The sequence below is a fragment of the Sediminibacterium sp. genome (assembly GCF_019264485.1).
GTDB lineage: Bacteria > Bacteroidota > Bacteroidia > Chitinophagales > Chitinophagaceae > Sediminibacterium.
Map to the genome: position 1 here is coordinate 1 of NZ_JAHVAA010000011.1, position 57,671 is coordinate 57,671.

The 57,671-nt window shown below is 40.7% G+C and carries 50 protein-coding genes (1 of these 50 running past the window's edge); 34 read left to right on the top strand and 16 right to left on the bottom strand.

Annotated features, from left to right (window positions below; translation table 11 throughout):
• Positions 1 to 84: 84 nt before the first annotated feature.
• The gene (locus KXJ59_RS06255) at positions 85 to 1,905 is read right to left on the bottom strand and encodes an ABC transporter ATP-binding protein (protein WP_295202219.1); all 1,821 of its coding nucleotides are present in this window, start codon (positions 1,903 to 1,905) and stop codon (positions 85 to 87) included.
• Between the two features lie 65 nt (positions 1,906 to 1,970).
• On the opposite strand from KXJ59_RS06255, the gene rbfA reads away from it, so the two are divergent.
• On the top strand, positions 1,971 to 2,342 hold the full coding sequence (gene rbfA, locus KXJ59_RS06260; RefSeq protein WP_295202220.1) for a 30S ribosome-binding factor RbfA: 372 nt from the start codon (positions 1,971 to 1,973) through the stop codon (positions 2,340 to 2,342).
• Positions 2,343 to 2,457: 115 nt separating this feature from the next.
• Entirely contained in the window at positions 2,458 to 3,663 is a 1,206-nt protein-coding gene (locus KXJ59_RS06265; protein ID WP_295202222.1) for an ABC transporter permease, read from the top strand.
• A gap of 104 nt (positions 3,664 to 3,767) precedes the next feature.
• Here KXJ59_RS06265 and KXJ59_RS06270 read toward each other — a convergent pair whose 3' ends face one another.
• A complete protein-coding gene (locus KXJ59_RS06270) occupies positions 3,768 to 4,610 on the bottom strand; it encodes a transketolase (protein ID WP_295202224.1) in 843 nt (280 codons plus the stop codon).
• 203 nt (positions 4,611 to 4,813) lie between these two features.
• Between KXJ59_RS06270 and frr the strand changes: the two genes are divergently transcribed.
• Positions 4,814 to 5,377 (top strand): ribosome recycling factor, encoded by a 564-nt coding sequence (gene frr / locus KXJ59_RS06275; protein ID WP_295202225.1) that lies wholly within the window; start codon positions 4,814 to 4,816, stop codon positions 5,375 to 5,377.
• A gap of 123 nt (positions 5,378 to 5,500) precedes the next feature.
• Here the strand turns inward: frr and KXJ59_RS06280 are convergent, their stop codons facing one another.
• Positions 5,501 to 6,373, bottom strand: a complete 873-nt coding sequence (locus tag KXJ59_RS06280) for a DMT family transporter (RefSeq protein WP_295202227.1) — start codon at positions 6,371 to 6,373, stop codon at positions 5,501 to 5,503.
• Between the two features lie 125 nt (positions 6,374 to 6,498).
• Between KXJ59_RS06280 and KXJ59_RS06285 the strand changes: the two genes are divergently transcribed.
• The 3 genes from KXJ59_RS06285 to KXJ59_RS06295 all read left to right on the top strand — a co-directional run bounded on the left by KXJ59_RS06285 (position 6,499) and on the right by KXJ59_RS06295 (position 8,716).
• Positions 6,499 to 7,239 carry a PPK2 family polyphosphate kinase gene (locus tag KXJ59_RS06285; protein WP_295202229.1) on the top strand — a complete coding sequence of 247 codons (741 nt, stop codon included), beginning with the start codon at positions 6,499 to 6,501 and terminating at the stop codon, positions 7,237 to 7,239.
• Positions 7,240 to 7,297: 58 nt separating this feature from the next.
• The gene (gene mscL, locus KXJ59_RS06290; RefSeq protein ID WP_295202230.1) at positions 7,298 to 7,729 is read left to right on the top strand and encodes a large-conductance mechanosensitive channel protein MscL; all 432 of its coding nucleotides are present in this window, start codon (positions 7,298 to 7,300) and stop codon (positions 7,727 to 7,729) included.
• A 156-nt stretch (positions 7,730 to 7,885) separates the two neighbouring features.
• The gene (locus KXJ59_RS06295; protein ID WP_295202231.1) at positions 7,886 to 8,716 is read left to right on the top strand and encodes a segregation/condensation protein A; all 831 of its coding nucleotides are present in this window, start codon (positions 7,886 to 7,888) and stop codon (positions 8,714 to 8,716) included.
• Here KXJ59_RS06295 and KXJ59_RS06300 read toward each other — a convergent pair.
• A complete protein-coding gene (locus tag KXJ59_RS06300; RefSeq protein ID WP_295202233.1) occupies positions 8,685 to 9,248 on the bottom strand; it encodes a murein L,D-transpeptidase catalytic domain-containing protein in 564 nt (187 codons plus the stop codon). The two genes, KXJ59_RS06295 and KXJ59_RS06300, sit on opposite strands and share 32 nt — an antisense overlap.
• Positions 9,249 to 9,301: 53 nt before the next feature.
• On the opposite strand from KXJ59_RS06300, the gene KXJ59_RS06305 reads away from it, so the two are divergent.
• Positions 9,302 to 9,604, top strand: a complete 303-nt coding sequence (locus KXJ59_RS06305) for a hypothetical protein (protein WP_295202235.1) — start codon at positions 9,302 to 9,304, stop codon at positions 9,602 to 9,604.
• Positions 9,605 to 9,665: 61 nt separating this feature from the next.
• Here KXJ59_RS06305 and dxs read toward each other — a convergent pair whose 3' ends face one another.
• Positions 9,666 to 11,597, bottom strand: coding sequence for a 1-deoxy-D-xylulose-5-phosphate synthase (dxs, locus tag KXJ59_RS06310; protein ID WP_295202237.1), 1,932 nt, complete (start codon positions 11,595 to 11,597; stop codon positions 9,666 to 9,668).
• Between the two features lie 191 nt (positions 11,598 to 11,788).
• Here dxs and KXJ59_RS06315 point away from each other — a divergent pair, with 191 nt between their 5' ends.
• From KXJ59_RS06315 to KXJ59_RS06325, 3 genes are all read left to right on the top strand, one after another.
• Positions 11,789 to 12,844 carry a histidine kinase gene (locus tag KXJ59_RS06315; protein ID WP_295202238.1) on the top strand — a complete coding sequence of 352 codons (1,056 nt, stop codon included), beginning with the start codon at positions 11,789 to 11,791 and terminating at the stop codon, positions 12,842 to 12,844.
• A 21-nt stretch (positions 12,845 to 12,865) separates the two neighbouring features.
• A complete protein-coding gene (locus KXJ59_RS06320) occupies positions 12,866 to 13,597 on the top strand; it encodes a response regulator (RefSeq protein ID WP_133473358.1) in 732 nt (243 codons plus the stop codon).
• Positions 13,598 to 13,700: 103 nt separating this feature from the next.
• Entirely contained in the window at positions 13,701 to 14,996 is a 1,296-nt protein-coding gene (locus KXJ59_RS06325) for a M28 family peptidase (protein WP_295202241.1), read from the top strand.
• 83 nt (positions 14,997 to 15,079) lie between these two features.
• Here KXJ59_RS06325 and KXJ59_RS06330 read toward each other — a convergent pair whose 3' ends face one another.
• Positions 15,080 to 15,535 (bottom strand): nuclear transport factor 2 family protein, encoded by a 456-nt coding sequence (locus KXJ59_RS06330; RefSeq protein WP_295202243.1) that lies wholly within the window; start codon positions 15,533 to 15,535, stop codon positions 15,080 to 15,082.
• Between the two features lie 201 nt (positions 15,536 to 15,736).
• Between KXJ59_RS06330 and KXJ59_RS06335 the strand changes: the two genes are divergently transcribed.
• A complete protein-coding gene (locus KXJ59_RS06335; RefSeq protein ID WP_295202244.1) occupies positions 15,737 to 16,615 on the top strand; it encodes a DUF1684 domain-containing protein in 879 nt (292 codons plus the stop codon).
• Between the two features lie 5 nt (positions 16,616 to 16,620).
• Here the strand turns inward: KXJ59_RS06335 and KXJ59_RS06340 are convergent, their stop codons facing one another.
• The 3 genes from KXJ59_RS06340 to KXJ59_RS06350 form a co-directional block, all read right to left on the bottom strand.
• Positions 16,621 to 17,208: an AraC family transcriptional regulator gene (locus tag KXJ59_RS06340; RefSeq protein ID WP_295202246.1), complete on the bottom strand. Its 588-nt coding sequence runs from the start codon at positions 17,206 to 17,208 to the stop codon at positions 16,621 to 16,623.
• A gap of 84 nt (positions 17,209 to 17,292) precedes the next feature.
• Positions 17,293 to 18,504 carry a PAS domain-containing sensor histidine kinase gene (locus KXJ59_RS06345; protein WP_295202247.1) on the bottom strand — a complete coding sequence of 404 codons (1,212 nt, stop codon included), beginning with the start codon at positions 18,502 to 18,504 and terminating at the stop codon, positions 17,293 to 17,295.
• Between the two features lie 248 nt (positions 18,505 to 18,752).
• The gene (locus tag KXJ59_RS06350) at positions 18,753 to 19,439 is read right to left on the bottom strand and encodes a hypothetical protein (protein WP_295202249.1); all 687 of its coding nucleotides are present in this window, start codon (positions 19,437 to 19,439) and stop codon (positions 18,753 to 18,755) included.
• A gap of 174 nt (positions 19,440 to 19,613) precedes the next feature.
• Here KXJ59_RS06350 and KXJ59_RS06355 point away from each other — a divergent pair, with 174 nt between their 5' ends.
• From KXJ59_RS06355 to KXJ59_RS06370, 4 genes are all read left to right on the top strand, one after another.
• Positions 19,614 to 20,594: a tartrate-resistant acid phosphatase type 5 family protein gene (locus KXJ59_RS06355; protein WP_295202251.1), complete on the top strand. Its 981-nt coding sequence runs from the start codon at positions 19,614 to 19,616 to the stop codon at positions 20,592 to 20,594.
• Positions 20,595 to 20,649: 55 nt separating this feature from the next.
• Positions 20,650 to 22,392: an alkaline phosphatase gene (locus tag KXJ59_RS06360; RefSeq protein WP_295202252.1), complete on the top strand. Its 1,743-nt coding sequence runs from the start codon at positions 20,650 to 20,652 to the stop codon at positions 22,390 to 22,392.
• A 126-nt stretch (positions 22,393 to 22,518) separates the two neighbouring features.
• A complete protein-coding gene (locus KXJ59_RS06365) occupies positions 22,519 to 25,524 on the top strand; it encodes a TonB-dependent receptor (RefSeq protein ID WP_295202253.1) in 3,006 nt (1,001 codons plus the stop codon).
• A 12-nt stretch (positions 25,525 to 25,536) separates the two neighbouring features.
• The gene (locus KXJ59_RS06370) at positions 25,537 to 27,219 is read left to right on the top strand and encodes a RagB/SusD family nutrient uptake outer membrane protein (RefSeq protein ID WP_295202255.1); all 1,683 of its coding nucleotides are present in this window, start codon (positions 25,537 to 25,539) and stop codon (positions 27,217 to 27,219) included.
• Positions 27,220 to 27,270: 51 nt separating this feature from the next.
• On the opposite strand, the gene KXJ59_RS06375 is transcribed toward KXJ59_RS06370, so the two are convergent.
• Together KXJ59_RS06375 and KXJ59_RS06380 are read right to left on the bottom strand one after the other, a co-directional pair.
• On the bottom strand, positions 27,271 to 27,846 hold the full coding sequence (locus KXJ59_RS06375) for a pentapeptide repeat-containing protein (RefSeq protein ID WP_295202257.1): 576 nt from the start codon (positions 27,844 to 27,846) through the stop codon (positions 27,271 to 27,273).
• A 41-nt stretch (positions 27,847 to 27,887) separates the two neighbouring features.
• Positions 27,888 to 28,652, bottom strand: a complete 765-nt coding sequence (locus KXJ59_RS06380) for a geranylgeranylglyceryl/heptaprenylglyceryl phosphate synthase (protein WP_295202259.1) — start codon at positions 28,650 to 28,652, stop codon at positions 27,888 to 27,890.
• A gap of 391 nt (positions 28,653 to 29,043) precedes the next feature.
• Between KXJ59_RS06380 and KXJ59_RS06385 the strand changes: the two genes are divergently transcribed.
• From KXJ59_RS06385 to KXJ59_RS06405, 5 genes are all read left to right on the top strand, one after another.
• Positions 29,044 to 32,418 (top strand): vitamin B12-dependent ribonucleotide reductase, encoded by a 3,375-nt coding sequence (locus KXJ59_RS06385; RefSeq protein WP_295202261.1) that lies wholly within the window; start codon positions 29,044 to 29,046, stop codon positions 32,416 to 32,418.
• Between the two features lie 262 nt (positions 32,419 to 32,680).
• Complete coding sequence (locus tag KXJ59_RS06390) at positions 32,681 to 33,016, top strand: type II toxin-antitoxin system RelE/ParE family toxin (protein ID WP_295202263.1); 336 nt, start codon at positions 32,681 to 32,683, stop codon at positions 33,014 to 33,016.
• Between the two features lie 10 nt (positions 33,017 to 33,026).
• Positions 33,027 to 33,353 (top strand): helix-turn-helix transcriptional regulator, encoded by a 327-nt coding sequence (locus tag KXJ59_RS06395; protein WP_295202264.1) that lies wholly within the window; start codon positions 33,027 to 33,029, stop codon positions 33,351 to 33,353.
• An 85-nt stretch (positions 33,354 to 33,438) separates the two neighbouring features.
• Positions 33,439 to 33,876 carry a DM13 domain-containing protein gene (locus KXJ59_RS06400; protein ID WP_295202266.1) on the top strand — a complete coding sequence of 146 codons (438 nt, stop codon included), beginning with the start codon at positions 33,439 to 33,441 and terminating at the stop codon, positions 33,874 to 33,876.
• Positions 33,860 to 34,774, top strand: coding sequence for a hypothetical protein (locus tag KXJ59_RS06405; RefSeq protein ID WP_295202267.1), 915 nt, complete (start codon positions 33,860 to 33,862; stop codon positions 34,772 to 34,774). Before KXJ59_RS06400 ends, KXJ59_RS06405 begins: the two co-directional genes overlap by 17 nt.
• Positions 34,775 to 34,815: 41 nt before the next feature.
• Here KXJ59_RS06405 and KXJ59_RS06410 read toward each other — a convergent pair whose 3' ends face one another.
• Positions 34,816 to 36,939: a cation-translocating P-type ATPase gene (locus KXJ59_RS06410; RefSeq protein ID WP_295202269.1), complete on the bottom strand. Its 2,124-nt coding sequence runs from the start codon at positions 36,937 to 36,939 to the stop codon at positions 34,816 to 34,818.
• A 316-nt stretch (positions 36,940 to 37,255) separates the two neighbouring features.
• Between KXJ59_RS06410 and tsaE the strand changes: the two genes are divergently transcribed.
• Positions 37,256 to 37,678, top strand: a complete 423-nt coding sequence (gene tsaE / locus KXJ59_RS06415) for a tRNA (adenosine(37)-N6)-threonylcarbamoyltransferase complex ATPase subunit type 1 TsaE (protein ID WP_295202270.1) — start codon at positions 37,256 to 37,258, stop codon at positions 37,676 to 37,678.
• Between the two features lie 182 nt (positions 37,679 to 37,860).
• Entirely contained in the window at positions 37,861 to 39,075 is a 1,215-nt protein-coding gene (locus KXJ59_RS06420; RefSeq protein WP_295202272.1) for an alanine dehydrogenase, read from the top strand.
• A gap of 2 nt (positions 39,076 to 39,077) precedes the next feature.
• On the opposite strand, the gene KXJ59_RS06425 is transcribed toward KXJ59_RS06420, so the two are convergent.
• Complete coding sequence (locus tag KXJ59_RS06425) at positions 39,078 to 39,515, bottom strand: RidA family protein (RefSeq protein ID WP_295202274.1); 438 nt, start codon at positions 39,513 to 39,515, stop codon at positions 39,078 to 39,080.
• A 93-nt stretch (positions 39,516 to 39,608) separates the two neighbouring features.
• On the bottom strand, positions 39,609 to 40,811 hold the full coding sequence (locus tag KXJ59_RS06430; RefSeq protein ID WP_295202276.1) for an anhydro-N-acetylmuramic acid kinase: 1,203 nt from the start codon (positions 40,809 to 40,811) through the stop codon (positions 39,609 to 39,611).
• Between the two features lie 107 nt (positions 40,812 to 40,918).
• Here KXJ59_RS06430 and KXJ59_RS06435 point away from each other — a divergent pair, with 107 nt between their 5' ends.
• From KXJ59_RS06435 to KXJ59_RS06460, 6 genes are all read left to right on the top strand, one after another.
• Positions 40,919 to 41,662, top strand: a complete 744-nt coding sequence (locus tag KXJ59_RS06435) for a DeoR/GlpR family DNA-binding transcription regulator (RefSeq protein ID WP_295202278.1) — start codon at positions 40,919 to 40,921, stop codon at positions 41,660 to 41,662.
• A 20-nt stretch (positions 41,663 to 41,682) separates the two neighbouring features.
• Positions 41,683 to 44,796, top strand: a complete 3,114-nt coding sequence (locus tag KXJ59_RS06440) for a SusC/RagA family TonB-linked outer membrane protein (protein ID WP_295202280.1) — start codon at positions 41,683 to 41,685, stop codon at positions 44,794 to 44,796.
• Between the two features lie 18 nt (positions 44,797 to 44,814).
• Complete coding sequence (locus KXJ59_RS06445) at positions 44,815 to 46,110, top strand: RagB/SusD family nutrient uptake outer membrane protein (protein WP_295202281.1); 1,296 nt, start codon at positions 44,815 to 44,817, stop codon at positions 46,108 to 46,110.
• A 173-nt stretch (positions 46,111 to 46,283) separates the two neighbouring features.
• Positions 46,284 to 46,691 carry a hypothetical protein gene (locus KXJ59_RS06450; RefSeq protein ID WP_295202283.1) on the top strand — a complete coding sequence of 136 codons (408 nt, stop codon included), beginning with the start codon at positions 46,284 to 46,286 and terminating at the stop codon, positions 46,689 to 46,691.
• 245 nt (positions 46,692 to 46,936) lie between these two features.
• On the top strand, positions 46,937 to 47,821 hold the full coding sequence (locus KXJ59_RS06455) for a DUF488 domain-containing protein (RefSeq protein ID WP_295202285.1): 885 nt from the start codon (positions 46,937 to 46,939) through the stop codon (positions 47,819 to 47,821).
• A 3-nt stretch (positions 47,822 to 47,824) separates the two neighbouring features.
• Positions 47,825 to 48,646: a hypothetical protein gene (locus tag KXJ59_RS06460; RefSeq protein ID WP_295202287.1), complete on the top strand. Its 822-nt coding sequence runs from the start codon at positions 47,825 to 47,827 to the stop codon at positions 48,644 to 48,646.
• 15 nt (positions 48,647 to 48,661) lie between these two features.
• On the opposite strand, the gene KXJ59_RS06465 is transcribed toward KXJ59_RS06460, so the two are convergent.
• Entirely contained in the window at positions 48,662 to 49,321 is a 660-nt protein-coding gene (locus KXJ59_RS06465; RefSeq protein WP_295202288.1) for a hypothetical protein, read from the bottom strand.
• A gap of 99 nt (positions 49,322 to 49,420) precedes the next feature.
• Positions 49,421 to 49,990 (bottom strand): hypothetical protein, encoded by a 570-nt coding sequence (locus KXJ59_RS06470; RefSeq protein ID WP_295202289.1) that lies wholly within the window; start codon positions 49,988 to 49,990, stop codon positions 49,421 to 49,423.
• Positions 49,991 to 50,923: 933 nt separating this feature from the next.
• Between KXJ59_RS06470 and KXJ59_RS06475 the strand changes: the two genes are divergently transcribed.
• The 6 genes from KXJ59_RS06475 to KXJ59_RS06500 form a co-directional block, all read left to right on the top strand.
• Positions 50,924 to 51,286 carry a LytTR family DNA-binding domain-containing protein gene (locus tag KXJ59_RS06475; protein WP_295202291.1) on the top strand — a complete coding sequence of 121 codons (363 nt, stop codon included), beginning with the start codon at positions 50,924 to 50,926 and terminating at the stop codon, positions 51,284 to 51,286.
• Between the two features lie 468 nt (positions 51,287 to 51,754).
• On the top strand, positions 51,755 to 53,104 hold the full coding sequence (locus tag KXJ59_RS06480; RefSeq protein WP_295202292.1) for a hypothetical protein: 1,350 nt from the start codon (positions 51,755 to 51,757) through the stop codon (positions 53,102 to 53,104).
• A gap of 11 nt (positions 53,105 to 53,115) precedes the next feature.
• A complete protein-coding gene (locus tag KXJ59_RS06485; RefSeq protein WP_295202293.1) occupies positions 53,116 to 54,471 on the top strand; it encodes a hypothetical protein in 1,356 nt (451 codons plus the stop codon).
• A gap of 2 nt (positions 54,472 to 54,473) precedes the next feature.
• Entirely contained in the window at positions 54,474 to 55,640 is a 1,167-nt protein-coding gene (locus KXJ59_RS06490) for a hypothetical protein (protein ID WP_295202295.1), read from the top strand.
• A 1-nt stretch (position 55,641) separates the two neighbouring features.
• On the top strand, positions 55,642 to 57,153 hold the full coding sequence (locus KXJ59_RS06495) for a hypothetical protein (protein WP_295202297.1): 1,512 nt from the start codon (positions 55,642 to 55,644) through the stop codon (positions 57,151 to 57,153).
• A 4-nt stretch (positions 57,154 to 57,157) separates the two neighbouring features.
• A protein-coding gene (locus KXJ59_RS06500) for a hypothetical protein (protein ID WP_295202298.1) crosses the window boundary here: on the top strand, positions 57,158 to 57,671 show its 5' end (the start). 857 nt of this gene lie beyond the right edge of the window; the window shows 514 of its 1,371 coding nt (coding positions 1-514); its start codon is at positions 57,158 to 57,160; the stop codon falls past the right edge of the window.

Below are 57,671 nucleotides of genomic sequence, written 5' to 3' on the forward strand. Positions count from 1 at the left end.
ATAACAGAGCCGCTTAGTTTTTCTAAGCGGCTCTGTTATTATAAAGTCATCAAAAAACTCCCCCTTCAGGGGGCCGGGGGGAAACTACCTCACTTCCTGCATCTCTACCAGCTTCCTGTAAATTCCTCCCCTCATCAGCAATTCATCATGCGTGCCTCTTTCGGCGATTTCTCCTTTCTGGAGAACGATGATTTCATCTGCATTACGGATGGTTGAGAGACGGTGGGCTATGACAATGGATGTTCGCTGCTGCATCATATTATTAATGGCATCCTGAACCAGTCTTTCACTTTCTGTATCGAGAGATGAAGTGGCTTCATCAAGAATTAATATGGGCGGATTTTTGAGAACGGCTCTTGCAATGGTTACCCGCTGGCGCTCACCACCACTCAGTTTACTGCCACGGTCGCCGATATTGGTATCAAAACCATCTTCTTTCCGCAGAATAAAATCATAGGCATTGGCCACCCTTGCAGCCTGTTCAATAGCTGTCTGGTTTACATTATCAATACCCAATGCAATATTGTTGGCAATGCTGTCATTGAAGAGGATGGGCTCTTGTGTTACAATACCCATCAGGTTCCTGATAGAGTGTAATGTGTATTCTTTTACATTCACACCATCAATCAGTAATTCACCGGCACTCACGTCATGAAAACGCGGAACCAGATCGGCCAATGTGCTTTTCCCAGCTCCCGAAGAACCCACCAGTGCAATGGTTTTCCCTTTTTCAATTGTAAGGTTGATATTTTTCAGGATAACCACATCATCATAAGAAAAAGACACATTCTTAAATTCTATACATTGCTCAAAACGCTCCAGTGTTTTTGCACCCGGATTATCTGTAACAGTAACAGGTGCACTCAATACTTCCTCAATACGCTGAATAGCGGCACTGCCCCTTTGGGCACTGTAAAATGAACCCGAGAGCGATTTGGCGGGATTAATGATCTGCGTAAAGAAAACGATATAGGTAATAAAACTTTCTGCTTCCAGCCCTAGATCGCCATCCAGTACCAGTTTGCCGCCAAACCAGAGAATACAGGACAACACCAGAACACCCATGAACTCAGACATAGGAGAGGCGAGGTCTTTTCTGAAATTCATCCGGTTACGGATATGGTTCAGTGCATTGTTATTGCTGACAAATTTGCTTTGTAATATTTTCTCGGCATTAAAAGCTTTAATCACACGTAAACCACCCAGTGTTTCATCTAAAATAGACATGAGTGTTCCAAGTCTTTCCTGAGAAGCGGTTGACTGCTTTTTCAGTGAACGGCTTAAACGGCCAATGATAAAACCTGTAAGGGGTAATAATACCAGAAGAAACAGAGAAAGTGCCGGACTGATCAACACAAGAAATACAAGAATGATCAGGATATTTAAGGGGTCACGAATAAGCCCTTCCAAAGTGCTCATTACGCTCCATTCCACTTCATTGGCATCGTTACTCATTCGGCTGATGATATCTCCTTTGCGTTGTTCGGTAAAATAACCGATCGGCAGTTCCAGAATCTTACTGTAAAGATCGGAACGGAGTTTAGTCATTACATAGTTGCGCATGGGGGCCAGTACGCGAAAAGAGAGATAAGTAAAGAGGTTTTTAAAGAAAATAGAGAGGATGATAATACCACAGATGGCACCTAATGCATAAACATCTCCATGTTTGGCAATTAACTGGCTGATAAAGTACTTGAGGTAATTTAACATGCCATTAGCGGTAAACTCGAATGCCGGCTGAACGTTTACTAATTTTTCTTTTCCGAATAATAATTGCAGAAAAGGGGCCAGCATAGCCAGTGAAACCAGTGAGAAAAGGATGGAAAAAAGGTTGAAAAACAGGTATAATACAATGTTTCGCTTCTGGGTGCGCAGGTAAAAAAGTATTCTCGAAAAACGCTTCATAATCAGGATAAAATCGGTAAAACACAGCAAAGTAAGTAATTTTACCACCAATTAAAGCGATCAACATGGAAGAGGGAAAACGTCAGCGGCAAGTAGCAGGTGCTATTCAGGAAGAAATGAATGATATTTTCAGGAGACTAAACCTGGCCATGATTGATGGTGGTATGGTATCAATCTCATCGGTTAAAGTAACACCAGATCTGTTAGAAGCAAGGGTTTACCTGAGTCTTTTTCAGGTAAAGGACCAGAAAGCGGTGATGAAAATTATTGAGAACCGTGCCTGGGAAATAAAGAAAGAACTGGCCGATAAAATGAAACACCAGCTTCGCCGTATCCCTGTTCTCCATTATTTTCTTGATGATACATTGGATTATGTATTTAAAATGGAGGAGATCTTTAAAAAAATTAATGAAGAGAAGAAAGACGGAGGGAGTTGAATAGTGAGTAGTGAGTAGTCAGTAGTGAGTAAAATCAATTCTACAAAACTCACCACTCACTATTCACCACTCACTATTCACTACTCACTACTCACCATTCACGAAATCCACCACCTTGAATTTCCTATTCGCCTGGCGCTATTTCCGTTCCAAGAAATCTACAAATGCGATTAATATTATCGCATGGATCAGCGTAACGGCTATTACTGTGGGTTGCGCAGCACTGATCATCATCCTTAGCGTCTTTAATGGTTTTGAGGAACTGGTAAAAGGATTGTATACCGATTTTTATACCGATATACGCATAGCGCCTGCAACAGGAAAAGTATTGAAATTGGATGCGGCTCAATTGCAAAAAATCAAATCAGTAAACGGAATTGGTATTGTTAGTCTCGTAGCAGAAGAAAAAGCACTACTTGTAAACGGACCTTACCAGACAATTGTTTTGGTGAAGGGAGTAGATGATCAATATGTATTCACGAATAAAATAAATGAACACATAAAACGTGGTAAATTTTCACTCGGAAGTGCTGAAACTCCACAGATTGTATTGGGTTACGGTATTGAAAATGCCATTGGAGCCGAAGTGGAACGTTCTCTTTATCCGCTTACCTTATACACACCTAACCGGAAAGCAAAATTCAATTCACTGGATGGATTAAGTGTAAATAATATTACGGCATCAGGCACATTCCAGGTACAACAGGAATTTGATAATAAATATGCATTTACCAATCTGGCTTTCTTCAGGTATATGCTGAATATGGATGCCGATGAATACAGTGCAGTAGAAATAAAAGTAAAAGAGGATGAAAACAAAATAAGGCAACAGCTTCAGGAAATGCTCGGAAACAACTATCTCGTTCAAACCCGCTATGAACAAAATAAAAGTCTGTATGCAGTGATGCAGTTGGAGAAATGGGTTATCTATGCCATCCTTTCACTCATTCTCGTGGTAGCTGCTTTTAATATGATTGGGGCATTAACAATGCTGGTCCTTGAAAAACAAAAAGATATTGCCGTATTACAAGCCATGGGTGCTTCACAGAAAAGAATACAAGCTATTTTTCTGACGGAAGGGTTACTGCTGGCGGGTGTTGGTGCTGTACTGGGAATGTTACTTGCCACCCTCATTTGCTGGATACAGATACTGTTTAAACCTATAAAACTTGCCGGTGATACTTTCATTGTAAAAGCCTATCCGGTAAAACTGCTGCCTGCAGATTATTTACTGGTACTGGTAACCGTAACAGCCATCGGTTTTATTGCAGCCTGGATTCCTTCCAGAAAAGCCAGCAGGCAGGAGCTAGGGTTGAAGTAGGAAATTCAAAAATAAAAAGTAAAAAGATGTTGCATACAAAAGAAGCCGCTTAGTTTTCCTAAGCGGCTTCCGATTTTTACGATATTTTTTGAATTTTACTTCTCTCAATAGTCCCCCAAAGTCTCAGGCAACTGCGCCAGTGCCTTGGCTAACTGCTCATCGCTTGGAGCAATACCATGCCATTCGTGACTACCTTCCATGAAATCAACACCCTTGCCCATGGCTGTTTTCATCATGATACAAATGGGTTTACCCTGACCGGTCATTGATTTGGCCTTATCCAATACTGCCACTACATCATCCATATCATTTCCATTCATGTCAAGTACAGTCCAGTTAAATGCTCTGAATTTATCATGGAGGCTGTCAAGTGCCATTACCTTGCTGGTAGGGCCATCAATCTGCTGACCGTTCCAGTCAACAGTAGCAATCAGGTTATCAACCTTATGGTGTGCAGCAAACATTACGGCTTCCCATATCTGGCCTTCCTGTAATTCACCATCGCCATGTAACGAGAAAACCAGGTGAGGGTCTTTATTAAATTTTTTGGTTAAAGCGGCACCAATAGCAACACTCATACCCTGACCCAATGAACCACTGGCAATACGAATGCCGGGTAAATCTTCATGTGTGGTAGGGTGCCCCTGTAAACGGGTATTCAGTTTACGAAAACTGGCCAGTTCCTTGGCATCAAAATAACCGGAACGCGACAATACCGAATAATACACGGGTGAAATATGGCCATTAGAGAGAAAGAACAGGTCTTCACCTACACCATCCATTTTAAACTGGCGGTCATGTTTCATGGTATGAAAAAACAGGGCTGTCAGAAAATCGGTACAACCCAACGAGCCGCCGGGGTGTCCACTCTGTACACCATGTACCATTCTTACGATGTCGCGCCTTACCTGTGAGGCCGCTGATTGCAATTCCTGAATGCTTGCCATATTTCGGTTTTAAAAGTGCTGCGAAGATAAAGGGGAATAGTGAATAGTCAATGGTCAATAGTCCATAGGTAATTGCAATAGCCCCTTTGGTTGCCCAATTTTATTTTTCAGCACATTTCTCTTGTACAGACTATCGACCATGGACCATTAGCCATTGGCTATTCCCCCCAATTCATTAGTTTTGCCCCACTTAAATTTGCAATATGTCAGAAGACCTGGATTTAATATTAGCCGATACAGAAGACAGTATGGGCAAAGCCATCAATCACTTGGAGACTGAGCTCACCAAGATCAGGGCCGGTAAAGCCAACCCGTCTATGCTGGATGGTATTGCGGTGGATTATTATGGTTCTCCCACACCTGTTAACCAGGTGGCCAATATCAGCGTACTCGATGTTCGTACCATCAGTATACAACCCTGGGAGAAAAATATGCTCGCAGCCATTGAACGGGCCATTATGGCGGCCAATATTGGTATTACGCCACAGAACGATGGGGTACAGCTACGCCTCTTCCTGCCACCACTTACAGAAGAAAGAAGAAAGGAACTGGTAAAAAAAGCGGCAGGTGAAGGAGAACATTCCAAAGTAGCTATTCGTAATATCCGTCGTGATGCTATAGAACAGGTAAAAAAATTACAGAAAGATGGTCTGAGCGAAGACGCAGCCAAAGACGCAGAAAAAAATATACAGGATATCACCGATAAATTTATTTCACTGGTAGATAAACACCTGGCTGCGAAAGAAAAAGAGATGATGGCGGTGTAGGAAATGTCTGATGGCAGATGGCTGATGTCGGATATAGATTAACAGAGACAAGACTTTATACGTTTAAGGTTGCATGTTTAGCTGCAACCTTTTTTTATAATATCTTACTTCAGACATCCTACATCAGCTATTTTTTTTATTCACGAGGTACACCCCGCAAAGTATAACCCCCAGACAGCCAATTTGCAGTAGGGTGATTTTTTCTCCGTCCAGTAATCCCCAGAAAACAGCTATAAATGGAATGCCATACGTAACCATGGAAGCAAACAAGGTGCCTGCTCTTTTTACCAGCATATAAAAAATAATGGAAGCAAAGGCAGTGCCCAATACACCCAATATAAACGAAGCACTGGTAGCTTTTAATACCGAAGTATTTGTTAGTTCAAGTTCAAGGTAGCCGGTGAAATATAATATAATGGCGGAAGGAATAATAAGAAATACAAATGCCAGTGATGCGATGTTGAGCGAACCCACTTCTTTCATATATCGCCCCACCATATTTACATTGATCCCATAACAAAGAGTGGCCAATAGTACAAGTCCGGCATAAGAAAGATTATTAAAACTTACTTCTTTACCAGATAACATCAACAGACATAATCCGATAAAACCAATAATCACACCCAGTATTTTGGTGCTGTTGGCTTTTAGCTGGAAAAAAGAAATACCCACCAGAATGGTAAACATGGGTGTTAGCGCATTGAGAATACCTGCCAGTGAACTGTCGATCTCTGTTTCTGCAATACAGAATAAATAAGCAGGGAAAAAATTACCCAATAAACCGGAAAGAATCACCAGCAACCATTTGTTCTGTGGTATCTGTTTGAGTGCTTTGAGTGCAAAAGGCGTAAGGATAAGTCCGGCGCTCAGAATACGGATTGATGCAACCTGGTAGGGTGTCAGCACATGCATGCCTTCTTTCATGAGTATGAAAGAACTGCCCCAGATGATGGATAATAGAATAAATATGCCCCAGTTAATGATTTTATCTCTCACAGTTTGGTTTTTGTAAAGGTGAGGTTTTGGAATGAGTTATTAGTCACAGATTCACATATTTAAGCAGATTAATCTGTGAATCTGTGGCTAATAAAACTAACTTTAAGAGACCAACAGACTTTCAAATGATACAACTTAATAAAATCAGTACCCGCGCCCCCAGGAACTTCAATAAGGAAAAAACAAAAGTGAAGACAGCAAAACTGGTTGCAGAACTGGATGAACTGCAAAACCTTTTATTCGCAGAAGGGAAACATTCGGTGTTAATAGTAATACAGGGTATGGATGCCAGTGGTAAAGATGGAGCCATCAGGAATGTTTTTGGTAACATGAACCCACAAGGGGTTAGTGTAACCTCATTCAAGGCCCCTACGGCATTGGAACTGTCGCACGATTTTCTCTGGCGTATTCATCAGCATACACCTGCAAAAGGAATGATACAGGTATTCAACCGATCGCATTATGAAGATATACTGGTAACACGTGTACATAAATGGTGTACCGATCAGCAGGCAAAAGAAAGAATGCGGGCCATCAACGATTTTGAATGGTTGCTTACCAAACATAATCATACACATATACTCAAGTTTTACCTGCATATTTCACCCGAAGAACAAAAACAAAGACTCACAGAAAGAATTCATGATCCAAAGAAACAATGGAAATACAACGAGAAAGATTTTGCAGAAGCTAAACTCTGGAAAGAATATATGCGGATGTATGAAGACTGTTTTAATCATTGCAATAAAGTGCCCTGGATTATTACACCCTCAGACCAGAACTGGTATAAGGAATATGTAATGGCAGAAGCATTACACAGTCTGCTAAAAGGCTTGAATATGCAATATCCCGGGCTGAAGAAATAACAGTTTTCTTTTTCAACTTAAATTAATTATTTTCATTACTCACCAAACCAATACCATTATGGGAATGCTCAAAGAATTCAAAGAGTTCGCCATGCGTGGCAATCTGGTAGACATTGCTGTGGCTTTTGTGATGGGTGCCTCTTTCGGAAAAATTGTAACCTCTTTTGTCGATGGCGTAGTAATGCCTGTGGTAGGTATGCTGACAGGCGGAGTTGATTTTAATGATAAAGTGCTGGTGCTGAAAGATGCTGTAGCCGAGGTAAAAGATGCCAGTGGAGCAGTGATTACCAAGGCGGCAGAAGAGGTATCTATTAAATATGGAAGTTTTATTACCAACGTACTCGACTTTATTATTGTGGCTTTCGTGGTATTTCTGGTCATCAAGGGTATCAATAAAATGAAGGCCCCACCGGAAGCCGCTGCGCCGGCCGGACCCTCTGAAAGTGAGAAATTACTGGCGGAAATCAGGGATTCGTTGAAGAAAGTGTAGGAGGAAGTCCGAAAGTCGGAAAGTCAGAAAGTCCGGAAGAAGATGCTGCGGACTTTCTGACTTTCCGACTTTCGGTCTCCAAAGTGGATAAATAATGGCCCCTTCGGGTACAAATAAGCCCCGAAGGGGTTTTCTTTGCAGCTAAAGTATGAACCAGTGAATACAGCGAGTTACCAGATTAAATTAGACCAGTTTGAGGGCCCTTTCGACCTGTTGTTGTTCTTTATTGAAAGGGATGAACTGGATATTTATAATATACCCATTACCAAAATCATTAAAGACTTCCTCGATTTTATTCATCAGGGAGAGAAGCTGAATATTGAATTGAGTAGTGAGTTTATCCTTTTCGTTTCTACACTGATGCGTATCAAGGCAAGATTATTATTGCCACGCAAGGAAATAGATGCACAGGGTAATGAAATTGATCCGCGCCAGGAACTGATCGATAAAATCCTCGAATACAAACGTTTCAAGGAAGCTGCAGTGCAGATGGCCGAAATGGAAGCCATGCGTATGCTCATGGTGAAGCGCGGTAACCTGCAGAAAGAACTCATTGAAATTGGGGAAGACGCATCAGAAGGTACAGAGATACAGAACATCACCATGTTCAAGCTGATGAAAGCTTTTGAAAAAGTAATGCAGCGTGTTCACGATCGCCAGAATAAACCCGTTCATACCGTAGTTCGCTATAACTACACCATGGAAGGCAGTCGTGATTATATGCTTGATTTTGTTGGGAAAGAAAAGACTGTAGCTTTTGAAAAAGTATTTGAAGTATGTAATGATCGGATCCATGCTATTTTCTTATTCTTATCCATCCTTGAACTTACCCAGCAGAAATTCATGAAGCTGATGGTGGCCGAAGGAAAGAATAATTTTATTGTGGAATGGAACGATAAGCGCGAAGAAGAACTCAAAGAAGAAGGCCTCACCGATGAAGACTTCACCAATACGTTTACCGACGATCCAGTACCCACAGAAGAATAGGCTTTTCACTTTGATCGATATAACTGCTGATGGTTCTTAAAAAAGCAGGCGCTACTGTAGGGCATCCCTGGCTGTTACAAATCTGATCAGGATAAATTTCTTTCTCCGGAATACATTCATGAGCATGCATTACCACTGCACGTTTTAATGCATTGTTGTTGCTGCTGTCTAACCCATGCAGCCGATACGACTTCCCGAAAATTCCTTTGTACTCAACACCCACTTTATACCGACCTGCAGAACTACATTGAGAGCCGGGCTGGTTGGAGTAACGTACATCAAACAAATACTGTTCCCTGCAATCGCCATGTGTAACGAGGCCGGCATGCAGGATGCTGTCTTTTTGAATATCGTAAACAAAAAATCTTTTCTTGCCGTTGTGGATGGCAAGGTCTAACAAAAAGCAAATTCGTGGATTCATTTTTTGCTTGCTTGTAAATGTTTGAATATGCTTTTGTATGCTGGTAAATGATTGTTGAGCTGATGAGACTCTGTGTATAAGCAGTAAAAGTATTACCGGCCAATATTTCATAAACGAATTTCATATGGGATGAAATTATTTGTATTTTCCATAATCAATATTTTATGCAACATAAGCAAGCTAACAGGCAGAAGCCTACGAATAAAAGCATCTTTATAATAATGGGTGTTTTGCTGTTTATGCTGAGCAGAAGCTGGGTCAGTGATCAGATTGCGAATAGGAACGACAAAGATCTGTTTAACCTGATTTTCACAACAGTCCTGTTTGTTTTCATGTTTATTGTTTGTTACTATAAAACCAAAGCAGGAGAGTATGTGAAATTCAGACCCTTAGTATATGTTGGAATATTGGTGTATTTAGCTTTTGTGATCTACTTTTTCTATTTGCATTTTACAATACAGGCATAAAAAAATCTGTGAATCTGTGGCAAAAAATTAAGCTACAGATTCACAGATTATCAAGAGAAGATTATCCTAAGAGTACAGTTGTACTCACCGTTTCTTTTAACAAAGCACGAATAGCATCGGCAATACCCTGTGCATCATAATTACATTCTCTGTGTAATTCTTTGGGTGTACCATGTTCTACCAATCTGTCAGGAATACCCAGTATAGTAATATCAGCCTTGTAACCGTATTTGTTCATGAACTCCAGTACCGCAGAACCAAATCCACCAACTACTGTTCCATCTTCCACGGTAACAATCTTATTGTATTTGCTGAAAGCCTCATGTAACAAATCTTCATCAATGGGTTTTACGAAACGCAGGTCGTAATGAGCAGGATCAATACCTTCTGTTCTTAATTCACGGATGGCAGCTGTGGCAAAATTGCCGGGGTGACCAAAACTCAATATCGCAACATCTCTTCCGTCTTTTATTTTTCTACCCTTTCCAATCTGTATTGCTTCAAATGCGGTTCTCCATTCGGGCATCACACCTTCGCCACGTGGATAACGGATCACGAAAGGATAAGCCGTTGTTTCCAGTTGAGCCGTGTACATGAGGTTACGCAATTCCTGTTCATTCATCGGCGCACTCACAATCAGGTTCGGAATACAGCGCATGTAGGGAATATCGTAACAGCCATGGTGCGTGGGTCCGTCTTCACCCACCAGTCCGGCCCTGTCTAAACAAAGCACCACCGGTAATTTCTGAATGGCCACATCATGCACTACCTGATCGTAAGCTCTTTGCATGAAAGAAGAATAAATATTGCAGAACACCCGCATACCCTGTGTAGCCAAACCGGCACTCAAGGTAACTGCATGCTGCTCACAAATACCCACATCAAATGCACGATGCGGCATTTTTTCCATCATGAATTTTAAAGAAGAACCGCTTGGCATAGCAGGAGTAACACCCATCACTTTCTCATTCAGCTCCGCCAGCTCTATCATGGTATGACCAAATACATCCTGATATTTGGGTGGTTGAGGCACATCAATCTTTTTCTTATAAATCTCACCGGTTACTTTATCAAAAAGCCCGGGTGCATGCCATTTGGTCTGGTCTTTTTCGGCCAGTGCATAACCTTTTCCTTTGGTCGTAATGATGTGGAGTAGTTTCGGACCAGGAATTTCTTTCAGGTCCTTTAATGTATCAACCAGTTTGGTAATGTTATGTCCGTCGATCGGACCAAAATACCGGATCTTCAATGCTTCGAATAAATTACTGCTCTTGCTCACCACACCTTTTACCCCTGCTTCTATTTTAGAAGCAAGGTCGCGACTCAGGTTTTTGCCCACAGGCAATTTGCCCAATAGGTTCCATACCTCATCTCTCATTTTATTATAGGTAGGAGAAGTGCTGATATCAGTCAGGTATTCTTTGAGCGCACCCACATTTGGGTCGATGCTCATGCAATTATCATTCAGGATGATGAGCATATCGCTGTCGGCCACACCTGCATGGTTCATGGCTTCAAAAGCCATACCGGCTGTCATTGAACCATCGCCGATAACGGCCACCGATTTACGGTTTTCGCCCTTGTATTTGGCAGCCATGGCCATACCCAATGCCGCTGAAATGGAAGTAGAAGAGTGCCCAACCCCAAAAGTATCGTACTCACTTTCGGATCTTTTTGGAAAGCCGCTCAGTCCCTTGTATTTGCGATTGGTAATAAACTGGTCCCTTCTGCCCGTGAGGATTTTATGTCCGTAAGCCTGATGTCCCACATCCCATACTAATTGATCGTAAGGTGTATTATACACATAATGAAGGGCTACACTCAGTTCTACTACACCCAAACTGGCCCCAAAATGACCTCCGTGAACGCTCACAACGTCTATAATATATTGTCTCAATTCATCACAAACCTGGTGTAATTGCTCCCGTGAGAGCTGTTTCAGGTCGTCGGGATGATTGATCTGGCCTAATAATTTGCCCGGTTTAATCTCCATGAAGGCTGGGTTTGAAATGTAAAAATACGTGTTTCGTGTTTAGCAATATCCTATGATACGTTAAGAAACAGTCCGCAAAACAGAAGGTTCGTCGATAGGGAACATTAATTTGTACCAAACAACTGCGGTTTTTGCCATTAATCAAAATTCAGGACTTAGCGGGAAGCCTTTCCCTCTATATTTGTTGATACATGAGGACGAGCAAATCTACATTATACTGGTGGTGTCAGTTGGGCGGATGGTTGTTCTATGGTCTTACCATGGTCTTCTTTGCCTTTATTTTTGAGAACCGAACCAACTATATTTTCTACCCCCGTTTAGGTATAACCATCCTTTCAGGACTGGTGTTCACGCATTTATTACGTGAGTTGATTGTAAAGATGGAGCTGAGGCCACCCATCCAGGTACAGAAATGGTGGTTAATGACTATCACTGTTTTAAGTATTATCGTTTTATATAGTTTAACGAATAGTGCCATAGTCGAATGGTCAGGTTTATATGATCCTGCCCGCAAGGTTTCAGTAGAAAAAAGGTTCCTTTCGAATGTCATCTTCGATTCGCCCATGATATTGGTTTGGGTGTCGATTTATTACATTTGGCATTATGTGGAACTGGGTACCAAGAGCGAAATTCAGAAAGTTAGATTAGAGAGCCTGGTAAAAGAACTGGAGCTCAAGACCATTAAGTCGCATATCAATCCACACTTTATCTTTAATGCACTGAATAGTATCCGTGCATTGGTAGATGAGAACCCTAACAGGGCCCGAACTGCCATAACAGAGTTGAGTAATATTCTGCGTAGCAGTATGCAGGCCGAAAAACTGGAAACCGTACCTTTTGAAAAGGAACTGAATATTGTAAAAGATTACCTGGCACTGGAACATATACGTTTTGAAGACAGGTTACAGGTAGAATACGAGATTGATGAAGATACACTTGACCAACCCGTTCCACCAATGATGTTACAGACCCTGGTGGAGAATGCCATTAAACACGGTATTGGCAAGCAGAAAGATGGTGGTTTTATAAAAGTAATCTCCGATTACCGGAATGATCACCATGAACTGATTATTCAGAATACCGGTAAATTGGATAATAACAGCAGTACTGATGGATTTGGTATTAACAGTACCCGGAACAGGCTTAAATTATTGTTCGGCGGAAAAGCTAACTTTGAAATCAGAGACATTGGAAACAATATGGTGGAAGCCATCGTAAAAATGCCCGTACAACACGTTTATTCTTAATTCTATATAATAATCAGCGCTATGGCTATCAAAGCAATCATTATTGATGATGAAAGACTTGCACGAAATGAGTTAAAAAAATTATTGCAGGATCATTCAGATATTGAAGTGATTGAGGAAGCAGCAAATGTGGATGATGGTATCGAAAAAATTGAAACCCTCAATCCCGACCTGATCTTCCTCGATATTCAGATGCCCGGTAAAACCGGATTCGACCTCCTGGCCGAAGTAGAAAAAGCACCCAAGGTAATTTTCACTACGGCTTACGACGAATATGCCATCAAAGCATTTGAAGTAAATGCACTTGATTACCTGCTGAAACCGATTGAACCCAAACGCCTGGCTGATGCCATTCAGAAATTACAGGCAGAAATGTTCAAAGAGTCTGCCGGACTAAATGGTATCAACAGAGGACCTCTGACAGAACATGACCAGGTATTTGTAAAAGATGGTGAACGTTGCTGGTTTGTGAAACTGGGTGAGATCCGTTTGTTTGAAAGTGTGGGCAATTATGCAAAAGTATTCTTTGGTACCAATAAACCACTGATTCTGAAATCACTGAACGCTCTCGAAGAGCGATTAGACGACAGGATGTTTTTCCGTGCCAACCGCAAACATATCATCAACCTCCGCTGGATTGAAAAAATTGAACCTTATTTCAATGGCGGCCTGCTGGTTGACCTGAAAGGGGGAGAAAAAATTGAAGTAAGCCGCAGGCAAACGGTGAAGTTTAAGGAAATGATGAGCCTCTAAGAATAAACAATAATGAATAGTGAATGGTCAATGGTGAATAATCGCTGGTAGGAAATTTTATTCACCATTGACCATTCACGTCCTCCTTAATTCAAACGCTAATATGAAAAAATACCTATTATCCCTCACTGTCTTCATGGTGGGTGCAGCTTCTGCGCAGAATGTTGAAGAATTAATCAGTCAAAAAGAAGTAGAACGTATAGAACGCACTCTTTCATCGGATGAAATGGAGGGCAGACGTACGTTTACAAAAGGTATTGATAAGGCTGCGGCTTTTATTGCAGACGAGTTCAAGAAAACAGGATTACAAACCTGGAACAACAGCGGTAATTTTTTACAGCAGTTTGTCATGGTTCGCCCTAAGTTCATCAGTCTTACGGGAAGTATAGGTGGTGTTAGTCTCGACAGCCGGGATGTGGTTGTGGTAACCTGTCAGCCAGAACTGAATATCACTGAACAATCGGGGTATGAAAAAGTAAAGATTGCTGCAGGTGCCAACCTGGGAACGGAGGCAAGAAAATACCTCAATGCGAATAAAAATTATGTGGTAATTGTAGATACCAGTTTCTCTAAAACTTTTAATACACTTACACGTCTTAAATCGAACATATTCAAGACAGATAAGAATATAGTATTTATACTCACTGCTACTGATCCTGCAACTTATAGTGTAAGTGCAAAACATGAGATCACAGAAATGCCATTGGCCAATGTGGTGGGTGTTTTGCCCGGTAAAAGCAAAAAGAATGAGTATGTAATTTTCTCCGGGCATTATGATCACCTGGGTGTTATGGGTAAAGACAGAAATGGCAATGTGCAGGCTGATTCTATTTTTAATGGTGCCAATGATGATGCGGCGGGAACTACTGCCATGATGGTATTGGCACAATATTTCAAGAAGATCAATAATAACGAAAGAACCTTAATTTTTGCTGCTTTCACTGCAGAAGAAGTAGGGGGTTTTGGCGCCACTTATTTTTCACGCCAGTTCGATCCCAAACAGGTAATGGCCATGTTTAATATTGAAATGATTGGCTCGGAAAGCAAATGGGGAAAGAATTCAGCGTTTATTACTGGGTATGAAAAAACAGATATGGGTAAAATATTACAGGGCAATCTGGCCGGTACCGATTTTACTTTTCATCCCGATCCATATCCTGAGCAGCAGTTGTTTTATCGCTCAGATAATGCAACACTCGCCCGTTTAGGAGTGCCTGCGCATACGATCTCCACCACTAAAATTGATGTAGATCCTTACTACCATAAAGCGTCTGATGAGTTTAGTACTATTGATATTGAAAATATGACACGCATTATCCGTGCTATTGCATTAAGCTCGAGAGGTATTGTAAGCGGAAAAGAAACACCTACAAGGGTTAATACTTCTGACCTTCGATAATAAAAACCTATTTAGTTTTTAAAAAAGCTACCCGATCAGGTAGCTTTTTTATTGGGTTATCTTTTTCTTTCTGACTGCTTCATTTACTGGTGCCTGTTCTGATCATTGAACTGCCACAGTACATTAACGATTGTCCATTTTCCATTCAATTTTACAGCATGCATATAATCAATCCACTCATCAGCAATTAGTTTTATTGAAGCAGTCCTCTCTGACACATCCAATAATTGTACTTCCTTTTTCGGATTTGCAGGAAACTTGTCTCCTTTTATATTGTATCTTTCTGCTAATATGACCATATTCTCAGCAAAATATTCATAGAGAAAATCTTTACCGGTGCCTTTATCTTTCCAAAAAGTACGCTTGACCATTCTTGGATGTAAGGCATTTTCCATTTGTGTTGAATTGGGTTTGTGTTGCGATTCAATGTAGTCTAAGGCCAATTGCTTTATCGCAATACTATCTGCTTTGTTTTGACCAATAATTTTTGTACTCATCGCAAGGCTAAAGAGCATAGTGAAAAGGAAATATTTTTGCATATTGTTTATTTTATTGGATATGAAACTATGAGCTGGTGCTGACCTGAAAAGTAAAAGAATGATAAAAGGTCTCTTTTTCATATGAGCTATAACAACACTGTTTTTTCATCACATATTTATGTGAAAAGGGCTATTGACAGATTACCAGACATGATTCATTCAATTGTTCCGGAATGCTATAAAATGCCGAAATTGCCTTGTATGCGTAAATTAATTGTAACAGTCTTCCTCAGTGTATTGATTCTTCAAGTTCAATCACAGCAACAATACCTTGAAGAAATTGCATCCTGGAAAAACGAAAGATTAGCTGAATTGAAATCGGATAACGGCTGGTTGAACCTTGCAGGGTTGTTCTGGCTGAATGAAGGAAAACAATTTTTTGGCGGAACTGCATCAGATATCATTCGTTTTCCCATTCCCTCTTTCCCCTCGAGTGTGGGCTATTATGAAAGGAGAGGAGACAAAGTGATACAGGTACTGGAAAAAACGATTGATACAAAAGTAAATGGCACTTTTAAAAAAGAAGCAGTGGTATTTCATGCAGATTCCATGAAGCAGCCTGAACTATCCTTTGCTTCCTTTCGCTGGACGGTAATTAAAAGAGAAGATAAAATTGGCATACGCTTCAGGAATCTGGAGCATCCTGCAATAAAAGAGCTGAAAGAAATTCCATGTTTTCCAATCGACACCTCATTTCGGGTAAAAGCAAAACTGGTGCGCCCCCTGCTACAGGCAACTATTCCTGTTGAAAATGTATTGGGTCAAACCACCCTGCAGTTTTCACCCGGTAAATTATATTTCAACATCGGGGGGAAGAGTTATACACTCTATGCACTGACAGAAGGTGATAAGCTCTTTATTCTTTTTGGAGATGCCACCAGTGGTAAAAGCACCTATCCTGCCGGTCGTTTTCTATATGCAGCCATGCCGGGTGAAGATGGTATAACTATACTTGATTTTAATAAGTCTTTTAACCCGCCCTGTGCTTTTACGCCTTATGCTACCTGTCCGCTGCCGCCAAAAGAGAACATATTATCTATTGCTATTCAGGCAGGAGAAAAGAAAGCAGGGAAATATTAAATGAGTTAAAGTGTATTGTTCTTGTCTTCATCTCCTATTTCATCGAAACTTCCAACTTCTTCCAACTGAATTCTTTTTCTGAATTGACGCATTTGTTTGAAATAGGTGGGTGTTAATCCGGTAATTTTTTTGAATTGATTCGATAAATGTGCAACACTGCTGTATTGAAGCATATAGCTGATTTCAGTAAGTGTAAGCTCATTATATAGTAATAATTCTTTTACGCGTTCAATTTTATGAGCAATAATAAAATTAACAATAGTAGTACCTGTAACATCTGAAAAAAGATTGGCTATATAAGTGTAACTGCAGCCTACTTTTTCGCTTATAAAATCTGAATAATTGGTATTAGGTGGTTCATCGGAATAGTGTACCATTTCTATGATGATCGTTTTTGCTTTTTCTATTAACATGGCCTTTTTATCATCCATTAATTCCAGCCCTTTTTTTAAAAGCCCAATTCTTAGTTTCTCTCTTTGTTCATCAGTAATAGTTCCTTTAATAGATACTTCCCCCAGGAGTACTTCATTATAATCAATGTCTAATTTGTCAAGTTGCTCTATTACTACGAGTTTGCATCGAAAGGATACCATGTACTTGATATGAATTTTCACAGATTTTCTAGTTTATGGTATTAATGGATTAGAAACGTTTAAAAATTACAGGAGCGAAGTGATTTAGTCTTCTGTTGTTTTATAATCTTCGAAAAAGGCTTTTCGATTTTCCTTTAAACTATCCTCTTTGTTACCATCTCCTGATAGCGAAAATGAAAAAGTAGTACCTTCATTTTCTCTACTCTCTGCCCATATTTTACCTCCATGCTTTTCTACCAGTGTTTTAGAAAGTAATAATCCAATACCCGCATTTGAATTATCAGCTCTTCGTTCAGAAAGTATGTTTAATTGGGGTGTGAAAATATGGGTAAGCATTTCCTTACTCATTCCAATACCTGTGTCAGTGACGGATATAATGGAAGTATTTTCTTTTTGTATTGCAGTAATTATTATAACACCTCCGAAATTGGAAAATTTAATAGCATTGGTAATTAGGTTTTGTAAAATCGATTGAAGCATTTTGATGTCTGCAACTACGGTGAACGGATCTTCTACTTCGGAGATTAAATCAATATTTTTAGCAAGAATATTTTCAGACAGAATTCCAAATATTTTTTTGATAACATGTACTAAGTTGAATTTTGTTGGAGAAAATGTTTCGGAAGCATATTTAATTCTTCCCCATTCTACCAGATTGTCTAACTGGTCTAACTCTTTCAGCGCAGAGCTGTATAAGAGGTCAAGAATGCTTTCAAGTTCAGTTTTGGTAATATCATGCAGGTTGGTTCTGGTGTGTTCCAATAAACTGATAAAGCCTGCAAGCGGGCTTCTAAGGTCATGCGATAGAATTGAAATAACACTTTCTTTATGTGTATTTAAAATTTCAAGATCTTTAACATACACATCTATAGCATCTGCCGTCGTTTTCTTTTCAGTAATATCTCTTAGAATTTTTACAAAACCCAGCATTTCGCCATCAATTCCCAGCAGTGGAAATACCAGTCCGTAAGCGAAGAACTTTTTTCCGTCTTTACAAATATGCCATCTGTTGTCTATGGCTTTGCCTTCCTTGATTGCCAGTTCTATTTCTTTCTCAGGAATGCCTTCTGCAATATCAGTTTCTGTAAAAATGGTATGAAATGATTTGCCAAGTATTTCATCAGCTTCGTATTGAAAAATACCTGTAGCCCCGGTGTTCCAGCTATTAATCACTAATTCGGTATTCATGGTAAAAATGGAGTAATCCAGCAGGCTATCAACCACCTGACTATAAAATTCAGCAGTAGGTATATAGTTTTTTTGTAAAATTTTAGGGGTTAATGGTTCATTACCCATGTAAATATTGTTAGTTTTTTTTCAGGTTCATTTCTTGAAAAGTAGAATGGTTGCAATATGAGCCTGAATATGCTTAGGATATTTACATTTTTCCTTTTAAATGTTATAACATTTGCGGATTGTGGATTGTGTAAAAATTTAAAAACCTAAATCTAATAGCAGCATTTGTCAGGTATTAACATTATACACGATTAAATAATACTATCAAATTATCTATAATAAATTTATTATAAGGCACTTCAATCTTTCTACAATCGCTGTTCGTTTCTGAGTAATAGTTTTCGCATACAAACCAGATGTGCGAATAATACCAGTGGCACAATAAGACCCGGAAGAAAGTGGTAGGGGAAATAAGTTAATGCAATATTTGGTTGCTCGAATCCAAACTTTTGAAAAGAAGTGGGAACCGAAAGAATTCCGTGATAAGCAATATTCACAAGCAGACCGAGACAGATTAAATTCCAACTTAATAAAATAGGTTTTCCGAATTGTTTTTTTCGATAACCGAAATAGGCAATGAACGGCGCAGTCAAGCCGGACAAGATGTCGAAATTAATACCCTCAAAGGTCATTAGCTGAGGTACGAGTTGGTAGGTATAGAGTAAAAATAAACAGATTTCAACGGGTATACGAACTATGTGTAACCAGGTAAGCTGTTCCGTATCTAATGAATCAATAAAGCGACGGCCTTTATTAGTCAGGAATAACATGATCATTAGTATAAATGGTGGCAACAGTAAGGTCATGAATCTCGGAGGCATAGTATGTGTATCGGTATAAAAGCCCGTTGAAGCAATTATACCCTGGATAATCATCCATGCAATGATAATGCCTGCAACTATTTTATTCCCTTTAGTGGCTTTTAACAGAAAATAAAAGGAGAGCAAAACAGTAGCCATGAAACCGGCAGAAAGGTATAATGGGTTTAGTAACATTTGCTGTATTCAAATGTATATAAAAATCATCTGAAAGAAGGAACAGTAATGTATAACGACCTAATACAATCAAGAAAAGCGTAAAAGACCGGCAATTTTTTAATTAATTAACCGGTTAGATACAATTCCATAATACATGGCGAATAACTTTATTTTTTACCAAGTAGTATTACCATGCGTTTTATAATAGTTTTCAGTTTTTTTATTTTATTAGCTGCAAAAAATTTCTCTCAGGCTCCTTTAGTAGATAATCTTGGATATAAAGGAGGATCAATAAAAGGGATAAAGAAGATTAGTCCTGCCATTCATTTTATTGCCATGGGTGATTGGGGGAGAAACGGTGAAAACTACCAGAAAGAAGTAGCCGCAGGAATGGGCAAAGCAGCTCATGATTTAGACGCAAGTTTTGTCGTAGCAACAGGCGATAATTTTTATCCATATGGTGTGCAGAGCACAAGAGACTATCATTGGATTAGTTCCTTCGAACAGATTTATACGGCTCAATCCCTCCATGTAAAATGGTATCCGGTACTGGGTAATCATGATTATGCATCAAACCCGGATGCAGAAGTTGAATATTCTGCCATCAGTAGCAGATGGACTATGCCTTCGCGTTATTACAGTAAATCATTCAACATGAATGATACATCGGCAAGTTTGTTGATGTTATTTATTGACACCGACCCGATTGAAAAAGAGATGAGAGGACAAAAACATGACCCCGTTAAATACCCGGAAGGAGCTGTGGCAAAACAAAAACAATGGATAGAAGAAACATTGGCATCATCGAATGCTAAATGGAAAATAGTGGTAGGGCATCATCCGGCATATACGGGAGGATGGAGAAATCAATCGAAAGATGTAGCGAATATAAAAACATTCCTGGAGCCTTTGTTTGATAAATATGGGGTAGATGTTTACCTGGCCGGACATGAACATCACCTGGAGCATACAAAACCAGCAGGGCATAAAACACATCATATTATATCAGGTGCCGCATCTGAGGCAAGACCCACCAAACTACATCCCGACGGAGGAACATTTGCAGCCGCAACACAAGGTTTTGCCACTTTTTCTGTAAGTAAAGATCAGGTACTGGTTCAATTTATTGAATACACTGATAAAATTTTGCATGAAACGATTATTCGTAAGTAGCTTTTCTTTATTACTGTGTTCTCTCCTGTTCTTGTATACTGCTAAAGCACAAGTTTTGCAGTACACAAGTCAGTCACTCCATGCACACAACGATTATAAGCAAGCCTTCCCGTTCTGGGAAGCTTATCAACAGGGCTATGGGTCTATCGAAGTAGATATATTTCTGCATAACAACCAGTTACTGGTGGCGCATGAAGAAACAGAATTGGATACAGCCAAAACACTGGAAAAATTATACCTGCAACCATTGTTGCAATGTATCAGAAAGGAGCAGCATAAAAGAAACCTGATTTTGCTGATAGACCTTAAAACAGATGCAGCGCCTACTTTACAGGCTTTGATAGCTCTGCTGCAACACTATCCCGAAATAATAAAAAACAAAAATCTTCAGTTAACAATTACCGGAAACCAGCCGGCTCCATCGGATTTTCTGGAGTATCCGTCCTATATCTGGTTTGATGCAAACCCTGAAACAGATTACACAACCGAAGTGCAAAGCAGGCTGGCCATTATGAGTGCTAATTTTAAAAAGTACAGCAAATGGAATGGTAAAGGTGTGTTGACAAAAGAAGAGCTTTTTCGATTCGATAGTGTAATAGCAAAAGCTGGTATTACTTCAAGCAAAAAAATGCGTTTCTGGAATGCACCCGATATTCCCAATGCATGGTATCAGTTGATGAAACTGAAAGTGGGATTTATCAATACCGACCGCATTGTGGAAGCGGCAACATTCATGAACAATCTACCGAAGTATAGTTATCAATTACCTCAAAAACAGCAAACCTACACACCATCGTTTGTAAGCGATGGAAAACAGCAACAGCCGAAAAATATTATTCTCTTAATAGCAGATGGAATGGGGCTTGCACAACTGCACGCAGCATATACGGCAAACAGGGGAGACCTTACAATTTTCAAAATAAAAAACACGTCACTTTCTTTAACGGCTTCATACGATAGTTATATCACTGATTCGGCGCCGGGTGCTACAGCTTTTTCATCAGGTAAAAAAACCAATAACCGTTCGGTTGGGGTAGACTACAATGGGAAAAAATTAAAACTTTTACCCGAGTATCTTGCCCGCCAGCATAAAAAAACAGCTATCATAACTGCCGGTGATATTACAGATGCTACCCCGGCAGCATTTTATGCTCACAGGTCTGAAAGAACAGAAAGTCTGCCGATTCTTGAAGACTTTTTTTTATCGCCTGTAAACATACTGGCAGGATCAGGAAATAAAAGCATTGATTCTGTACTGGCTGTCAAACAATCAAAAGACATACAGGTATTTCATTCGATAGATAAATTTCAGTCGGAGGGCATTGAAAAATTGGTGATCACCGATTCGATAGCAACGAAGCCAGCTGCAAAAGGAAGGGGTAGCTGGCTGACTAAGGCTTTTCATAAAACGGTAAACATCTTATCGCAACAGAAAGATGGCTTTATGATGATGGTGGAAGCAGCGCAGGTTGATTATGGAGGGCATGCCAACGATTTACCCTACCTGGTTACGGAAGTGCTCGATTTTGACAGATTGGTAGCAGATGTATTAAAATTTGCTGATGCAGATAAGGAAACACTTGTTATAATAACAGCAGATCATGAAACAGGTGGCCTTACACTACTGGATGGTAATATGACGAAAGGCTATGTAAGCGCACAGTTCTCAACTACTGATCATACAGCTGTTCCTGTTCCTGTATTTGCTTATGGACCAATGTCGCATTTGTTTTCAGGTGTTCATGAAAACACCAGTGTGTTTTATAACATACTACGGGCACTTGGTATACAAGACTGATATTTTGTTAACGCATTATTATGTTTCTGTATTATTATCATTACTATAAGATTATGAATTTTATTTACGGTGTAATCGATTGCAGTCTAAGATAGTTTTGGCCCGCAAGCAAAACTAATTATATCAATGAAAAAAAGACTCTGTGCAATCAAATGGGCAGGAGGATTGTTTCTGTTGTTGTCGATAACAGGCAACCATGCAACTGCTAATTTTTCCTCTCCATTTTTTTATCAACAACAGGAAATTACTGTTACAGGTAAAGTAACTGACGCAGCTACCGGCTTACCGCTGAATGGTGCAACAATAAGTGTGAAAGGAGGTGCTGTAATAACAAGTACCAACGCTTCCGGAGAATATACGGCCCGGTTAAATAATCGTAACGCTACACTGGTGTGTAGCTTTGTTGGGTACAACTCAACGGAAATCGCTGTAAACAACAGAACCACTGTCAATATCAGCTTAACTGCTGTTAGCAGCGACTTGAATCAGGTAGTGGTAGTTGGTTATGCTACACAAAGTAAAAGAGATGTAACCGGCGCTGTAAAATCTGTAAGAAATGAATCATTCAACAGGGGAATTATGAATTCCCCTGAACAATTGCTACAGGGTAAAGTAGCAGGTGTAAATGTTGTTGCTGCAAGTGGTGAACCCGGTGTCAACATCAATATTACTGTTCGCGGACCTGGTGGAGTAAGAACAGGCAGTACACCTTTATTTGTGGTAGACGGACTCGCACTGGATAATTCAGGAACCGGTGGTGGTAATCCGCTGAATTTTTTGAATCCGCAGGATATTGAGACTATTGATGTGTTGAAAGATGCATCAGCTACTGCTATCTACGGTGCAAGAGGTGCCAATGGTGTGGTATTAATTACCACTAAAAAAGGTAAAGCAGGCGTATCACAAATTTCATTTTCAACAAGCATAGGTGTTTCAAATCTGGTGAATCCGATAAAAGTATTCAGTGCAGCGGAATATAAAAAGCAAGTACCTGCAGTAGGTGGAGTGTTGGATGATGGAGGTGGAAATACAGACTGGCAAAAAGAAATCACCAGAACTGCCGTTACACAAAACCATAACCTCACATTAAGTGGTGGCGCAGATAAACTCACTTATTACGCCTCTTTCGGTATGCAAAAACAGGAAGGTATTATTAAGTTTAATACCCTTGATCGTTATACCGGACGTTTTAATGCAACACAGAAATTCTTAGATGATAAGCTAACGGTAGAAGTAAACCTGAATGCTACTGGTACAAGCAATGTAAGACCACCGATTTCAGGTGTAATCGGAGATGCCATTTCAAATAATCCTACTTACAAAGCGTATGCAGCAGATGGTAGTCCGGCACAATATACCAATATCAATAATCCATTGCAGTCTTTTGCGCTGGATAAGGATATTACCAAAATCAACCGGGTGATTGGTAATATCACACCATCATTGAAACTTGGTAAAGGCTTGATCTATAAATTGAATTTTGGTGTAGATCAGTCAACGGGTACACGCGATTTCCAGGCGCTTCCAAACGCTGTTCCTCAACGCGATGGCAGACTGGAAACTTTTTATACCACCAACCGAAATACGCTGATTGAAAACTATGTTACTTATAACACTAATTTTAAGGAGCATTCCATTACAGCGTTAGCAGGTCATTCATACCAGAAAATTTTCTTACAGGGCAGAAATTATAGTATCAATCGTTTCCCTATTTCACCTGTGGAACCTCAGTATAACCCCGGACTTGGACAGGAGTTAACCCTCGCAGCTAACAGACCAGGTGGATATGCCATCAATAATGAATTGCAATCTTTTTTTGGTCGCGTCAATTATCAATTCAAAAACAAATACCTCGCAACTGCAAACCTGCGTGCTGACGGATCATCGAAATTTGGTTCCAACAATAAGTACGGTATTTTCCCATCCTTCTCTTTAGGCTGGAAAATATCGGAAGAAGATTTTATGGAGAAGTCTGTGTTCAGCAGCCTGAAATTACGTGCTGGCTGGGGGCAAACAGGTAATCAGGAAATTCCTTCTAAAATCACACAGGCTTTATATACATCGTCTGTGTCTGCAACTGCCAGCTATCCATTGTCTGGAACCGGACCTTATCCTGCTGGTACCACATTCTCACGTTTAGCCAACCCGGATATACAGTGGGAAGTATCAACACAAACAAATATTGGTATCGATTTTGGTTTATTTGATGGTGCGCTTTCAGGTAGCCTGGATGTTTTCAGAAAAATGTCAGACAATATTCTGCTGGAAGTAATTCCTGCTGATCCTGTTCAGCCAGCGGGTAGTTTCTGGACCAATGTAAAAGATATGAATATTGAAAATATGGGTCTTGAACTGGAGCTTGAATACCGCAAAAAAACAAAACGTGGTCTTACCTATTCAGTGGGTGGTAATGTAAGCCTGATGAAGAATACAGTTACCAATTCTCCCTACACTGTTATTCCTTCCGGCTCCGCATCGGGTTCTGGTTTAACATCGGCTACCATTAATGGTTATGTAAACAATGAACCGATTGGTACATTTTACTTACGCGAGTTTATAGGGTTTGATAATAATGGTCTGAGCCGTTATCGTGATGTGGATGGTGATGGTGTAATAGGCGACAAAGACAGGGTGGCAGCCGGTTCTGCATTACCTACAATGATGTATAACGTTTCGGGTACCGTAGCTTTCAAAGGATTTGATGCCGCCATTAATTTCAATGGGGCTTCGGGCAATAAAATATATGACAATACAGCCAATGCCAATTTTTATAAACTGCGTTTGTCAAAAGGAATCAACACCACTGCAGAAGCTGTAGCCAATCCTCAGGAGTCAATAAATAACGCTGCACCTGTAAGCACCAGGTTTTTAAAAGACGCTTCTTTCCTGCGCCTGAACAACCTGTCTGTAGGGTATTCTTTCAATACAGAAAAGATGGGTATCCGCAAATGGGTATCGGCATTGCGTTTATCTGTAACCGGACAAAACCTGTTTGTGATTACCAAATATGATGGTTACGATCCCGAAGTAAATACCGACAGAACGATTAACGGTGTTTCATCTTACGGTATTGATTATTTAAGCTATCCCAGAGCACGTTCCATCGTGTTCGGATTAAATGTATCATTTTAAAATTCAGGTATTATGAAAAAATATTCATTTCAAATTATATTACCGGCACTGCTTGTACTGCTTTTTTCAGCATGCAGTAAATTAGAAGAGAAAGTACTGGATGAAACTTCAGTTACGGGGCAAACACAAAAACAAATTGCAGATGGTTTGATAGCACCGGTATATGCAAGACTACCGGATCTGTTCAGACACACTACCTATTTTGCCCTGCAGGAAATATCGACCGATGAAGCCATACTGCCCTATCGCGGAGGCACAGACTGGGGCGATAATGGTATTTATATTTCCTTACATCGTCATGAAACAGCATCCAGCGACCCTAACGTGCGTGAAACATGGAACCTGATTTCGCAGGGTTTGTCAAGAGCCATTACAGCCCTGAGTTCTTTAAAAGACAATACCGATCCGAACGTGAAATTGTATATGGCAGAAGCAAGAGCCATGCGTGCATTTTACAACTGGATGAGTCTTGACCTTTTCGGACTGGTATTTGTAAAAGATGATCCGGGTGCAGTATCTAAAATCATCAGAGGCGCTGAAGCTGTTGATTACCTGAAAAAGGAACTGGTTGAAACGGAACCATTACTCGATAATAGCACTGGCCCGGGAAGGATAACCAAAAATGGCGTACTTGGTTTATTGGCGAGACTGCATTTAAATGCAGCTGCCTATCGGGATATTTATGCGCCAACATTTACTTTTCCAACAGCAGATATGGATGAAGTGATTAAATATTGCGATCTCGTGATTAATTCAGGGACACACGCATTATCGGCCGATTATTTTTCCATTTTCAGTGATAATAACCATACGAATAAAGAACTGGTATTTGCAGTAGACCAACGTGCTGATTTAAACGGACACAATCGCCTCGCTTATTTTTCTTTGTCGGGTGACCAGTTCCCATTACCTCAGTTTCCCGCTGCAAATGGTACCGACGGACCCGGTATTACTCCTGAATTTTACCGTACATGGGTAAATGCTAATACCCTTGATCCTGCATTGGCAGACCCCAGGTTTTTTAAATCGAATGTGGGTATGAACACCAACCCTGCCGATTCCTGTGTTACAGATTTTCATATCGACAGAGGAATTCTTCGTGGTCAGCAATATGGATTGATTCGCAAAAGCGGTGCTTTTGTAAAATGTGCCAATGGTAATTTTAAAGTAGGTCCATTATTCAATGATACGAGAAACAGACCCACCGTTCCGGTTGTATTTACAGAGATGATTGATTTCACTACAACAGGTAGCGGTTATTCAACCGGTTATCGTGTAGAGAAATATGAATTCAGCAGAAAATCGGCAAGCGGAAGAAATTTTGGTGAAGCAGATATTTCTATCATCCGATTTGCAGATATCTACCTGATGAGGGCAGAAGCTAAATTAAGAAAAGGAGATGCCGCAGGGGCATTGGCAGATGTAAATACAGTTAGAATGTCTAGAACAGCCTATGCAGTGAAGCCAACACCATTAACTGCGGTAAGTCTTGATATCTTATTCAGAGAACGTGGATTTGAATTCTATTGGGAGATGAACAGAAGAACAGATATGATACGTTTTGGAAAATATGAAGGCATCTGGACAGAAAAGAATAATACAGACCGGAATAAAAGATTGTTTCCTATTCCTCAGACTGCTATTGATGGTGCCGCAAATTTGCCAGGTTACCTGAAACAGAATCAGGGGTATTAAAACAGTTTATAGTTAATTTTCAAAGGGGAAAGCAATTGCTTTCCCCTTATTTTATCCCTCAATGATTAATGCATATTTATTCAACAATCCCTGAATCGTAGCCAGCGAAAATTTTGCTTTTTTCAGGTCATTGTTTTCGGGGTCGATGGAAAAATTAAATGCACCACGAAAATCAGCCTTACTGAGTGTGGTATGATCAAAACGGGCATTGGTAAAGTCGCAACCTGAAAAAACAGCTTCGCTCAGAATGGCTTCTGTAAAGTCTACTTCAGTGAGGTTACAATCTTTAAAAACAGTACCCGGCATTTTACGTTCGAAGAAATTGGAAAAATGGAGTGAGCAGTTTTCAAAGTAAGGAATGAACATTACGCGGTGACAATGTTCAAAACTAATTCCCATCATCTTACAGTCCATAAATTTTACTTCGCTGAAAGAGGTGTTGATCAATTCAACACGATCGAGGTTGCAATGATGAAACTCGCATTCCAAAAAACGAAAATCAGATAAATCAGTGTTACTGAAATTGCCATGAAGAAAGCGGCATCCTTCATAAGTGCCGGGAGATAACTGCTCGGGTTCGGATGATTTGAACTCAAAGACACGGTCTTCAAAATAGGCAGCATCCATGCGGATAAAATGTATAAACTGAATAAAAGATCAGGATATGATTAGCCATTCTGCTGAACCGTGGCACTGCTGTGAATGGCCGCACTCATTTCTTTGATGAGTGAAGAATCTTTCTCAATAGCATTACCCACTACAATTACATCGGCACCGGCTTTACAGTTGCGATATGCTTTTTCAGGATCGGTAATACCACCGCCAATAATCAATGGGGCTTCAATATGACGGGCTACTTTTTCGATCATGGTTTCGTTGATAGGGCGTTTGGCACCACTGCCGGCATCCATATAAATCAGTTTCATCCCCAGCATTTCGCCTGCCATAGCAGTACACATGGCAATTTCATTTTTATCGGCCGGAATAGGGGTGGCGTTGGAGATATAGGAAACGGTTGTAGGAGCCCCGCCATCAATCACCATATAACCCGTAGGCATAATCTCCAGACCGCTCTTTTTTACAAAAGGGGCACTGATGACGTGCTGACCAATGAGTAATTCGGGATTACGACCCGAAATGAGGGATAGGTATAAAAGTGCATCCGCATACTTGCTTACCTGTGAAGGAGAACCCGGAAAAAGGATAACGGGAATATCGCAGGCGGCTTTAATCTGCTGTATACATTCATCCAGGTGGCTGGAAATAACCAGACTGCCACCTACAAAGAAATAGTCCACTTTAGCTTCAAGAGATAACGCCACCAGTTGTTCAATGCTGTTGCCATCAACCTTATCGGGGTCGATCAGCACCGTAAAGGATTTCCTGCCGGAACGCTTTCTTTCTGCCAATTGTTGATATAAAACCTGCTTCATTCAGTATCGGATGGATGCTCCTGCAAAAATGCAGAAAAGTTTTTGTTTAAGATGCTAAACGCCTGATTGTTTCGCATTTATTTGAAAGATAATGTGTTGAGCCGGTTTCGCAGCCTGAAAGACCCTGTTTTTTTGTCAGTTTAAGGCATATTGATTTACGGAAAATTCCCCATTCAACAAACGGTAGCCCCAAAAAATCTTTCCCACAACGGGGGATATTGCGGCAAAATCAACCCTGATTTGGCCTGTGAAATAATCCACATTCTTTATTCACAAGCTGTGCATATTTACGGTCTTGGTTTATCAGTTTGGAAAGATATTTTCGTCAACCGCTTAACATTTCGTTAATCCGCCGGACCCATTAAATAACCGCTAAAACCAGAACCGCATTATGGCTACTACCCGCTCTAAAAAAGGCTTGCAATTCGGGCGCCGCTTTACCAAAGAAGGCGTAAGCCCCTATGATCAGTTTGAATATGATTACAGAGATTCTGTGATCAAGAACCCCAATGGTGAGAAAGTATTTGAGATGAACAATGTGGAGGTTCCCAAACAGTGGAGCCAGATAGCCACCGATATCCTCGCACAGAAATATTTCCGTAAGGCCGGTGTTCCGCAGCCCGATGGTTCTGTAGGAAGAGAAACAAGTGTAAAGCAGGTAGCACACCGTATGGCCCAATGCTGGCGTGTATGGGGAGAGCGTTATGGTTATTTCGCTTCTGAAAAAGATGCACAGGTATTTTATGATGAGCTGGTATACAGCATCCTCAACCAGGCCTGCGTACCCAATTCACCACAATGGTTTAATACCGGTTTACATGAAGTATACGGTATCACCGGTAAACCACAGGGCCACTACTATGTAGATGCCAAAGACGGTAAACTGAAAAAATCAAGCAATGCTTATGAGCGTCCCCAGCCACATGCCTGCTTCATCCTGAGCGTAAGCGACGATCTGGTGAATGAAGGCGGTATCATGGATCTGTGGACCCGTGAGGCTAGAATCTTCAAATATGGTTCAGGTGTGGGTACCAATTTCTCCCAGATCCGTGGCGGCGGTGAAAAACTGAGTGGTGGCGGTACTTCAAGCGGGTTAATGAGTTTCCTGAAAATTGGTGACCGTGCGGCCGGTGCCATCAAGAGCGGCGGAACTACCCGTCGTGCGGCGAAAATGGTGTGTCTGGATCTCGATCACCCCGAGATCATGGAATTCATCAACTGGAAAGTAGAGGAAGAAAAGAAAGTGGCTGCACTGGTGGCCGCAGGTTATGATAACAGCTATGAAGGCGAAGCATACGCAACCGTATCAGGACAAAACTCCAATAACTCCGTTCGTATTCCTAACAGCTTTTTCAAAGTGTTGGAAGAAAATGGCGACTGGGAGCTGAAAGCCCGTACCGATGGTCGTACCATGAAAAAAATCCCGGCGCGTGAAGTATGGGAGAAAATCTCTTATGCTGCATGGCGCTGTGCCGATCCCGGTACCCAATACGATACCACCATCAACGAATGGCATACCTGTCCGAAAGGCGGTCGCATCAATGCGTCGAACCCCTGTTCGGAATACATGTTCCTCGATAATACAGCATGTAACCTCGCATCTATCAACCTGCGTAAGTTTCATGATGACGATACCAATATTTTTGATGTAGAAGGTTTTGAATACACTACCCGTCTGTGGACCACCGTACTGGAAGTGTCTGTATTGATGGCCCAGTTCCCTTCAAAAGAAGTGGCACAGCTGTCGTACGATTACCGTACCCTGGGTCTGGGTTTTGCTAACCTGGGTTCTATGCTGATGGTAAGCGGTATTGCTTACGATAGCGAAGAAGCACGTGGTATTGCAGGAGCTATCTCGGCTATCATGACCGGTGTAGCATACAAAACATCTGCTGAAATGGCTTCCTTCCTTGGTGCTTTTGATAAGTACGAAGAAAATAAGGAAGATATGTTACGGGTAATGCGTAACCACCGCGCAGCCGCGTATGATGCGGAAGATGCTTATGTAGGCATCGAAATCAAACCACAGGGTATTAAAGCGAAATATTGTCCTGATTACCTGTTGAAAGCAGCTACCAAAGCCTGGGATGATGCCGTTCAACTGGGTGAGCAGCATGGTTACCGCAATGCACAAACAACCGTAATTGCACCAACCGGAACCATTGGCCTGGTAATGGACTGCGATACGACCGGTGTGGAACCCGATTTTGCATTGGTGAAGTTCAAAAAATTATCTGGTGGTGGTTATTTCAAAATCATCAACCAATCTGTACCACAGGCATTGAAAAACCTGGGTTATAATGAACAGGAAGCAAAAGCCATTGAATTATATGCAGTAGGTGCCGCTTCATTTGAAAATGCGCCTTTCATCAATAACGAATCGCTGGCAGCAAAAGGATTTACTGCTGAAGAGATCGCCAAACTGAATGGTGCTGCAAAATCAGCATTTGAAATAGGCTTCATCTTCAACCGCTTTACTTTGGGTGATGAGTGTATGCAGCGTTTAGGTTTTAAAGAAGAACAATATGCAGACTGGAGCTTTAACCTGCTCGAAGCATTAGGCTTTACCGAAGAGCAGATTGATGCAGCCAATGATTATATCTGCGGTACCATGACGATTGAAGGTGCCCCTTACCTGAAAGAAGAACACCTCACTGTATTCGACTGTGCCAACAAATGTGGTAAGAAAGGAGAGCGTTATATACACGCATACGGACATATCCGCATGATGGGGGCCTGTCAGCCTTTCCTGAGTGGTGCCATCTCAAAAACCATCAACCTGCCTCATGAAGCATCTGTGGAAGAGATTGCAGATTGTTATTTACTGAGCTGGCAGTTAGGTTTGAAAGCCAATGCACTGTACCGCGATGGTTCTAAACTGAGCCAGCCACTGAGTAATAAGTCTGATAAGAAGAAGAAAGAGGAAGATTCAAGCGACAAGTCGCAAGCCGCAAGTGAGGAAACTCCTGTAGCCGAAACTGCATCAAATATTGTGGATCTGAGTCAGTTGACTGTGGATGAGTTACTCGAAGAAGTTCAGAAGCGGATGAATGCTTCTATAGACACAACTTTGAAACGTCAGTTATCGCATATTGTAGAGAAGAAATCATTACCGGCCAAACGTCGTGGTTTTACACAGAAAGCGAAGATCGGCGGACAGGTGATTTTCTTACGCACGGGTGAATATGCAGACGGAACATTAGGTGAAATCTTTATCGATCTGGCCAAAGAAGGTTCAACCCTCCGCAGTTTTATGAACTGTTTTGCTATTGCTATCTCAGTTGGTCTGCAATATGGCGTGCCATTGGAAGAGTTTGTAGAGAAATTTGTGTTCACCAAATTTGAACCATCGGGAATGGTGGATCATCCGAATATCAAAACCACTACTTCACTGGTAGACTTTGTATTCCGTGCATTAGCCTATGAATATTTAGGCAGAACAGACCTGGTACATGTACTGGATCGCCCCACCATCGGTAACACCGGTGAAGATGATGGCGATGCTACCTTACTCGGTAAACCGGAGTTAAGCAGTGTACGTATAACCGCACCATCTGCCAACGCCACACCCGCTGCCCAACCACAGAAATTACAAAGAGCTGCTGCTTCCATAAAAGCAGAATCTGGCGGACTGGATGCTGTAAACGCTGCTGCTAAAAATATGCAAAGCGATGCGCCGGCCTGTAATACCTGCGGACATATCACCATTCGTTCAGGTACCTGTTACAAGTGTTTGAACTGTGGTAACAGTATGGGCTGTAGTTAATTGTTGGTCAGGCGACCAACAATAGATGCCAATAATGAAAATTGTTAGTAAATACAATGAAAACCGCTTCCAGTTTGGGGGCGGTTTTTTGTTTGTTGCAGTTTTTCAATTTGTAAATAAAAAAAATGAGTTTCACTCCGTCATAGGTTGAGCCTACGCTTGGTGCGTAGCGAACATATTTATCTTGTACGGTAAAGGAGGGTTGCACTAAAAATAGTTTCTAAAAATAGAAACTATTATTTAATTTTACAACCTGAAATACATGAGATATTTCGAAACACGTTTCCTTGAGGAAGCAAACCAATATTTGTCTTCGCTTGATTTGAAGACAGCAAAAAAAGTGCTTTATAATATTGATTTATCTGAGCAAACGAATGACCCAAGGTTGTTTAAAAAGTTGCAAAATGATATTTGGGAGTTTAGGACATTGTATAGTGGGTTGCAGATACGATTATTGGCATTTTGGGACAAAACAGATAGCAGTTCAACGCTTGTGGTTGCAACACATGGTTTTAATAAGAAAACAGATAAAGTACCTGTAGGAGAAATCAATAGGGCATTGAGATTAAGGGAACAATATTTTGAAAACAAAATGTAAACTAAATTTTATGGCAACAAAAGCTGTTAAAACATATACTCTCGCCGAAATGAAAGATCAGTATATCGGTAAAAGAGGTACAAAAGAAAGGGAACAGTATGAATATGAACTCAACATGGAATTGGTGAGCCAGATGATCAAAAAAGTGAGGCAACAACGTAAGCTTACCCAAGAGCAGTTAGGAGAATTGGTAGGCGTGCAAAAAGCACAGATATCAAAACTTGAAAGTAATGCCAATAGTGCCACTATTGATACAATTATAAGAATATTTACAGCTATGAAAGCCAGTGTACGTTTTAGTGTGCAAATGGATGCGTGTTCAATACAGTTAGGCTGATTGAAATACTTTATCTCAATAAATTTTTTTTCGGTATTTGTAAGGTATCACTTCATCTCCCCGTCTATCCGCCAAATTGCCCGGTATGAAAACTTATATATGGTTTTTTTGTGCGGCCATCGGACTAAGCGCCTGTACGAAAGAAAGCGATGCTTTACAAACAGCATTACAAAATAATAATCCCCCCGTTACTGCTCCTTTACCTGTGCAACCTGCATTAAAACGAGGGGTATTATACCCTACATCAGGCATACAGGTAATGGGAGTGGTTAAAATTATACAGCAAGCTTCCGGGTTGCAGGTGCAACTCGACAGTTTTTCGGTAAGTGCGGGTCCCGATCTGAAAGTATACCTGTCACAGGCCGCCACACCGGGTAATCACCTGAACCTGGGAAACCTGCAGTCAAATACAGGCACCCAGTATTACAATATTCCCGCAGGAACCAACCTTTCTGCGTATCCGTTTGTACTTATTCATTGTCAACAATATAACCACCTGTTTAGTTATGCAAGTATTCAATAAGAAATATATTGTTCTGTTAGGCCTGTTATTGGTTGTTGTTGCCAATAATCATTTGTCGGCACAGGGTTGCAGTGATGCAGGTTTTTGTACCATTCCTTTACGTCCGGCAGCAGCCAGTAAAAATAGTATTCAAACAGAGCTGGCATACCTGCAGGGAGAAGAGAATACCAGTCTGGCTACTGTATCGGTGAGTTATTCCAGACAATTGTCGAAAAAATTACAATGGGATAACAAGCTGGTACTCGCATATGTAAATGGTAATTATGGTTCGGTATTTAACCTGGGCGATTTTTATTCAACCCTTCGCTATGGTATTAAAACATCATCGGGTAAAACGGTACACTTGTTGGGAGGTGTTAAACTGCCTTTCAATCAGTCTAACCTGAAGATCCGTAATGTTTCTCTGCCAATGGTTTACCAGACCAGTTTAGGTACTTACGATCTGATAGCCGGAGCTGCATTTGCCGCAGGTAAACTGGATATGAATATAGCTTTCCAGTTGCCTGTAGTACAACAAAACCGAAACAGTTTTATTATGGAGCAGGCTCCTTTGCCCGGAGAATTTCCTACCACCAACCTGTTTCGCAGGAAAGCCGATGTATTGTGGCGGGTGGGTTATCCGCTGCAATCAAAAACAAGTAAATGGAATTTCAACCCCAATCTTCTGGCTATTTACCATTTGGGAGAGGACAGTTATGAAAATGTTTTCGGAAAAAGAGAAAATATAAAAGGATCATCAGGTCTTACCCTCAATGCCAACCTGCAGATCGGTTATCGCATCAGTCAACGGCAGTCATTGCAGTTGAGTCTGGCTACCCCTTTTGTAGTTCGCGAAACCAGACCAGATGGATTAACCCGATCATTTGTAGCATCAGTAACTTATCAATTCGGATGGTAAATAAAAACCTTGATTACTTGATCCCTTGCCTCCTGGTTCCTTCATACTACTTTCTTAAAATTTAACCTGATAGAATTGATGGCAAGTACCACATCACTCAAACCCATTACCAGTGCACCAAATGTAGGATTCAGGTATCCCAATGCTGCAATGGGTATGGCCACAATATTATAGGCAAAAGCCCAGAACAGGTTTTCCTTGATGGTGATATAAGTGTGTTTACCCAGTCCGAGTGCCATCGGCAGGTTTTTAAGTCCATGATTCATCAACACCACCTGTGCACTTTGCATGGCTACCTGTGTAGCATCACTGAGCGATATGCCTACTGTAGCTTTAGCCAGTGCGGGTGCATCGTTGATACCATCGCCCACCATCGCGGTTGGAACTGCCGCATTAAAAGCAGCTATTTTCTCCAGCTTTTGTTCGGGTGTCTGTTCAGCAATGATGGTATCGAAACCCAGTTCTTTTCCTGCTTTCTCACATTTATCCTGTTGGTCACCACTCAATAAAATGGTATGGATGCCCCTGGCTTTTAAAGCACTGATTACTGAATACGATTCAGGTCTTATTTCATCGGCTACATCAATCCAGCCCAGTAATTCATTGTTGCGAATGATGTACACATTATGCGTGTTATCAGTAGTAAACTGTGTTGCTGTTTTAAATGAACCGGCTATATAATTATTGCCTTCTTTATCGGTGGCTTTCATACCCAATCCTTTTACTTCTTCAATACTGGCCCAGCGGATTTCATCTTTTATTTTCCAACTCCTGGCAATGGCATTGGCAATAGGATGGTTGGAATATTTTTCGAGTGAAAAAGCTATACGCTGAAATGCTTCCTGCTCTATGGCAGCCGACTGTAAAGAAAAACCAACAATAGTAAAATGACCTGTTGTGAGCGTACCCGTTTTATCAAACACCACCTGCCTGATACTTTTAAATAGCTCAAGACTTCTCGCATTTTTAAACAGTATACCATTACGTGCTGCACGACCAAGCCCAACAGCTATAGCCGCAGGTGTGGCAAGCCCCATGGCACAGGGACAGGAAATAACCAACACTGCAATACCCCTCAGTAAGCTGGTGCTGAAACCAAGATCGGCCCAGAAATAATTGACAAGTACGGTGATGAATGCAATACTCACAACTGTAGGAACAAATATGGCGCTGATTTTATCGGCCAGTTGCTGAACAGGTGGTTTTTCTGTTTGTGCATCACGCACCATTTTCAGGATGCTTGATAAAACAGTGTCTTCACCAACAGCGGTAACATAGGTTTTAACCGTGCCGCTTTCAATAATACTTCCACCAATCAAATGATCCTTCATTTGTTTGAATACCGGTACACTTTCACCTGAGATGATGGCTTCATTTACCTGTACTTCTCCCCAAAGAATTTTACAATCCATCGGAACCTGTTCACCGCTTTTTATCAATAAGAGATCACCTACTTTCAGGCTGGTACTCTCAACGGGAAATACATGCTCCTGGTGCTGATCGTCGTAAGCGATCATATTGGCCATTGATTTTTGTGTGGTGGCCAGTTTTTTCAGCGCCGCCTGTGTGGTTTCAACGGAACGGTCCTCCATCCAGTTACCGAGGAACACCAACGTAATGATGGTGGCGGCTGTTTCATAAAATAAAAATTCTTCAGCACGTCCAATAAGGGTACCATATAAACTATAACCAAATGCTGCTACTGATCCTAATGCAATCAACACATTCATATTGGGAATGCCTTTCCATAAACTTTTGATGGCGCTTCTCCCAAAGAAATCCATACCTACCATAAAAACCGGAATCGTTAAACCCAGTTGTACATATGGATTCATGAGTACATGAATATGCACTCCCGGAATCATATGAAGCATTAATGGTGCAGTAAAAACAAAACAAAACCAGAAACGTTGTAAATGTGTTGACAGGAATTTTTTGGGACGTTTATCCTCATCATGTCCATGGTTTGCTACATGATAACCCAAACCATTGATGCCTTTTGCAATATCTTTTGTGACAGCATTTTCAGGCATATCAAAACTTACATCACCACCAATAAAATTCACTTTCACATTTTGCATGCCTTTCGACTGCAGGTATTTATCTACTGTAAGCGCACAGTTGGTACAGGTCATTCCTTCCACTTTCCAGTTCACTTTCTCCATAGTCAAATTATTAGGGGATGATTCATTCAACACACAAATTTACCGAATCGCATAAGTGGACTCTTTCGATTTGAGAAGAATATTATTACAGCGATGTTGCAGAAGAGTGGAGTTTGGAAGTCCGGAAGGCCGGAAGACCGGAAGTCCGAAAGTCAGGAAAGACCGAAAGACTGGAAGCGAAAGGATTAATTACTTTTGATTTAGATAGATGAATCGAAGTGTAATCTTCACTATCTCTACTCATCTGCTTCCGACTTTCCGTCTTTCTGACTTTCGGTCTTTCCTGACTTCTCACTCCAAAACGTACATTTGCAGTATGGATGCAATTTTCGGACTGGCACAAATAGCACAGGTGGCCAAGTCTTTATGGAGCGAAGGGAAAAAACATAAGGTATGGGCTTTTCATGCGGAGATGGGAACAGGTAAAACAACTTTTATCCATGCTTTGTGCGAATACCTGGGTGTAACGGAAGCCATCAGTAGTCCCACATTTGCCATTGTAAACCAGTACCAGGGCAAGGAAGCGGGACTGCTATTACATATGGATTGGTACCGTTTGAAAGATGAAGAAGAAGCCATCATGGCAGGAATAGAAGATCATCTGATGAGTGGTCAGTATTGCTTTATTGAATGGCCTGAAAAAGCAGCCGGACTTTTACCCGACGATACTTTTCATGTTTATCTGCAACTGCTTGATACTACAACAAGACGTTTGTACACCGATGCAGAAGCCATCTGATTCTGAGCGGAATACATTAACTTTATCATAAACGTCTCTGCGAAACCTCAGCATACTCCTGTTCTCTGCGGTGAAACATACGCAAAATTTCACCGCAGAGAAAGAAGAACGCAAAGTTTGCGCAGAGGGTTTCGCGCAAGGATATTTTGTAATTATAGTTTTTTAAAGTTTTACCAATACCAATGGCTACCAGTAAACCTTCTATCAGCACTTCGTTTTCTTATGAAACCCTTGAAGAAACACTGGATATAAAACCACAAGGGGCCAAACTGCATATTGGTATTCCAAAAGAAATTGCTTTCCAGGAAAACAGGATTGCACTAACGCCCGATGCGGTAGGTGTGCTGGTTTCGAACGGACATCAGGTAGTAGTAGAGCACGATGCAGGAGAGGGGAGTCATTATTCCGACAGGGATTATGCAGAACTGGGTGCTTCTATCGTGTATGAGCGAGAAGCTATATTTAAATGCCCCATACTGGTAAAAAGCGCACCTCCTGTTGCAGAAGATATGCCTTTGCTGCAACTGAACCAGACCATTGTTTCTCCCATTCATTTATCGGCATTGCGCAAAGAGTATATCGAGAAAATGATGGAGAAGAAAATCACGGCACTGAGCTTTGAGAACTTCAAGGATGAAAGTGGTACCTATCCCATTGTAAGAAGCATGAGCGAAATAGCAGGTAGTGCGGTAATGCTTATTGCGGGTCAGTACCTGAGTAGTTTTAATAAGGGCAAAGGTGTTTTGCTGGGAGGCATCAGTGGTATTCCTCCTACCAAAGTAGTGATTGTAGGAGCCGGTATTGTGGGCGAATTTGCCACACGTAATGCACTGGCACTGGGTGCATCGGTAAAAGTGTTCGATAACAATGTATACCGCTTAAAACAGTTACAGAATAACCTGGGGCAGCGTATCTGGACCAGTGTGCTGGAGCCACGTATTTTATCCAAACAATTAAAGACCTGCGAAGTAGCGGTAGGGGCTTTGAGTAATGAATACGGAAGGGCACCGGTGGTAGTAACAGAAGAAATGGTGGCGGCTATGCGTCCGGGTAGTATTATAATTGACGTGGCGATTGACCGTGGTGGCTGTTTTGAAACCAGTGAACTCACGAGCCACCAGCAGCCCACTTTTGTAAAACATGATGTGATACATTATTGTGTACCCAATATTCCGAGTGGTTTTGCCAGAACAGCCAGTCAGGCCATCAGCAATGTGCTCATGCCTTTGATGTTATCTATCAGTGATGAAGGTGGACTGGAAGAAATGGTATGGCACAATTTTAACCTCCGCGAAGGGATCTATATGTTTAAAGGAGCGCTCACCGATTTTTATATCAGCCAGCGTTTCGACCTGAAGTTTACTGATCTGAACCTGCTGATTGCGAGCAGGCGATAAAATTATTTTTCTTTTGGCAGGTGTGCAATTACTTCAATCTCCAGTTTTGCATCGGGCATGTATAACCTGCTGATCTGTACCCAGGTGGCTGCGGGATAATCGCCCTTGTACATTTTCTTACGCGCCTCATTGTGCGTTTTCATCGCTTCAATATCGGTGGTATATAAATTTTCTTTTACCACATTCTGCAGACTCGCACCAAAATGATTCAGGCTTCTTTCAATGGTCTGGTAAATACGCTGAATACCGGCGGGAGAAATATCGGTTGATACAGTGCCGGATACATACAATACATTATCTACTTTCACTACCTGGGTATAACCGGCAGTGGTATCCTGCTCACGTCCAAAATGAAATTTCTTTTTTTCAATCGTATTTGTCTGTGCTGAAAGAAGTTGAACTGTAAATATCAGAACGGTAAAAAGAAAATAGGGTTTCATTTTTTTTGATATCAAAATACATCTTTTCAACTAAACAATACTTCTCCTTCTCCTCCAAAGGACTCCTGTGGAGGAGAAGGGGAGAGGTTAATGCTATTTTGGAAAACTAATTTTGCCCATACTCACTGCCGGAATACCATTACGACCCGCACCTAATTTCACTTCACCGCCACAAACCGCTTCATTGGCGAGTATGGCAAAGAGTACCGCTTCTTTTGCATCAGGATTAACTTCCAGTTCATTGGTGTTTTTGAAAACAATACCGGGTAATTGTTCTTTGATATGCTGCATAAGTAATAGATTATGCATACCACCACCACTTACATAAGCAACAAAATCTGTTCTTGTACCCATGCTGCGTTGTAATGCATCAACAATCATATCGGCAGAGAAACGATTGAGTGTAGCCATGATGTCTGCATGAGACAAATGACTGCCAGCTGATTTTTGTACTGCATCGGCGAGGTATTGCAGGTTAAAAAGTTCAGGGCCGATTGTTTTGGGAAAATCATAGCTGAAGAAATCATTTTCTTTTAAGGCATTCAGTAAAGCTGTGTGTATGGTACCTTGTTTCGCAATGGCGGCGTCTTCATCAAAATATTTTCCGGGAAAATGTTCCTGTACATAAGCATCCATCAGTGTATTACCCGTTCCTACATCGGTACTGAAAACGGCACTGGCATCAAGACTTGATGGGAGGTATGTGAAGTTGGCGATACCACCAATATTCAGCATGATCCTGTTTTCGTTTTTGTTACTGAAAATCAGGTAATCGCCATAAACAGCGAGCGGTGCGCCTTCACCTCCGGCTGCCACATGTTTTTGCCGGAAATCGCTCAGGGTAATAATACCTGTAGCTACTGCCATATGATCGCCATCACCAATCTGTAAAGTGGCATTGCCAAATTCATCATCGGGATGGAGAAATTTAGGGGCATGGTAAATGGTTTGTCCATGACTGGCAATCAGGTCTACATCTGCAGGATCTTTTTGCCATTTTTTTAGACAATCAAGTATAATGTTGGCGTGTTCTAGTGCTACCCAGGCATTCAGTAAACATACTTTCTCCAGATCGACCTGCCGTTTGGAAAAAACAGACTTGATCTGATTTTTAAATGCAGCATTATAAGAAACAGTCTCAAATGCAAGCAATTGCAGGTTTGTATCCATACCCTGACCCGAAAAACGGCATAAAGCCACGTCGAGTCCATCAACAGAAGTGCCGCTCATCAAACCAATAATGGTTCTTTCAGGCTTATTTGCAATTTTATATAATGCCGCTATATTCTGGTTCATGGGTTTAAATTAGACTTAAAAACGCATTTTTCTGCAAATTCTTGCAAGATAATTTTGGAAATACGCAAGTTCCTGCATTAATTTTAGGATAATATATCCATGCTGCTATGCTGAAAACCGAACGCCAAGCTTATATACTGCGTCAGATCGACCTCCACAATCGTATACTTTCCTCCGACCTGAGTACTGAAATCAATGTATCCGAAGATACGATCCGCCGCGACCTGAACGAACTGGCCGATATGGACAAAATTATCAAAGTGCATGGAGGTGCATTATCCAAATCATTCCACAGTTCCTTTCTCAAATCAGATGTATACCAGGCCGACAGTAAAAGACTGATTGCGCAGAAAGTAGTTCCATTGATCAGGAACAATATGTTTATCCTCACTACAGGTGGTACCACTATTATTGAAATGGCGCGTATACTTCCACCCGATCTGAATGCCACATTTTTTACAGGCAGTATTCCTGCTGCACATGAATATGCACAACACCCCAATATTGAAGTGATTTTTCTGGGCGATAAAATTTCAAAGAGTTCACAGATAGCTGTGGGTGGAGAAGCCATTTCAAAAATAAGTGGTATCAAGGCCGACCTCTGTATCATGGGTATCAATGCCATTGATGAAACAGGTATTACCGATAACGACTGGGAAGTAATTCAGGTAAAGAGAGCGATGATACAGGCGGCAGAAAAAACGATTGTATTATCCATCGCCGAGAAAGTGAACACACACCAGAAACTGATGATTTGCGGACTGGATGAGGTTGATACAATGATCACAGAACTTGATCCATCGCATAACTTATTTGAATCGTATAAAAAACACGGCATTACTATTTTGTAATTATCTATAAACGCTGAAATATGAAAATAACACCGCTTATGAAGCCGGGTAGTGTAAAGGCAGTATTCTTACTGATGCTGACAACCCTACTTACGGCAGCCGGTATTGCGCAGGTGCGTATATCCGGTAAAGTTACCGCCAAAGGCGGCGCTGCTGAAGCTGCTTCTGTAGTAATAAGAGAAAACAGTGTTGGTGCAGCCACCGACGCTACAGGAGCTTTTAGTTTTACGGCAAGCCTGAAACCGGGAACTTACACCATTGTGTTCTCAAGTGCAGGATACAAAACAAAAGAATCTTCATTAACCGTAACTGCAGGTAATAACAGTTATACAGTTAATGCAGAACTTACTGAAGATGTTTCCAAACTCGACGAAGTAATTGTTACCGGTAACTCACAGGGTACTACCCGCCGGCAGTTGGGAAGTTATATCAGTTCTGTGAGCGCCGAAGACCTGAACAAAGGAGCAACGGGTAATGTACTCGCAGCTTTACAGGGTAAAACAGCCGGTGCACAGATTTCTCAAAACTCAGGCGATCCTGCAGGAGGTATTTCTGTTCGCCTGCGGGGTATCAGTTCTATCTCTTCTTCTTCAGAACCATTATACATCATTGATGGTGTAATTGTAAACAACTCTACCAACCGTGTTACCAATACTTCCGGTAACTATGACGGAGGTAATTTTGTAGGATCTATCGGACAGAGCCGTTTGGTGGATATCAATCCAAACGATATTGAAAGAATAGAAGTACTGAATGGTGCCGCTGCAGCAGCTATCTACGGTAGCCGTGCCAATGCCGGTGTGGTTCAGATATTCACTAAAAAAGGAAAGAGCGGCGCACCTTCTGTAAGCTTCTCTACCAGTTTTACTACCAGCAGCCTGCGTAAAAAACTGGATGTAAACCAGGCCCCCACCAAATTCGGAGGCCCTACAGATGGTCCGGGTGCATTAACACAGGATATTCTTTCACCTGCTGTTACTACTACCACACCAGTTACACGTTACGATTACCAGGATTATATTTTCAGGAATGCCAACGGAACAGATAATAATATCTCTATCAGTGGCGGTACCGATAAAACCAAATACTATGTATCGGGTTCTTATTTCTATAACCAGGGTATTGTAAGAAATACCGATTTCCAACGTTATAGTTTCCGCAGTAATATTGATCAGGTGCTCAATAAATGGGCAAGTTTTAACCTTGGTCTGAATTATGTAAACAGTACAGCGAATGAAAAACCCGATGGTAACTCTTTCTTCTCACCCATGAACTCTGTTACCATCATCGGTAATTTTCATGATATCTGGAAAAGAGATGCATTGGGAAATATTCAGGCAGTAGGAGAGCGCGGACGTGCCAATCCTGTTTCTGTTATAGAAGATATCAAACAACGCCAGACCACCAATCGACTGATTGCCAGCCTGGGTCTGAAACTCCGACCCATCAACGGATTAACGGTTGATTACACAATGGGTATCGATAACTATTCACAAAATGGTACTACTTATATTCCTCCATTTGCCTACAATGTGAGCACCGCATTTTTTGGTGGTGGTCCAACACTTGATCCAACACAGAATGGTTATGCAAGTACGGGTAACAATAGTTTCTTTGCCATTAACCACGATCTGAATGCTACTTACAGCAGAAATATTACCAGTAATATTAACTCTGTAACCCAGGTAGGTTTTTCTCAGCAATATGAAAAGAACAACTATTCTTTATTACAGGGAAGAGGGCTGGCACCGTTTGTACAAACGGTGAATGGTGCGAGTACCATTTTAGGAGGTGTGGATGAACGCAGCGAACTGTCTATCTCAGGTGCTTATGTACAACAGAACTTCAAATACCGTAACCAGTTCTTTATTACCGGTGCCATGCGTGTAGATGGATCTTCTGTATTTGGTAAGAACCAGCGTAACCAGACTTACTACAAAGCAAGTGGTAGCTATGTAATTTCAGGAACAGATTTCTGGGGTAAATCATCTGTAGCTAAATGGTGGGATCTGCTAAAAGTTCGTTTAGCATATGGTGAAAGCGGTAACCTTACAGGTATTGGTGCCTATTCAAGGTTCAACACTTACAGCTCATCATCGTATCTTGGAAGAACAGCATTGAACTCCAGCGGTACATTGGCCAATGAAAATGTAAAGCCCGAAAGACAACAGGAAGTTGAATTGGGTTTCGATATGTCGTTCCTCAATAACAGGATTGGGTTAACAGTGAATATTTACAATAAAAAAGTAAAAGACCTGTTGATCAACCGTTTTATTGCACCTACATCCGGGTTCAGCAGCCTGCTGGATAATTTCGGATCACTGGAAAATAAAGGTTATGAGATCGTGTTAACAGGTAACCCTGTGGCAAAGAGAAATTTCAACTGGAACATCACCGGTATTTTTAACCACAACCGTAACAAAGCCAATCGTATTGGTCAGGCACTTACCCTGTTAAGTACCAATGCTGGTGCACCTGTGTCGATTATTGAAGGACAGCCTGTAGGCGTTTTCTACGGAACTTTCTTTGCCCGTAATGCCGATGGAACACAATTGAAGAATGCAGGTGGTATTCCTCAAACAGAAAGAGGTGTTCAGAATACGGCTACAACATTTACAACGGGCAGGTCAGCAGGTTTACCCAGCGGTGCCGTATTGCGTAAAATAATCGGAGACCCCAATCCTGATTACACAACCAGCCTGGTAAATGAAGTTACTTACAAGAAACTGAGTCTGCGTATTCAGATCGATGCGGTACAGGGTGTTGATGTATTCAATGCCGATTTCCGTACACGTCAGGGTGTAGGTAATGGTAAAGTAGCAGAACAGGAACACCGTGGTCAATTGCCCCGTGGTTATATCAGTGGTATCTATGCCATTGAAGAGTGGCGCGTTGATAATGGCAGCTATACCAAACTCCGCGAACTGTCGCTCACATATAATATCGGAAAAGTAAAAGGGTTCAGCGACCTGAGCATCAGCTTCAGTGGCCGTAACCTGATTAGTTGGGATAAATACAATGGCTATGATCCGGAAGTGAATGCTGGTGGACAAAGCACCATTCTTCGTGGTATTGATTTTGGTGCAGTACCTATTCCACGCACATTCAGTTTTGGTATCCAGGCTAAATTTTAACCCTCAAAAATTACTAGTATGCAAAAGAGTATTAAAATATCCATATATACAGGTCTTGCAGCAGTGCTGTTAACAACAGCGGGTTGTAAAAAAGACTTCAATAATCCAAATGCGGCCACATCAGACCAGGTATTCAGTTCTGCAAAGGGACTGGCCGGAGTGGTAGTAGGTTTGCAGAGAACCTATGCATCGAATGTTGCGTATGGCATGTGGGATGCCACTGGTTTAATTACCAATGAAACCATACTGATGAACCCCGGTAATACATCTGAATTTCAGTTCAGTACCGGAGGCACAGCAGTAGATGGTACCAATGCTTTATTAGGTAATGTATGGACCAGTGCCAATAAAATTATTTTCGATGCCAACAATGTAATCAATGCAGCAGCAAAACTGTCTGACAAAAGTTATGCAAGTGGTTTAATTGGTTATGCAACCATTTACAAAGCATTGTCGATGGGATGTCTGTCGGGTTATTGGGAAAAAGTACCCGATACTGTAGGTACGGCTACTACTACCTTCTCCGACAGGGCCGTAGGTTTTGCGAGAGCTGTTGCAGCCATCGATAAAGCATTGGCAGCCATCAGCGCCAATGCCGTCAGTACAGCTTTTGCTGCTGATGTTCCTGTTGGTGTTGATTTGGTGAACACATTGTATGCTTTAAAAGCCCGTTATTCATTGTTTGCCGGTAATTATGCGGCTGCACTGGCTGCTGCCAATGCGGTAGATCTAACCAAACGTTCAACCATGAACTTTGAAGCAGCCAATCCCAATCCGGTATTCAATTTTGTAACTTCTACCAATAACGTGTACCAGCCTGTAGATTCTACATTGGGTTTACCTGTAGCCATTGCGCCTGATCTGGCCGACAAACGTATTCCATTCTATACGGTGATCAATGCAACCATTAATCCGCGTTTCAGGTTAAATGGTTTCTGGAACACGGCAACTGCTGCTATTCCATTATACTATCCGGGTGAAATGACCCTGATTAAAGCAGAAGCCTATGCAAGACAGGCAACTCCTGATCTGGTAAATGGCATACTGGAACTGAATAAAGTGGTAACCAAGAAAGCTGCAGCTGATCCGCTGGGTCTTGGTGCCGATCTGGCTCCTGTTGCGCCAGCAACTGTTGCAGACCTGCTTACGCAGATTTATCGCAATCGTTGTATCGAATTGTATTTATCAGGTATGAAACTGGAAGATATGCGTCGTTTTGGTCGCCCTACCAGTGAGCGAAAGCGTAACCTGTTTCCTTATCCATTCCGAGAGAGAGACAGTAATCCGAATACACCTGCTGATCCGGCGTTTTGATTGGTAGGTTGATGTGATTAACAAGCCCTGGAGTTTCTATGCTCCGGGGTTTGTTATTTTAAGAAACCTATCCAACTTCAGAAAAATTCTACGCACTGTCTCCCACTCACGCCAAAGGCACGAGAATGGGGGCGGTGCGAAGAAGGAGTACATTAACTTTTGTATATTGCTTTATGAATACTGACCTCTTGGAATTAGTGAAAGTAGTAGTAACTGTTATAATCGCAGTAGTAGGATGGCGCATAGGTCATTATTACAATTCGCAGAGAGATAAGCATAACAAAAGACGAGAAATTCGTTTGGAACATCTTATAAACGCTTATCGTATTCTTACAAACGAAATTTCACACAGAAAACAAACAAAGGAGCGTGAACAAAAACTTGAAGCAATAATCTCTGAGATACAGCTATTCGGTTCAGTCGAACAGGCACAAATCGCTAAGCAGCTTGCGAGAGATATCGCTGCAAAAAAGGATTATGAGTATGACACTCTGATTAATAGTTTACGGTCTGACTTAAGAAAGCAACTTGATGTACCTCATATTGAGGGTAATGTTACTTGGTTAAGATTTGAAGAGTAGTTGTGCGAGCTAGAAATCGAGTATTACTTTTTATACGTAAAGGTCCCCATTCATTCACTTGCGGTGGCAGAGGGAGACCTGCTGGGCAAGAATCGACAGCGATGCTGAAATACCCTTTTGAGAATAACCAAACCGATGTTTGCTATGCGGAGCAACTCAGTAAAAGTCGATAGAACAAACAACAGGCTAACGAACAAATTCACTTTTAGTAGCAAGCATCAAGGGTATTTTCCTACTTTTACCATATGTTTTACAGACGCAAAATTATACTGGCCCTCACGCAGGCATTTAACGATCATTTGCCTAAAATATCCTTACAAAAACTGCTTTTTCTGTTTACGAACAGACAAGCTAAGCCCGATTATGACTTTGTTCCATATAAATATGGGTGTTATTCATTTTCAGCAAATGCTGACCTTACTGCAATGGTTGGGCACAAACAATTATCAGAAGACCAAACCAGTTTTACAAAAACCGATTCTATTGACTATATAAAAACGCTTACCGAAAAGGATAAAAAAATACTGGTTGATATTAAAACTGCTTATGGTAAGCTGACAGCAAATGCGTTGATGAAATTAACTTATTTAAACTACCAGTATTATGCAATTAATAGTGTCAAAGCAAAGGAACTTTTGAATGAAGAACAATATGGCAAAGTGTTAAAGGCAAAACCAATTAATGACAATACGGTTCTTTACACGATTGGTTATGAAGGAATTTCTTTAGAAACATATTTAAACCGCTTGATTCAAAACGATATAAAAGTTTTAGTGGATGTTAGAAATAATGCGCTGAGTATGAAGTTTGGTTTTTCAAAAACACAATTGAAAAACTTTTGCGCCAGCCTTAATATTGAATATTTGCATATACCGGAAGTGGGTATTCAATCTGACCAAAGACAAAAATTAATAACACAGTCAGATTACGATAACCTTTTTGATGTGTACAAAAAGAAAAATTTAAAGAAAACGACAAGCCAGCAACAACAAATCCTGAACTTATTAAAAGACAAAAAAAGAATTGCACTAACCTGCTTTGAAGCCAATATTTGCCAGTGCCACAGGAAGCATTTAGCGGAAGCCATTATAACGCTTCCTGAATGGAATTATGAATTAAAACATATTTAGCGTATGGCGTTAACCAAAGTGCTGATAGCTGTTAAAACATATCCTACTTTATCAAGTAAGTATGATGAGCTTGTATGCACCGCCGGTTTTTTGGAAGATGGAAGCTGGATAAGGGTTTACCCCATTCCATTTCGTAAACTTGAATACGATAAGCAATACAGCAAATATGATTGGGTTGAAGTAGACCTTGAAAAAAACACTTCTGACTTTCGTTTAGAAAGCCATAAACCCAAATCAATTGAAACCGCCTTTACTATTGTTGGCCATTTAGGAACAGAAGATAGTTGGAGACTTAGAAAGGAAATTGTACTTAAGCATGTGCATACCAACATGACCGAACTGATTGCTCAGGCAAAAGACACAACAAAATATACTTCACTGGCCGTTTTTAAGCCGAAAGAAATTTTAGATTTCAAAGTTGAGAAGGTTGACAGAGAGTGGGACAAAAAGAAACTTGACACGCTAAAAGCCAAAGCTCTGCAACTAAACTTGTTTCAAAATGCTGACAATCCTTTTGAGGTTGTACAAAAATTGCCGTATAAATTTTCTTACAGGTTTACAAGTGAAGATGGTATAGAAAGAACAATGATGATTGAAGATTGGGAAATAGGTCAGTTATACTGGAACTGTTTGAAAAGACACGAAGGCAATGAAGCAAAGGCTTGTGAAGATGTTAAGAAAAAATACTTTGAGGATTTCGCCAAAACCAAAGATTTGTATTTATTTCTGGGAACAACAAGAGAATTTCATTTACTGGCACCCAATCCCTTTGTAATCATTGGCACATTCCATCCCAAAAAAATTACACAGACCTCTCTGTTCTAACTAATCCAAACACCTTCAGCCCTTTCCCTCCCCCGAAATCAATTTCAACATCCCCGTTTCAGTAACCACAAATAAAGACTGGCGTGTGATGATACGGGAGGGTAATTCTTCCAGCTTCCAGAGTTCGGCACCGTCGGCTTCGGATAAATTGGCCACATCAATATCAGCTATATCAACACCAAAAGAACGTTCACCGAGCAGGTTATAGACAACCGCATGGGCTATTCTATAAAAAAGGTCATAAGTGTCATCATTGCAAAGTGTATGATATACGATGATACTGTTATACTCATCGGCATTGCCGGCAAATGAAAAATACAGTTCATCTAAACCAATACCAGCATCTGCAAGCAGCATCTCCATTTCAGGATCAACAGACATGGGCGCTTCCAGTGAAATAATGGTCCATGCCGGTATATCCGGTGCCAGCGCTACGAGGGTATCTGCTTTTTTAAAATAATGTGGTTTACCATCAACCGAAATTGTCAGTGTACCTGTGTGCTGGTTAGAAACGCTGAGCACAAATGAATAAAACCGACCATAAGCCCGTAAGTGTGTGTTCAGCTCATTGATCCAGTAAGCGGCTTCTTTTTTAGAGCTGTTATGCAAATCGAGATAGGTTGTATTGTTTCGTTGAAACCATTTCCAGAAATGGCGCTTTGATAGTTTACTCATGTTCTGTGTTTCTGTTATTAGATAAATAAGGGACTGACCAGAAAGTAAACCGACCATCCATAGGGTGTTTCACTAGTGGTCAGTCCCTGTTAAAAATGCTTACAAAACTGCTTCCAATATTCCTTCATTATTCGGAATATCGGTAGCAATGGCTTTGATTACTGTACCTGCCAGCAAACTATTGCTCTGTGTGGCGGTATAGGTCCAGTCGAGGTCATATATATCAGACACTGCCTCACCTGTTTCCAGCAGGGTGCCGTCGGCAGCATAGATTTCTACGCTAACGCCTGTTACCTTGAAATCGTCTTTAGCGCGAATAACGATCTTATCACCTTCTGCTCCTTTATAAAACCGGGTATTGATGCTGACTACTTTTGGTGCAGACATAAAGTCTTCCAAAGCCCGGCTATAGAGGTTTTGACGGGGTTTTAAGACGGCAGTATACGCTTCTGCCAGTTCGGGGTTTGCACCACTCGAAATGGCTTTTGCATAGCGGGAGCCCATCAGAAAACTGTCTTGTGTTTTTAACTGATCTGCTGTGGGTTCTCCCTTTCTGCGTCCGGGTGCTTTCGCAACGATTGTTTTACCGTTCCAATTACGAAATACGAGTTCTTTACCGAGTGATCCCTGGAATTTACCAGTGATTACACTGTTGTTTGAATGTGCCATAAAAATTAGTTTTTATTTTTTTTAAATGGTTTTTGTTTTTATCAACCGCACACATCGGAGAAGGTTCCCGGGTCCGCTCTTCCCGCTGGCCTTAAGCGAAAAACTCCTATGTGAGCCGTTGATAAAACAAATGTAAAACAGGCCTTACCCCATATGTTTGAAAATGTGACGTGCTTTGATAAAACCTGGGACGTTATCTGACAAAAGCTGGGATAACTGGTAATTTCTCCTCGAAAAAGCCCCTTTTACTGCCCTCGAATCCAATAAAATCAAGGGGTTCATTTTTTGTGCTCCTCTTTGCTACCTCGAAAGCCTCCACGCAACCCTTGATTTTATTGACTTCCATCTTTATTTCTCCTCATTGCTACCTCGGAATAGAAAGAACGATGCTTACTGCTATTGCGTTCTATGAGTGTTGCTCCTCATTGCTACCTCAATTGAACCTCGGGCAGCTTGTTGAAACCCTTACTGCGACTGCCTTCTATTTTAGCTCATTCTCATTGCTACCTCAATGCTATCTCTTTGAAACCTCTGTTCGTCCTCGGAAACACCTCGGGGGTGAGTAAGGGCTTAGGGTTTGGCTGTTAGGCATTAGGTGTTAGGAAGAAGTATTGGTGCCTACATTCCTCCTAACACCTAATAGCTAACCCCTAACTGCTTATAACTCCTAACTCCTAAATTGTATTATCAGCAGAAAATGAAAAAGAATCTACGGTTAAAAAGTATAATCGCGGAGGGAGGTTGAAGAGAGGTGTTATTAGGGTTGCATGGAGGAATTATCAAGGTTATTTATATTAGCAAAATATTCAGAATGTTTTTTATATAGCAGGATATAAATTTTCGCAGCAGAGAGAAACCCGGGTTAGTGTAAGAATGTGATAGGAAGTTGCCATTGAATTTTTGTGAAAAAAATCATCCTTAAATCATAAAAATATGCGACCACCTTTTTTTATCTGGCAGGATAGGGTGCTGAAAAAAATTCAGCCGGAAGATGTGATTGCCATTAGTTCTGAAAAAAATTACATCAAAATATTCGTTACCGGTAACGGGTATTATCTGGTACGATCTACTTTAACAGCTGCTTTAAAAAAGCTACCTTCTGATTTAATCAAACGAGTGCATAACCGGTTAGCAGTATCGGTTAATTATGCAGACTATATTGCCAAAGACCACTTGCAGATTGAGGGAGGAGAAAATCCGCTTCCTATTTCGCGTTTGCATTATCGGGCATTTATCAATAGTCTGAATATAATAGGCGGTGATGATAGTGGGAAGAAAAGGAATAGCAGGAAGTAGTGGTGCTTTTTTTATTTATGCCCAATAGAAACAGGAGGTAACAAAAAAATCATAAAGGGTAGTGAAAGAAATGAAAGAGCAGTAGAATGGTTTTACTGCTTAATAATCAATCTTTTACAAGCTTTATTTATATGACTACCGTTTTTTCCTCGTAAAAAAATGGGTGTTTTTCTCTTTTGCAAATTTGTGGTTAGCAATTAGGTTTGTGTTACTGGCTAACAACTATACCTGTTTTCAAGTTACACGTATTTACCTTTTCTCTCCCCCCGAGAAAATATTATCCAGTTAATTAGTTTCAAATTAATACAGCAGCTTTAGTAATAAAGCCTAACAGATTACAATCATTGTTCTGATCCTTGTTTTATGCAAATAAGAAGTGTAAAATTTATTTCACCTTGTCTGTCATGTCTTTTTTTATTGTTTCACATAAGTGTTTTTGCATTAGCAGATACAACTGAAGCAAAAACTGTGGATGTTAAATTGAATATTACTGATACAAGAAAAATCAGTAAGAAACTGAATAAAACCACACAACGTATACAAAAGAACGCTGTATCAACACTTAAAAAAATGAAAAGTGTTGAGCAGAAATTATTTCAACAACTTCAGAAAAAAAATAGTCAGGCAGGTGTGGGGGGAGCGGTTATTGATAGTCTTTATAATGTTCAGTTACAAAAAATTCAGTCATTGTCTGATAAAACATCGGGCATCACTGATTATTTTCCCTCGTTAGATAGTCTTCAGACCGGCTTGGCTTTTATTGAAAAAACGGGTAAGCAATTACCTGTTGATCAGTTAAAAAATTTACAATTATTATCGGGTAATATTTCCGGATTACAGCAACAGCTAAATGCAGCCAACCAATTGCAAACTTTTCTCGCTGAACGGAAAAATCAATTAAGACAATATGTTGCCAATAGTTCACTTGCAAAAGAATGGAAGCGGGTTAATAAAGAAGTGTACTACTATCAACAACAGCTTGGTGTATATAAAGAACTGTTGAAGCATCCTGATAAGGCAGTGGAGAAACTTATTGACGTACTAAGAGAGCAGCCTGCATTTCGTCAATTTATGGCCAATAATAGCCAATTGGCGCAGTTATTTCGTTTACCGGGGCAATCAACAAATTCATCAGCTGCCGGGGCTGTTACCGGTTTGCAAACAAGAGCAGGTGTAAGTCAGTTATTGCAGCAGCAATTTCCCGGACAGGGTATAACAGACCCCACTGCTTATTTCCAGCAGCAAATTGGCGCAGCACAGGCAGAGATGAATCAATGGAAAGAAAAACTCAATCAGTTGGGTGGCGGAAGTTCAGATTTGGTTATGCCCGATTTTAAGCCCAATCAGCAAAAAACAAAAACATTCCTGCAAAGAATAGAGTGGGGTTTGAATATACAATCGCAACGCCCAAATGGATTATTTCCTGTTACGTCTGAATTAGCACTTATGGCCGGGTATAAACTGAATGATAAAAGTACAGTAGGCCTGGGAGCAGCCTATAAAATGGGGTGGGGTAAAAATTTCAGTACTATAAAAATCACACACCAGGGTGTAGGGTTGAGAAGTTTTCTCGATATCAAGCTAAAAGGAAGTTTCTGGATTACTGGTGGGTATGAATTGAATCATCAACAGGAGTTTAACCGGCTGGATGAGTTAAAAGATTTAAATGCCTGGCAAAGAAGCGGATTGATCGGGCTAAGCAAGAAATATTCAATTGGAAAAAAGAAAGGAAACCTTCAGCTGTTGTGGGATTTTTTGAGTTACGGTCAGGTGCCGAGAACTCAGGCTTTGAAATTCAGGGTTGGGTATAATTTTTAATAAGATACAACATGCAAAAAACCGGAAGAAAACTGTTATTGTTCATATGCTTCTTATTCGTCAGTGTTAGTATAGGAACAGCACAGGTAGTAAATAGCAGTGCTCAGGTATATACAAGTGGAGATGGCATTTTCTGGCACCTAACAGGTACAGGTAACGGACCTGCAATTTTATTAAAACAAAACACTTATCAAGGAGGGGCAATCAATCGAAGAGGGTCATTAAGTTGGATGGACAATAGCGCTAATAAAACAGAAGTATTAAGTTGGACTGACGCATTGAATGTAGGTATTGGAATATCTGATCCTGCATTTAAGCTGGATATTAATGGAGGGCTTCGCATAAGAAATTCTCAAGAGAATATGCAGGATTACACAACATTCAGAATTCAAGGTGGTAATACATTGGCGCATGGTCTGGAGATTGATTTTTTTGGAGATCCTTCCAGAACAAGTTTGCCGGGAACTTATTATGCCGGATATGGTGGTGGGGCAATTGTTAATGTAAATGATAAACCCTTAGTATTTGGTACAGCGAATACTTCACGAATGCATATTTCTGGTATTGGTAATGTTGGAATCGGAACAAATAATCCATTACATCAGCTGCATATTTCAGGTGGGGATATTGCATTTGATGCAGAACAACAAGAGAGATTCATAAGAATTAATAATTCTTTTGGCGGCGCTATTCGGTTTAGAGGTAATGCCGTTTCATCCTTGGATCGCTCACTTCAATTTGGAAGATTCGATGGGAATAATAATTGGGCGGCTTTAATGACTGTTGAAACTAATAATGGGAATGTGGGTATAGGTACAATTTTTCCAGCACACAAGTTAGATATAAGTGCAGTATCTGAAGAAGTAAGTTTACGCGTAGGTACAACCAATACGGGTTCAAATGCAGCATCATTTATTCTTTCAAATAGCAGCCAAAATGCTTTCAATGATGGGATAAAAATTATACATGGGGCAGGAGTTACAAAGTTTAATGACCTGAGTGGAACGACCCAAATGTCAATCGATCATACTAATGCAAAGATTGGGATTGGAACTGTTTCACCTTCAGAAAAACTTTCTGTTAATGGCAACATACGGGCAAAAAAAATAATTGTTTCTCAAACAAGTTGGCCGGATTATGTTTTTGACTCCTCCTATTCTCTTCGCTCTATAAAGGAAGTAGAAAAATTTATTACTAAAAATAAACACCTGCCTGAAATGCCTTCTGCAAAAGAAGTGGAAGAGAAAGGTATTAGTGTGGGAGATAACCAGGCTTTATTATTAAAGAAAATAGAAGAACTCACTTTGTATGTAATTGATCTGCAAAAGCAGATTAATGAGTTAAAGAAAAATACTTCCAATAAGTAGGTATGAAAAAAATAGTCATTATCGTAGTAATTATTTTATTCGTGCAGGATATACAGAGCCAGTCGGTAGTATATAACTGGAATGGAACTGTTTTTGGTGCTAATGGTGCACAGGCAAGAAGAATGACGATTGGCAGGGTTTATTATAACCAATACCACTGGGGTACTTATGGTAATATGAAAATCACCATAAGAAGCAGTTATTTTAAAAGTGGGTATGTAGAGTATTTATTACAGGCCAACCCCGCTACAAATGGAAACGTTCCGCTGCTATTCTGTTTAAATGCAGGGGGATATAATGCTTCATTTGTTAAGCTTGAACTGGGAGAACAAACAAATGCCGGTAATGAGTATTACGGGGGCGTAAATTATTACAGAGATATCTATTTAGACGCAGATTATTATACAGTATGGTATGCAGAAGCGGAAATTACTGGACCCTATGCTCTCGACAAATACAGTATCGCTGATTCAGAATATAGTTTCATGACTTTATTTTCTTCGCCTGGTATTGCAAATACGGCCAGTTTTGGGCCTCATCGAAAAAGGATTATAATTCCTGCCTCCTTTGCAGATTTTCAGATAGATGGTAAACTTGGTATCGGAACATCCACCGAACCAGCAGCGGCATTAGAAGTGAATGGTAATATTTTTACTAGTTCACAAATCAACTATCTACAGTTTGGAACCAATAGCGGGAATGCACCTTATGTTGCAGGAAGTACAGAAGGCAGTCTTGCTTTGGGAACAGCCAATGCTGCCAAACTCTGGGTATTACCAAATGGTAATGTAGGCATAGGTACAGCAAGTCCAGCTTCTAAACTATCTGTTAACGGAGATATTCGCTCAAAAAAAATAATTGTTTCTCAAACAGGCTGGCCCGATTATGTTTTCGATGCCTCATACAAGCTGACACCCTTAAAACAGGTTGGCCGGTTTATTACAAAATACAAACACTTGCCCAATCTGCCATCAGCAAAAGAAGTGGAGGAAAAGGGCATTAATGTCGGCGATCAACAGGCTTTGCTATTAAAAAAAATTGAAGAATTAACACTATACCTGATTAAGCAGGATCAGCAGATAGATATTTTGTCGAAAGAGATACAGGACTTGAAGGAAGAAAACAGGAAAACAAAAAGTATTGTAAAGAAAACCAGCTCAAACAAGTAATATGAATAAATGGATTATAGTAGCTTACTTTTTATTGAACGGTATTAACCTGGATGCACAGAATACTTTTCCATCATCAGGCAATGTTGGTATTGGTACTACTTCACCCGGTAATAAACTAACTGTATTGGGAAGTATTCATTCTTCCGGAACAGTTGGTGGAAATGGAGGGTTTTACAATGTGTTACAAATAACACCACTGGGCGATGCACCTGCTTACTTTTATTTTGATACCAATATACCCGCTACCGACCAATTTGCTCCTCAGCTTCATATAAATGGGTATACTTATGGTGCATCTAACAGAGCATTGAAAGTTACGCTGGGCTGGTATTATTACGCAGGAAATTTTTATTGGACACAATACCATAGTGATTTGGGTTACAGGAAGCCTTCAAGGATAAGAGTGGGAAAATATACTAAAAATGGAAGTCAATATATTAGGGTTGAAATAGCAAATGATGGTATCTATTGGTCAAACTATAATATTTCGGCGGTCGATGTAGGCGGCTCTATTACACATTATGAAGGCTGGACCTGGGCACAGGGTGAAATGCCTGTATCTACTACCTCACAAATTACAGTGGTGGAACGAAGTATTGATGTACAAATCGATGGCAGGCTTGACCTTATACATGCTACCACCGATAATGTGCCAGGTGCTGTTTTATCTTCTTATCCTCTGGCTAGTTTTATTAATAAGGGTTCAGGTAATGGATACAGGGGTCTGCAAATTGGGGCACCTACAGGTGATATATTATCACCTGTTTATTTGAAAGTGACGGGTACCAGTAACAGGTTTTCAATTTTGAATGAGTCTGATCAGGAAAATTTTACCATATTATCAAATGGGAACACGGGAATTGGTACTTCATCACCCAGTGAAAAACTTGCGGTAAGCGGAAATGCAATATTTGCCGGAAGTATTCTAGCATCAGCATCCGGATCACGCCCCATTCAATTAAGTAATGGGATGATATACAGTAATGGAGATAATGGGGGCTGGGCTTTTGGGTATCATGCAAAAGGTTCAGCAGGTACTGACAGAGGTGGCTTTGGATTTTATGGATCTGGGAATGGACTTGATTACTATTATGTAGGAGACTCCTATGCAAATCCTACGATTACTACTTATCCTGATAATGGGAATGTAGGTATTGGTACGAGGTTTCCATCAGATAAATTATCTGTGAATGGAAATATAAGGGCAAAAAAACTGATTGTATCTCAAACAGGTTGGCCCGATTATGTTTTCGACCCGGCATACAAGCTGAAACCTCTTTCCGAACTATCTGCATTTATACAAAAGCATCAACATCTACCAGATATGCCATCTGCCAAAGAAGTTGAAGAGAAAGGAATTAGTGTGGGAGATAATCAGGCTTTACTACTCAAAAAAATTGAGGAACTCACTTTATATATAATAAAAATCAACAAAGAACATCTGCAATCGCTCAATAGTATTGAACAATTGCAGAAAAGAATTACTGAGTTAGAGAAAAATAAAAAATAAACTGATGCGTCATTTTCTACTGATAAGCCTTTTAATAGTTACCCATGCAAAACTATCTGCTCAAAACAGTTTGCCCTCTACTGGTTATGTGGGTATTAATACAACAAGTCCACACGCACCTTTACATGTAGTGGGTGGAACAACCATAACTGCGGGGTGGAATAAAACTGCTATTCTGGAGGGAGCCTATCCGATTTTATTAATGAATAGTGCCAATCATAAATGGGGAGGCATTGGGTATGACCATTCTACTGCCATGCGTTTTTGGGTAAACTCTTCTTCTGACGACCTGCCTTTGCATGGCCGGAATCCCTTGACGATATTAAATAATGGTTATGTTGGAGTAGGAACCGGTAATCCAAATGGACAATTACATGTGAACAGTGAAGTGTCAAATGCATTGATGGTTTCGAGATACGGAAGTAACACTTATGGATTTGAAATTGGAGGAGCCACTTTCGGTTTGTACGATTATACCAACACTGCTTACAAATGGATGGTGAATGGAGAAAATCTTT

Coding starts and splice junctions, on each gene's coding strand:
- KXJ59_RS06255 (WP_295202219.1), bottom strand. CDS start 1,905: ATGAAGCGTTTTTCGAGAATACTTTTTTACCTGCGCACCCAGAAGCGA.
- rbfA (WP_295202220.1), top strand. CDS start 1,971: ATGGAAGAGGGAAAACGTCAGCGGCAAGTAGCAGGTGCTATTCAGGAA.
- KXJ59_RS06270 (WP_295202224.1), bottom strand. CDS start 4,610: ATGGCAAGCATTCAGGAATTGCAATCAGCGGCCTCACAGGTAAGGCGC.
- frr (WP_295202225.1), top strand. CDS start 4,814: ATGTCAGAAGACCTGGATTTAATATTAGCCGATACAGAAGACAGTATG.
- KXJ59_RS06285 (WP_295202229.1), top strand. CDS start 6,499: ATGATACAACTTAATAAAATCAGTACCCGCGCCCCCAGGAACTTCAAT.
- mscL (WP_295202230.1), top strand. CDS start 7,298: ATGGGAATGCTCAAAGAATTCAAAGAGTTCGCCATGCGTGGCAATCTG.
- KXJ59_RS06300 (WP_295202233.1), bottom strand. CDS start 9,248: ATGAAATATTGGCCGGTAATACTTTTACTGCTTATACACAGAGTCTCA.
- KXJ59_RS06305 (WP_295202235.1), top strand. CDS start 9,302: ATGCAACATAAGCAAGCTAACAGGCAGAAGCCTACGAATAAAAGCATC.
- dxs (WP_295202237.1), bottom strand. CDS start 11,597: ATGGAGATTAAACCGGGCAAATTATTAGGCCAGATCAATCATCCCGAC.
- KXJ59_RS06315 (WP_295202238.1), top strand. CDS start 11,789: ATGAGGACGAGCAAATCTACATTATACTGGTGGTGTCAGTTGGGCGGA.
- KXJ59_RS06320 (WP_133473358.1), top strand. CDS start 12,866: ATGGCTATCAAAGCAATCATTATTGATGATGAAAGACTTGCACGAAAT.
- KXJ59_RS06325 (WP_295202241.1), top strand. CDS start 13,701: ATGAAAAAATACCTATTATCCCTCACTGTCTTCATGGTGGGTGCAGCT.
- KXJ59_RS06330 (WP_295202243.1), bottom strand. CDS start 15,535: ATGCAAAAATATTTCCTTTTCACTATGCTCTTTAGCCTTGCGATGAGT.
- KXJ59_RS06335 (WP_295202244.1), top strand. CDS start 15,737: ATGCGTAAATTAATTGTAACAGTCTTCCTCAGTGTATTGATTCTTCAA.
- KXJ59_RS06340 (WP_295202246.1), bottom strand. CDS start 17,208: ATGGTATCCTTTCGATGCAAACTCGTAGTAATAGAGCAACTTGACAAA.
- KXJ59_RS06345 (WP_295202247.1), bottom strand. CDS start 18,504: ATGGGTAATGAACCATTAACCCCTAAAATTTTACAAAAAAACTATATA.
- KXJ59_RS06350 (WP_295202249.1), bottom strand. CDS start 19,439: ATGTTACTAAACCCATTATACCTTTCTGCCGGTTTCATGGCTACTGTT.
- KXJ59_RS06355 (WP_295202251.1), top strand. CDS start 19,614: ATGCGTTTTATAATAGTTTTCAGTTTTTTTATTTTATTAGCTGCAAAA.
- KXJ59_RS06365 (WP_295202253.1), top strand. CDS start 22,519: ATGAAAAAAAGACTCTGTGCAATCAAATGGGCAGGAGGATTGTTTCTG.
- KXJ59_RS06370 (WP_295202255.1), top strand. CDS start 25,537: ATGAAAAAATATTCATTTCAAATTATATTACCGGCACTGCTTGTACTG.
- KXJ59_RS06375 (WP_295202257.1), bottom strand. CDS start 27,846: ATGGATGCTGCCTATTTTGAAGACCGTGTCTTTGAGTTCAAATCATCC.
- KXJ59_RS06380 (WP_295202259.1), bottom strand. CDS start 28,652: ATGAAGCAGGTTTTATATCAACAATTGGCAGAAAGAAAGCGTTCCGGC.
- KXJ59_RS06385 (WP_295202261.1), top strand. CDS start 29,044: ATGGCTACTACCCGCTCTAAAAAAGGCTTGCAATTCGGGCGCCGCTTT.
- KXJ59_RS06390 (WP_295202263.1), top strand. CDS start 32,681: ATGAGATATTTCGAAACACGTTTCCTTGAGGAAGCAAACCAATATTTG.
- KXJ59_RS06395 (WP_295202264.1), top strand. CDS start 33,027: ATGGCAACAAAAGCTGTTAAAACATATACTCTCGCCGAAATGAAAGAT.
- KXJ59_RS06400 (WP_295202266.1), top strand. CDS start 33,439: ATGAAAACTTATATATGGTTTTTTTGTGCGGCCATCGGACTAAGCGCC.
- KXJ59_RS06405 (WP_295202267.1), top strand. CDS start 33,860: ATGCAAGTATTCAATAAGAAATATATTGTTCTGTTAGGCCTGTTATTG.
- KXJ59_RS06410 (WP_295202269.1), bottom strand. CDS start 36,939: ATGGAGAAAGTGAACTGGAAAGTGGAAGGAATGACCTGTACCAACTGT.
- tsaE (WP_295202270.1), top strand. CDS start 37,256: ATGGATGCAATTTTCGGACTGGCACAAATAGCACAGGTGGCCAAGTCT.
- KXJ59_RS06420 (WP_295202272.1), top strand. CDS start 37,861: ATGGCTACCAGTAAACCTTCTATCAGCACTTCGTTTTCTTATGAAACC.
- KXJ59_RS06425 (WP_295202274.1), bottom strand. CDS start 39,515: ATGAAACCCTATTTTCTTTTTACCGTTCTGATATTTACAGTTCAACTT.
- KXJ59_RS06430 (WP_295202276.1), bottom strand. CDS start 40,811: ATGAACCAGAATATAGCGGCATTATATAAAATTGCAAATAAGCCTGAA.
- KXJ59_RS06435 (WP_295202278.1), top strand. CDS start 40,919: ATGCTGAAAACCGAACGCCAAGCTTATATACTGCGTCAGATCGACCTC.
- KXJ59_RS06440 (WP_295202280.1), top strand. CDS start 41,683: ATGAAAATAACACCGCTTATGAAGCCGGGTAGTGTAAAGGCAGTATTC.
- KXJ59_RS06445 (WP_295202281.1), top strand. CDS start 44,815: ATGCAAAAGAGTATTAAAATATCCATATATACAGGTCTTGCAGCAGTG.
- KXJ59_RS06450 (WP_295202283.1), top strand. CDS start 46,284: ATGAATACTGACCTCTTGGAATTAGTGAAAGTAGTAGTAACTGTTATA.
- KXJ59_RS06455 (WP_295202285.1), top strand. CDS start 46,937: ATGTTTTACAGACGCAAAATTATACTGGCCCTCACGCAGGCATTTAAC.
- KXJ59_RS06460 (WP_295202287.1), top strand. CDS start 47,825: ATGGCGTTAACCAAAGTGCTGATAGCTGTTAAAACATATCCTACTTTA.
- KXJ59_RS06465 (WP_295202288.1), bottom strand. CDS start 49,321: ATGAGTAAACTATCAAAGCGCCATTTCTGGAAATGGTTTCAACGAAAC.
- KXJ59_RS06470 (WP_295202289.1), bottom strand. CDS start 49,990: ATGGCACATTCAAACAACAGTGTAATCACTGGTAAATTCCAGGGATCA.
- KXJ59_RS06475 (WP_295202291.1), top strand. CDS start 50,924: ATGCGACCACCTTTTTTTATCTGGCAGGATAGGGTGCTGAAAAAAATT.
- KXJ59_RS06485 (WP_295202293.1), top strand. CDS start 53,116: ATGCAAAAAACCGGAAGAAAACTGTTATTGTTCATATGCTTCTTATTC.
- KXJ59_RS06490 (WP_295202295.1), top strand. CDS start 54,474: ATGAAAAAAATAGTCATTATCGTAGTAATTATTTTATTCGTGCAGGAT.
- KXJ59_RS06495 (WP_295202297.1), top strand. CDS start 55,642: ATGAATAAATGGATTATAGTAGCTTACTTTTTATTGAACGGTATTAAC.